The sequence below is a fragment of the Pseudarthrobacter sulfonivorans genome (genome assembly GCF_031454915.1).
In the GTDB taxonomy this organism is placed as follows: domain Bacteria; phylum Actinomycetota; class Actinomycetes; order Actinomycetales; family Micrococcaceae; genus Arthrobacter; species Arthrobacter sulfonivorans_C.
Map to the genome: position 1 here is coordinate 56,217 of NZ_JAVDRS010000012.1, position 43,501 is coordinate 99,717.

Consider the following 43,501-nt stretch of genomic DNA (forward strand, 5'->3'; position numbering starts at 1 on the left):
TTTCTTGCCGAACAGCGGCTGGTACCGTTCGTCGTCGGGGTTTGCCACGAGGGCGGCACAGGCTGCCAGCAGTTCCGGGCGCGTGGTCTCGATGTAGATCTTTTCGCCGGCTTCGGTGAAGAAGGGGTACCGGTAATACGATCCGGCCACTTCGCGGTCTTCGAGTTCGGCCTGCGCCACGGCAGTGCGGAAGGTGACATCCCACAGTGTGGGGGCTTCGGCCATGTAGGCGTCGCCGGCTGCCAGGTTTGCGAGGAAGGCACGCTGGGAGACTTCACGGGACGCATCATCGATGGTCCGGTAGGTCAGCTGCCAGTCCACGGAGAGGCCGAGCTGCTGGAACAGGCTTTCGAAGACCTTCTCGTCCTCCACGGCCAGTTCTTCACACAGTTCTATGAAGTTCCGGCGCGAGACGACGTCGAAGTCGCGCTGGTTCTTGGCGGGCTGCGCCGGCGGGCGGTAGTCGGCGCTGTACGGGATGGCCGGGTCGCACCGGACGCCGTAGTAGTTCTGCACGCGGCGTTCGGTGGGCAGGCCGTTGTCGTCCCAGCCCATCGGGTAGAACACGTTCTTGCCGATCATGCGCTGGTAGCGGGCCAGTACATCCGTCTGCGTGAACGAGAACATGTGCCCCACATGCAGCGAGCCTGACGCCGTCGGCGGGGGAGTATCGATCGAGTAGACCTGCTCCCGGGTGGTGTCCGGGTTGAATTTGTAGGTCCCTTCGGCAAGCCAGCGCTGCGTGAGGGCAGCTTCGAGCCCCTCAAGGGCGGGCTTGTCCGGAACGTTGATAGGGGCGGTGGAGGGCGTGTCTGTACCCTGAGTGTCTTCAGCCATTTGGCAATTGTTTCATGGACTCATCCGCCCCGCGGCGCCGAGCCTGCAGTAGCATGCGGCCTATGGGCTCAGCAGCGGAAACTTTTGTGATCAAACGCATGTATGACCGGCCCGCGGACGACGACGGCTGCCGGGTTCTGGTGGACAGGCTCTGGCCGCGCGGGGTCAGCAGGGAGAACGCGCAGCTGGACCTGTGGTTGAAGGAAATTGCGCCGTCACCGCCGCTCCGGAAGGAATTTGGCCACATGAAGGAGCGCATCGGGGACTTCAGGCGGCAGTACCTGCGGGAGCTCGACCACAACCCTGCCGTTGACACGCTCCGCGGGCTGGCGGCGACCCACCACAGGGTCACCTTTCTCTATGGTGCCCGGGATCCTGAGGCGAATCACGCGCAGGTGTTACTGGAGTTCATACGCGGGCACCCGTAGTCCCGATGCCGTTAGGGTGGGTGCCATGACTGAGGATTCACGCATCACGGCAGCACAGAACCAGGCAGCACAAAACATTTCACAGAACAGGGCGGCAGTTGTGACCGGCGCCAGCACCGGGATCGGCGAGGCCACGGTCCGCGCCTTGACGGCAGAAGGCTGGACGGTCTTCGCTGTGGCGCGCCGCGCTGAACGGCTGGCTGCGCTGGAAGCTGAGACCGGCGCCGTCGGGATTCCCGCTGATATCGCCGAGGACGACGACGTTGCGAACCTCCTTGCCCGTGTCACCGAAGCGGGCGGTGTGGGAACGCTGATTAACATCGCCGGCGGGGCGCGGGGCGCTGACTACGTCGGTGCCGCCAACACCGAGGACTGGGAGTGGATGTACCGGGTCAACGTCCTGGGGACCATGAAGCTCACGCGGGCCTTCCTGCCGATGCTCCGCGCCAACGGCGAGGGAACTGTCCTGAACCTGACCTCAACGGCCGGCCTGGCCGCCTACGAGGGCGGCGCCGGCTACAACGCCGCGAAGTTCGCCCAGCACGCCGTCACCGGCGCGCTCCGGCTGGAGGAAGCTGAGCATAACCTCCGCGTCATTGAGGTGGCGCCAGGCCTGGTCCAGACCGAGGAGTTCGCCCTCAACCGCCTCGGCGACCAGGGCGCTGCTGCGAAGGTCTACCAGGGCGTGGAGAAACCCCTCACCGCAGCGGACGTGGCCGACGTCGTCCGCTACGCAGTCAGCGCACCCCACCACGTCAACCTGGACCAGATCGTGATCCGGCCCGTTGCCCAGGCCGCCAACCACAAGCTGATCCGCAAGGGCTGACGGGAACGGCTGAACCTGCTCCACCGGGGCCGCCTGGCGGACCGTTTGATGGGTCGCCGGGCGGGCTACTGGCCTGATCAGCCGGCCGGGATGGCGAGTGTGGCCAGGACTGCTGCGTGGTCCGTCCCCGGCACGGGCTGGACCTGGTATCCGGTACTGGCAACCTGGCGGGTGGTGACCAGATGATCGATGGTGATCCCCGGCAACAGTTGTCCGTCCATCGGCCACGTGGGCACCAGCCGGAATCCCGAGGCGGTGCCCACGTCAACCAGCCCCTGGCCGCCTTGCTCTCCGGCGAGGAGATCCCGGAACTCTGAGTGGTCGTAGGTGGCGTTGAAGTCACCGATGAGCAGCCTGTTGCCGGGGCGCTCCGCCAGCCGGGCCACCGCCCGCAGATCGCTCCGCCACTGGTCAACCCTGGCGCCCACCGGCGGCAGGGCATGGACGTTGGTTACTTCCAGGACAGCTGCAGTTGCGCCGTTCGCGGCAGTCAGCCGGACCGTCGGCATCCGGAAGGGCGTGTCAGGGAGGACGCCCACCAGTTCGAGGGGGTAGCTGGAGTACACGGCACTTCCGGCACCGTCATCCGTAGGGTCGCTGACCCGGTGGGACAGGAGACGGTCCAGCCCTTCGGCTGTCAGGCGATCCTCGAGTGCCTGGGTGTGCTCCTGAATGGTCAGGAGGCCAATGCCGTTGTCCTTGACCAGCCTGACGATGCTGGCAGAATCTGCCCGCCCATACTCCGAGTTGATGTTCATCGCCTTGAGCTCAACAGTGACCGCCGGTCCAGCGGCCTCCACCGCGGATGCTGGCGAGGGACGGGCGGCATCGAGGGGAAAGAGCCAGAAGCCCTGGCACCCCAACAGTGCCACTGCGGACAGCAGCAGCCACCTGCTCCGGCCCAGCAGTGCCAGGACCACGGCCACCGCTGCAGGTATTGCCAGCCAGGGAGTGAAGGACAGGAGCTGGACTATCAGGACGGGCCATTCGGCGGGGACGGCCCGGAAGACGGAGAGCACCAGGACAGGCAAGGCCGCCAGGAGTGACAGCCAGCGGCATGCCCAGGCCAGGACATTCCTGACCGGGCTGCCGCCCGCCGAGACCCGGCTGCCGCCCGCCGAGACCCGGCTGCCGCCCGCCGACGCAGGGGCGGACGGTTGGGGAGTGGCCACCGCGTTGTACGTCGGCGCGTCAGTGGACCCGTGGGCCGAAGCAGTCATAAGTCCGAGTCTAGGCAGTGACCGCAGGCTGGCGTGCCTCGCTGCCTATTCCGCCAGCACCAGTTCCGCAACAACGCCTGCATGGTCCGTGCCCGCAACGGCCACAGTGGCGAAATCCAGCACGCGGATGTCCGGAGTGACCAGAACATGGTCCAAGGCAACAAAGGGCGGGACACGCAAGCCGGCCGGCCAGGTTGGCGCCAGGCCCTTGCCCGATGCCTGCGCGGCGTCCGTCAGCCCGGTGGCCACCAGTTCACGGAACTCGCGATGGTCGTGGCTGGCATTGAAATCGCCCAGCAGGATGGCCGGCGAAGAACCGGGCAAGTCCCTCCTTAGGTCGCCCAACTGCTGCAACTCCTGGCGCCAGTTGGGTATATGCCCGGGACGGGGCGAGGCGACATGGACGGCCGTCAGGTGAATGCCCCCGGCCACGCCCGGAACGGACACTACCGCCCTGCTCTGGTAGAAGGAACTTCCACGCACGCGCCCTGAGACCTGCAGCGGGTACCGGGAAAAGATCGAACTGCCTACGCCGGCCCAGTCGACGTCCACGGCACGGTACGGGAAGACGGCTGCGAGTCCGGCGTCCTCAAGGGCCTCCAGGCCGAGAGGCTGCAATTCAGGGAGTGCCAGGATATCGACCTTTCGGGCACGTACCTCTGTCAAGAGGGTAGTGGAGTCAACTCCTTCGGTGCCAACGTTGAGGGCCATCACGGTGACCAAGCGCGCCGGGGCGGGGGCGCGGGCAGTTCCTGCGGCCTGCAGCGCCATGCCAGTTCCACCACTCGGCATAAGGCTCGGAGCGACCATATGCAGCTGCAACAGCAGAAGGGCCGTAACCATCGTGGCAAGGACCGTACGGCTGAGCCGGGAATCGAGGCAAACTGCCACGACGGCGGCAGCGAGTGCCGCCGTCGTGATGGCAAGGCTGGCCGGAAAAAAGGACAGCAGCGGATCCATGGAGTGCCGATGTCCACCTGTTGCAGGCGCAGCAGGGCCAGGGCGGCGCCCGGCAGGCAGAGGAGTGCCGCCGCGGCCCAGCAGAACCAGGCGCTGGCACGCCGGAACCGTTTGCCCTGCCCGCGCCTACCGGCCGTCTGCATACCGTCCATTATTGGCCGCGCATCGGCGTCTACCAACGAACCCGGGCCCCTAATCATCCCCCCTATCCCGGCGCGGACAGGGGAATGGCGGGGACAGCCCGGCGATAGTAGACTCAAAGCTGGCTACGACCCGGCTATCACCGGTGAGCTTCCGGAAGAACGCACTGGCCGCCAGGCATCTGGCAGTCCGTGTCACTAGACCCGGACGGGTATGCCCGTCACAGCAGTAATGAGCGGCCGGTACTGCAGCAGCCCCCTTTGTGGAGCAGGTGGAGTGCCGGTAAGTGAGGTGGTACCGCGGTGAGCGTTCAGTCCCAGGACTGAACAAGAGCCGTCCTCGCATCCTGAACGGAACCATCCAGCAACGGCTGGACGGTTCACCAGCTCAACCCAGGATGTCGAGAATGACGTATTACCCCAAAGCCTCAGCCTCCCCTTCGGCCACTGCTTCGACCGGCGCAGCCGCTGGTGTCTCCCACTCCGTGAAGTTCCCGGAGATCGAAGAGCGCATCCTGAAGTACTGGGACCAGGACGGCACGTTCCAGGCGAGCATCGACCAGCGCAGCGCGGACGCGCCCGGCGGCGAACCCGGCAGCAACGAATTCGTCTTCTACGACGGACCTCCCTTCGCCAACGGCCTCCCGCACTACGGACACCTGCTGACCGGGTACGCCAAGGACCTGGTGGGCCGCTACCAGACCCAGCGCGGCCGCCGGGTCGAGCGCCGCTTCGGCTGGGACACCCACGGACTGCCGGCCGAACTGGAAGCCATGAAGCAGTTGGGCATGACGGACAAGACCCAGATCGAAGCCATGGGCATCGACAAGTTCAACGACGCCTGCCGTGCCTCGGTGATGAAGTACGCGGATGAGTGGAAGAGCTACGTCACCCGCCAGGCCCGCTGGGTGGACTTCGACAACGACTACAAGACCCTCAACGTCGAATACATGGAATCGGTCCTCTGGGCCTTCAAGCAGCTGCACGAAAAGGGCCTGACCTACAACGGCTACCGCGTCCTGCCGTACTGCTGGAAGGACGAAACACCGCTGTCCAACCATGAACTGCGCATGGACGACGACGTCTACAAGAACCGCCAGGACCAGACCGTCACGGTCACGTTTCCCATCACGGCGGGGGAGTCCGCGCTGTCACAGCAGCTGGCCGGCGTGCAGGCGCTCGCCTGGACCACCACGCCCTGGACGCTGCCCACCAACCTGGCGCTCGCCGTCGGGCCTGCCATCACCTATGCCGTGCTCCCGGCCGGTCCCAATGGTGTGAAGGCCGCCTCGCCCGACGCCCCTGTCACCGGCAGCTTCCTGCTGGCCGCTGACCTGCTGGCCGCCTACGCCAAGGACCTGGGCTATGAGGATGCGGACTCCGCCGAGGCCGCCGTGACGTCAACCCACACCGGCGCCGAGCTTGAGGGCGTGGCCTACCAGCCGCTCTGGAACGACTTCAGCGACGCCGAAAAGTACGGCACCCAGAACGCCTGGCGCTTCCTGGTGGCCGACTACGTCACCACCACCGACGGTACCGGCATCGTCCACCAGGCTCCTGCCTACGGTGAAGATGACCAAAAGGTCTGTGAAGAGGCCGGCATCCCGGTGGTCCTGTCCGTGGACGAAGGCGCCAAGTTCCTGCCGCTGTTCAGCCACGGCGACCTGCATGACATCGTGGGCCTTCAGGTCTTCGAAGCCAACAAGCCCATCACCCAGGTGCTTCGCGCCCAGGGCCGGCTGGTCCGCCAGGCCAGCTACGAGCACAGCTACCCGCACTGCTGGCGTTGCCGGAACCCGCTGATCTACCGCGCCGTGTCCTCCTGGTACGTGGAAGTCACCAAGTTCAAGGACCGCATGTCCGAACTGAACCAGGACATCAACTGGATCCCGGGCAACGTCAAGGACGGCCAGTTCGGCAAGTGGCTGGCCAACGCCCGCGACTGGTCCATCAGCCGCAACCGCTACTGGGGCAGCCCCATCCCCGTGTGGCAGTCCAGCGACCCCGAATTCCCGCGCACCGACGTCTACGGCTCCCTGGCCGAGATCGAGGCCGACTTCGGCCGCCTGCCGCTGAACAATGCCGGCCAGGTCGACCTGCACCGCCCGTTCATCGACGAACTGACCCGCCCCAACCCGGACGATCCCCGGACCCCCGAAGAGGGCCAGTCCGTGATGCGCCGCGTCGAGGACGTCCTGGACGTGTGGTTCGACTCCGGCTCCATGCCATACGGCCAGGTGCACTATCCGTTCCAGAACGAAGCCTGGTTCGACACGCACAACCCGGCCGACTTCATCGTGGAGTACATCGGGCAGACCCGCGGCTGGTTCTACATGCTGCACATCCTCTCCACGGCGCTGTTCGACCGGCCGGCCTTCCGGAACGTCATCAGCCACGGCATCGTGCTGGGTTCGGACGGGCAGAAGATGTCCAAGAGCCTGCGGAACTACCCGGACGTCTCCGAGGTCCTGGACCGCGACGGGTCCGACGCCATGCGCTGGTTCCTGATGTCCAGCCCCATCCTGCGCGGCGGCAACCTGGTGGTCACCGAACAGGGAATCCGCGACGGCGTCCGCCAGGTCATCCTGCCGCTGTGGAATGTGTACAGCTTCTTCACGCTGTACACGAACGCCGCTAACGCTGCTGCAGGACAAGCGTCCGGATATGACGCCAAACTCCGCTACGACGGCTACGCCGACACCCTGGACCAGTACCTGCTGGCCAACACCGGCGACCTGGTCCGCAACATGACTTCGCAGCTGGACAGCTACGACATCTCCGGTGCCTGCGACGAACTGCGCAGCTACCTGGACATGCTTACCAACTGGTACGTCCGCCGCAGCCGCCAGCGCTTCTTCGATGAGAGCGCTGACGCGTTCGACGCGCTCTACACCGCATTGGAGACGGTGTCCCGCGTGGCCGCCTCGTTGCTGCCGCTGGTCTCCGAGGAGATCTGGCGCGGCCTGACCGGTGGCCGCTCCGTGCACCTGGCCGACTGGCCGGACGCGGACCTCTTCCCGTCCAACGCCGCCCTCGTGGAAGCGATGGACCGCGTGCAGCAGATCTGCTCCACCGGATCCTCGCTCCGCAAGGCAGCGAACCTCCGTGTCCGCTTGCCGCTGCAGGAGCTCACTGTGGTGGCACCCGGCGCGGATGCGCTGGAAGGGTTCGCCGCCGTCGTCGCAGATGAACTGAACATCCGTTCGGTCCGCCTGCTCGACGCCGGGAGCGCCTCCCCGGAGGAGTTCGGCATCGAGCAGAAGCTCGTGGTAAATGCCCGGGCAGCGGGTCCGCGCCTGGGCAAGAACGTCCAGCAGGCCATCAAGGGCTCCAAGTCCGGTGACTGGTCGGTTTCCGAAGACGGGGTGGTCACCGCCGGTGGCCTGGAACTGGAGCCGCAGGAGTACACACTGGAAACCGTGGTGGCGGAGGCTGCGGAAGGCGCCGGTTCACGCGCGGCTGCAGTCTTGCCGGGCGGCGGCTTTGTGGTGCTCAACACCGAAGTCACGCCGGAGCTTGAAGCAGAAGGCCTGGCCCGCGACATGGTCCGCGCCATCCAGCAGGCGCGCAAGGACGCCGGGCTGAACGTGAGCGACCGCATCCGGACAAGCGTCACTGCCACTCAGGCCGTGCTGAATGCCCTGCTGGCCAATGCTGGCCTGGTCAAGGCTGAGACCCTGACCCTTGAGCTGGATACCGTTCCGGCGGAATCCGGCGACCCCCGCATCACCGTCGAAAAGACAGAGGCCTAGGATATGACCGACGAATTCTCCGTAGAGAGTGTCTACGCCGAACTGCTGGGCCGTGCGCCCGAAAACAAGATGGAACCGCGCCTGGCACCGCTGTTCCGGGCCATGGACGTGCTGGGGGAGCCCAACAAGGCGTTCCCGATCATCCACGTCACCGGAACCAACGGCAAGACCTCCACGGCAAGGATGATCGAGGCCGGGCTGCGCGCCCACGGCCTGAGCACCGGACGCTACACCAGCCCGCACCTGTCCAAGGTCACCGAGCGGATCAGCATCGACGGCCATCCCGTCTCCGACGAAACGTTCGTCCGGATCTGGGACGAAATCCGCCCGTACCTGCAGATTGTCGATAACGAACTCACGGCGGCGGGGGAGCCCCGGCTCACCTACTTTGAGTGCGTGACCATCCTGGGCTTCGCCATCTTCGCCGACCAGCCCGTCAACGTGGCCGTCATTGAAGTGGGCCTGGGCGGCATCACGGACGCCACCAACGTGGGCGACGGCCAAGTCTCGGTGATCACGCCCATCTCGCTGGACCACACGGACCTGCTGGGCGATACCACCGAGGACATCGCCTACGAAAAAGCGGGCATCATCAAGCCCGGCGGCTACCTCATCAGCGCGGCCCAGCCCGTGGACGCGGCCCAGGTACTGCTTGAAAAAGCCAAGGAAGTGGCGGTGCCCTTCCGGTTCGAAGGCGTGGAATTCGGCGTCGAATCCCGGACCGTTGCCGTGGGTGGGCAGGTAGTCAGCATCCAGGGCATCGCCGGCCGCTACCCTGACCTGCTGCTGCCGCTGCACGGTGCTCACCAGGCTCAGAACGCGGCCGTGGCCGTGGCAGCACTCGAGGCCTTCTTCGGCGGCGAAAAGGAACTGGATGCCGAGGTGCTGCAGGAGGCGTTCGCCTCCGTCACGTCCCCGGGCCGCCTTGAGGTTGTCCGGACGGCGCCCACCATCATCGTGGACGCCGCCCACAATCCGGACGGTATCAGGGTTTCGGCCGAGGCCATCCAGGAGGCCTTCACCTTTACCCGGCTTGTGCCGGTGGTGGGGGTCCTCAAGGAGAAGGACGCAGAAGAGATCCTGCGCCAGCTTAAGGAGTCCCTGGGCGACCTTGCCGAGGAGTACTGCTTCACCCAGTCCAACTCCCCGCGTGCCGTACCCGCGGCCGAACTCGCGGAGCTGGCTGTGGAGATGGGCTTCGGGGAAGACAACATCCACATTGCAGAGAAGCTCGACGACGCCCTGGAGTGGGCGGTGGAGCGTGCCGAAGCCAACGATGACCTGTCCGGCGGCGTACTGGTGACAGGTTCCATCACCCTGGTGGCAGAGGCACGGATCCTGCTCGGAAAGACGGAGGCCTAGCCATGGCAAAGCTGACCAAAGCCCAGCGTGAATGGCGCCCGGGGATGCCCAGGAAGCGCCGATCCACCAAGGTGATGTTTGCCTCCACCGTGCTGCTGCTCGAGGCGTTTGTGGTCTTTTTTGCCACCCTCGCCGTGTTCGGCCTCAAGCGTGGTGAGTTCCCGCCGGCCCTGATCCTGGGGACCGGAATTGCCCTCAGCCTGGTCATGGTCTTCGCCTGTGCGGTGTTGTCCAAGCCGTGGGGCGTGGGACTGGGCTGGATCCTGCAGATCGTGCTGATCCTCACCGGGATCGTGGAACCCATGATGTTCCTGGTGGGCGCCCTGTTCGGCCTGGCCTGGTGGTACGGGATCCGTACCGGCATCCGGATCGACTCGGAGTCCGCGCAGCGTGAACGCGAACAGGCCGAATGGAACGCGGCGCACGGGGACACCCCGCCGGCCTCGTAGACTTATTCCGAAACCCCCACCAACGCATTGGAGCAACTGTGAGCATTGAGCGCACCCTCGTTTTGATCAAGCCCGACGGCGTGGCCCGCAACCTCAGCGGCGCAATCCTCAGCCGCATCGAGGCCAAGGGATACACCCTCGCCGAGCTGAAGAAGGTTGACGCCAGCCGCGAGCTCCTGGAGCAGCACTACGAGGAGCACGTGGGCAAGCCGTTCTATGAGCCGCTCGTGGAATTCATGCTCAGCGGCCCGGTAGTGGCCGCGATCTTCGAAGGCCACCGCGTCATTGAAGGCTTCCGCTCCCTGGCCGGCACCACCGACCCCACCACGGCCGCCCCCGGCACCATCCGTGGCGACTTCGGCCGCGACTGGGGCCTGAAGGTCCAGCAGAACCTGGTTCACGGCTCCGACTCGGTGGGCTCGGCCGAGCGCGAGATCAAGATCTGGTTCCAGGACTAACAGGCCAACACACAAAAGCCCCCGCTTCTTCGGAAGCGGGGGCTTTTGTGTGCGTACTAGAAGCCCGAGGTTCCGGCAAACACCTGGATGAAGGCGAAGAAGATCGTGGCGATGACCGCCACGTAGAGCAGCGCGGTGATGATCCAGCCCGAATCACCCAGGACACGGGCGGCGCCGGCGGAGGCCGGGATGACGCCGTGGGTGATGTTCCGGATGGTCACCCAGACGAACAGCGGGATCATGGCGGCCCAGACAATCATGCAGAACGGGCACAGGACGTGGATGTCATAGAGGGCCTGGGACCACAGCCACACCACAAACGCGAAGCCGAGAGTGACGCCGGCCTGAAGGCCCGCCCAGTACCAACGCGCGAACGTGGCGCCGGACAACAGGGCCATTCCCACAGTGATGATGATGGCAAACGCCACGATCCCAATGAACATGTTGGGGAACCCGAACACCGAGCTCTGCCAGGTTTGCATGACCTGGCCGCAGGAGATCCACGGATTCACGTCGCAGACGGTGGTGTGGTTGGGATCCTTGAGGACCTCAAGCTTTTCCAAAACCAGCGTTCCCGAGGCAAGCCAGCCAATGGCACCGGTGATGACCAGCAGCCAGCCGAACGGCCGGTTGCGCGTCATGGGCGGCGCGGAAGGTGAGGCCGCCGGTGACGGTTCGGCGTCGGGGGAGGCGGCCGGCGTGTCGGTGCCGTGCGGGGAAATGCTGGGCATGGTGTGTGGCGTCCTTTGCTTCGGGGTGCTCCTTGCCCGATTGTAACGCCGACACCTGAAGGCGGTCTGCAGCCAAGGGTATCCAGCCAGCGTGCACATCCGCGGATCATTTACGCCGGCTTCCGCAGCCTTTCAGCCCGGGTGTGAGAGAATGAACGTGGCTGGAGGCCGACCCACATTCGGACTCCGGTCCGGTGGCTTGTTTCAAGACCGCCAATGATGAGCAGGGCAGGCTTCGGATTCTCTGATCCGGCTTCCCGCAATTCCATTGGTCGGCACCTGGTTGTGGCGTGTAGAACAACGGGTTTCAGGACACAGCCGACGGCTCCCACGGGCTGCCGCACCCCAATGCCGGTGCGAACCTGGGAGTATCCACTTGACTTCTGTCAACGCCTGCGGGTTTTGACAATATGTGCCCCAATGGGTGCCGGATGTGGCGGTACGTCAGGGGCAGGAGTGTTGCCACATATGGAAAATGAACAAGTGCCAGCCGTTAATGCTGAAGAAGCGGCTCCGGAAGCCGCCGAGGCGCCCAAGAAGGTCACCAGGACCCGGCGTAAGGCAGCTCCGAAGGCTGCCGAAGTAGGAGCACCCACCGGCGCCGAGGCTCAGCCTGACGCTGAAACTGCTGCGGTGCTTGAGGCAGTTGCCGTGGTCGAGACCGCACCGGAAGCCAAGGCCCCCGTCCGGCGGACCCGCGCCCGCAAGAAGCCAGAGGCCGCGGAACCGCTGCCCGCATTCGCCGTCGAGGCCACCGAAGCACCTGCTGCCGCGGAGCCTTCAGCTGAAGCCCCGGCCGCGGAGGTTGAAGCTGACGCAAAGCCCGTCCGCCGCCGTCGCGTTGCCACCCGGAAGACCTCAGCGCCGGACGTTGCAGCGCCCCCCGCTGCCGCCGCGCCGGAGGAAAAGGCCGCCGTCGAAGGCACAGTGACGCAGGCCCCGGCGTTGCCGGAAGCCACCGCGCCCGCAGCAACCACCGCAGCAGCTCCCGCACCAACAGCAGCCCCTGCTGCTGCCGCAGAAACTCCGGCACAGGCCGGTCCGGCTGAAGAGCCGGCCGCCGCGCCCGCCAGCCCGTTCGGTTCACTGTTCCTGGAACCGGGCTCGGCAACGTCGGTGCTCTTCCAGGCCCCGGACCTCACCACGGTTGTCCGGCCCGTTGCCGCCGCCGCTGTGGAAGAGCCGGCAGAGGACGACGCAGAAGAGGGCGAAGCGGACGACGCCAACAGCCGCCGCCGGCGCCGAAGCCGTGGCCGCCGCGGGCGCACCCGCACCGGCGATGGCGAAGCTGACGAGACCGAGGGTTCCGACGCCGACCAGGACGGTGGCGAGGACGAGGAAGAGACCAGCGGCCAGGCTGACGAAGGGGTGACGTCCCGCCGCCGCCGCCGCCGCCGCCGTGGCGACCAGGACCTCGAACTGACCGGTGGAGAGGGCGACGATCCGCCCAACACGGTCACCCGTGTCCGCGCTCCGCGCGCGGTCGCCGAAGCGCCGGTCAACAACCGGGTGACCAGCGTCAAGGGCTCCACCAGGCTCGAAGCCAAGAAGCAGCGCCGCCGCGAATCCCGCGACACCGGCCGCCGCCGCACTGTCATCACCGAAGCAGAGTTCCTTGCCCGCCGTGAATCGGTGGACCGGCAGATGATCGTCCGCCAGCGCGACGACAGAATCCAGATCGGCGTCCTGGAAGACGGCGTCCTGGCTGAGCACTTTGTCTCCAAGACCCAGCAGGACTCCCTGATCGGCAACGTTTACCTCGGCAAGGTGCAGAACGTCCTGCCCTCCATGGAAGCGGCGTTCGTTGACATCGGACGCGGCCGCAACGCCGTGCTGTACGCCGGTGAAGTGAACTGGGAGTCCGTCAACCTCGAAGGCAAGCAGCGCCGGATCGAAAACGCGCTGAAGTCCGGAGACACCGTCCTGGTCCAGGTCACGAAGGATCCCGTGGGCCACAAGGGTGCACGCCTGACCAGCCAGATTTCCCTCCCGGGCCGTTACCTCGTCTACGTGCCCGGCGGCTCCATGACCGGCATCTCCCGCAAGCTGCCCGACGTCGAACGCAACCGCCTCAAGCGGATCCTCAAGGACCGCCTGCCCGAGCACGCCGGGGTGATTGTCCGTACCGCGGCCGAAGGCGCCTCGGAAGAGGAGCTCACGCACGACATCAACCGGCTGCGGGCGCAGTGGGAGGGTATCGAAAGCCAGTCCACCTCCACCAAGGTCCTGGCCCCGGAACTGCTCTACGGCGAACCGGACCTCACCATCAAGGTGGTCCGCGACGTCTTCAACGAGGACTTCTCCAAGCTGATCGTTTCCGGTGAAGAGGCCTGGGACACCATCGAGGCCTACGTCACCTACGTTGCCCCCGATCTGGTGGGCCGCCTGGAAAAGTGGACCAAGGACCAGGACATCTTTGCCGCCTGGCGGATCGACGAGCAGATCCACAAGGCCCTGGAACGTAAAGTCTTCCTGCCCTCCGGCGGCTCACTGGTCATTGACCGCACCGAAGCCATGACGGTGGTGGACGTCAATACCGGCAAGTTCACCGGCAGCGGCGGCAACCTCGAGGAGACCGTCACCAAGAACAACCTCGAAGCGGCCGAAGAAGTGGTCCGGCAGCTCCGGCTCCGCGACATCGGCGGCATCATTGTCATCGACTTCATCGACATGGTCCTTGAGTCCAACCGCGACCTGGTGCTCCGCCGCATGGTGGAATGCCTGGGCCGTGACCGCACCAAGCACCAGGTGGCCGAAGTGACGTCGCTGGGTCTGGTCCAGATGACGCGCAAGCGCATGGGCACCGGGCTCCTGGAGGTCTTCGGCGAGCAGTGCGAAACCTGCGCAGGCCGCGGCATCGTCACCCATGACGATCCCGTGGAGCACCGCCGCGCCAACACCGTCGCCGCCGAGCACCACGTGCAGCGTGCGGACAGCCGCCCGGACACCCAGCGCGCGGACAGCCAGCGCAGCGACACCCAGCGCCCGGACGCCCAGCAGGGCGGCCGGACCGACCGGAAGCGCCGGCGCGGCCGCGGGGGCCAGCCCCTGGAGATGGCACCGGCAGCTCCGGTGCAGATCCACACGGTCCACCCGGATCCCAGCGACGCCGAGCGCCACGCCAAAGCGGAGGCCACGCGGGCAGCGCTTGCTAACATTGCAGCCGCCGCCCACGCAGCGCACCTGCACGACGACGAAGTGGCCCAGGCCGCAGCCGCGGGCAGGGCTTCCGGCGCGCAGTCCCCGGCTCCTGCACCGGCAGAGCGGTCCGAGACTGACACCACCGGCCGCCCGGCAGCGGTGCTGACCTTCGGCGGCGAGCAGGTAGTGCTGCCGTTCGTGGAGCACCACGAGGATCAGCCACAGGCCCCTGCGCTGACCCTTGACCGCCTCGCGGAGGCCTTCGCCAAGCTCGGCGAGCCGGCCCCTGTAGCCGAAAGCAAGCCGGCCGAAAGCCAGCCCGCCGAAGCCAAGCAGGCGGAGGTCAGGCAGGCGGAGGTCAAGCAGGCGGAGAGCCTGCAGGCGGCAAACCAGCCGGCTGCAGTTCCTGCCCGGCAGGCTCCTGCCGCGGTGGAGAAGGACTACTCCGATCACACCGAGGAGCCCCGTGCCCGCCGCCCGCGGCGGAACCGCAGTGCCAGCCGTGCCCAGGGTGCAGCCAACGCCACTACTGTGGAGCATCACGAAGCCGTCCCGGTAGCCTCAGCGGGACATACCCATGCCGCCAAGGCGCCGGAGCCCGCCAACGCTCCGGCGGCTGCCAAACCGGCAGAGACCAGCGCACCGATCATCCTGGGCGTAGGGGTTCCTGCCTCAGAGCTCTAATCCTCCGCGCGGACATCGATCAGAATGCCCGGACACGCCCTTCACCAGGGGCGCGTCCGGGCATTCTGCGTTCCGGCTTCATCTGAGGCGCCGGCACCGGGGAAACGCTAGGGTGGGGTTACCGACACGGGGTGCCGCGCAAAGAGCCGGCTGAGATCCAGACCCGTTGAACCTGTCCGGTTAGCACCGGCGAAGGGATGTCTCTTTTGGCTTCGACCTCTGTCCTTCCTCCCGCAACACCCGCAACCGCCGAAATGCCAGCGGCCCCGGTTGCCCGCCCGGCTCGCGGACCAGCCACTCCAGTGGACGCCCGGTGTGATACCCCGCGGGTGCTGTCCATTGCCGGCTCGGATCCGTCCGGTGGCGCCGGCATCCAGGCCGACCTTAAAAGCATTGCCGCCCTGGGCGGATACGGCATGGCAGCCATTACGGCCCTGACGGCACAGAACACCCTCGGCGTCCAGGCCGTCCACGTACCGCCTGCCGCCTTCCTGGGCCAGCAGCTTGATGCCATCAGTGACGACATCACCATCGACGCCGTCAAGATTGGCATGCTGGGCAACGCGGAGGTGATCCACGTGGTCCGCAGCTGGCTGGAAAAGGTGCGTCCCGCCGTCGTGGTCCTTGATCCGGTGATGGTGGCCACGAGCGGGGACCGGCTGCTGAGGGAATCGGCGGAGGCGGCCCTGCTGGCCCTGCTGCCGCTCGCGGACCTGATCACGCCCAACCTCGCGGAGCTTGCCATCCTGGTGGGGGAGCCGCAGGCACAGGACTGGGCAGATGCGCTGGAGCAGGGGAAGCGGTTGGCCGCGGCCACCGGCGCCACCATCCTGGTCAAGGGCGGCCATCTCGGCGGCGATGCCTGCCCGGACGCCCTGGTCAACGCCGGCGGACTGCTCTCCCGGCCGGTGGTGGAAGTGGCCGGAGACAGGATCCCCACCCGCAACAGCCATGGCACCGGCTGCTCGCTATCTTCTGGCATGGCTACGGCACAGGCCCGGCTGGGGGACTGGGAAGCCTCGCTGCGGCAGGTGAAGCCATGGCTCACCGGCGCGCTGCAGGCTTCCAGCCAGCTGGAGGTCGGGGCAGGCAACGGCCCCATCAACCACTTCCACCACCTGCAGCAGCCCCTCGCTGCCGGGGAGTTCGCTGCGGCGCTGCGCCAGGCAACTGCCCCGGACCTGGAGGCCATCTACGGGTTGGAATTCATCCGCGACCTGGCAGCCGGCACGCTGGCGGAGCATCAGTTCGCCTACTATCTCGCCCAGGACGCCATCTACCTCAACGGGTATTCACGGGTGCTTGCCCGCGCCAGTGCGCTGGCGCCGACAGAAGCCGCGCAGCTGTTCTGGGCCCGGTCAGCCCAGCAGTGCCTGGAGGTCGAGTCGGAGCTGCACCGCAACTGGCTCAGCACGCGCAGCGTGGAGCACGTCCTGGGTCCGGTCACCAAGTCCTACGTGGACCATCTGCTGGCAGCCTCAGCCTCCGGCAGCTATGGAGTGCTGGTAGCGGCCCTCCTGCCGTGCTTCTGGTTGTACGCCGAGGTGGGCAAGACGCTTCACGCCCAGTTCCTTGAGGCCGGCGCCCCGGCGGCGCACCCTTATGCCGGGTGGCTGCGGACCTACGCAGACGAGGACTTTGCACAGGCCACCCGCGAAGCGATCGCCATGGTTGATGACGCAGCACGGAAGGCCTCCGGGGATGAGCGGGAGGCGATGGTTGAGGCGTTCAAACATTCGAGCCGTTTCGAAGTGGAGTTCTTCGACGCGCCGCGACTTCACGCCTGACCGGCCGAAGGCCCAGAAGCCGGTACGATAGTCGGGCACGGTTCCGGATTGTCAGTACTGTTCCCACTAGTGGGGCCTATCACAGACAACCGGCTGTAACCAGCCTCATTTGCGGCCGAAGGCAAAATTAGCGTATTCTAGATCTTCGGTGCTTACGCCAACACTTGGGTTACGACCCCACGGCGTTGAGGCACAGCGAAAACCCAGTCAATTAATGGCCCAGGTTCCGCACGCAAATCTAGTAATAAACGTCGAGAGAAGTGAGTTCCCAAGTGGTGTACGCGATTGTCCGCGCAGGCGGCCGCCAAGAGAAGGTTTCCGTTGGAGACTTCGTTACCATGAACCGCGTCCCCGGTGGAGCCGGCAGCACCATTCAGCTGCCCGCACTGCTCCTGGTAGACGGTGACAAGGTCACCTCCGCCGCTGCGGACCTGGCCAAGGTAACTGTTACGGCTGAGATCCTCGATGACCTCCGTGGTCCGAAGATCGTCATCCAGAAGTTCAAGAACAAGACCGGTTATAAGAAGCGCCAGGGTCACCGTCAGGAACTGACCAAGGTCAAGATCACTGGTATCAAGTAACCACCGGTTACTGTTCAGGTTTTCAGCAGATTCCCCAGAATTTAGAGGCAGGCATTTCAAATGGCACATAAAAAAGGCGCGAGTTCCACTCGCAACGGTCGTGACTCCAACGCCCAGTACCTCGGCGTCAAGCGCTTCGGCGGCCAGGTAGTTTCCGCAGGCGAGATCATCGTTCGCCAGCGTGGCACCCACTTCCACCCGGGCGCCGGCGTTGGCCGTGGCGGCGACGACACCCTGTTCGCACTGACCCCGGGAGCTGTCGAATTCGGCACCCGCCGCGGTCGCCGCGTCGTCAACATCGTTGCTGCTGCAGCTGCAGAGTAACAAACAGTTCTGAAGCGGTGGAGCGGGCCATTTGGTCCGCTCCACTGTTCTTTTAACCGCATTACAATCATCTTGGTGCCTATGGGCGGCCAGGAAACAGCACTGAGGAGATCCACGTGGCGAGCTTTGTAGACCGGGTAGTACTGCACGTATCCGGCGGTACCGGCGGCCACGGCTGTGTCTCCGTCCACCGGGAGAAGTTCAAGCCTCTCGGCGGTCCCGACGGCGGCAACGGCGGCGACGGCGGCAACGTCATCCTCCGCGTTGACCACCAGACCACCACCCTGCTGGATTACCACCACGCCCCGCACCGGCACGCCACCAACGGCGGGCCCGGCATGGGGGACTGGCGCGGCGGCAAGAGCGGCGAAACCCTGATACTTCCTGTCCCGGACGGCACCGTGGTCAAGGCCAAGGACGGCACCGTCCTCGCCGACCTCGTAGGCGAAGGCGCCGAATACGTTGCAGCCGCCGGCGGCCAGGGCGGTCTGGGCAACGCCTCGCTGTCCTCCCAGAAGCGCCGCGCCCCGGGCTTTGCGCTCCTGGGCATCGAGGGCGAGTCCAGCGACATCGTGCTGGAACTGAAATCCATTGCAGACATTGCGCTGGTGGGTTTCCCCTCTGCCGGCAAATCAAGCCTGATCGCGGCCATGTCCGCTGCGCGGCCCAAGATTGCCGATTACCCCTTCACCACCCTGATTCCCAACCTGGGCGTTGTCCAGGCCGGTGATATCCGCTTTACCATCGCCGATGTCCCCGGCCTCATCGAGGGCGCCAGCGAGGGCAAGGGCCTGGGCCACCACTTCCTGCGCCACGTGGAGCGCTGTGCCGCATTGGTGCACGTGCTGGACTGCGGCACGCTCGAATCAGACCGTGACCCGCTCGCCGACCTTGCCATCATCGAAGCGGAACTGGAAAAGTACGCCGTTGACATGAGCTACGCCGGCACCGACGGCGAAGTGGTTCCTCTGAACCACCGCCCGCGCCTCGTCGCCCTGAACAAGGTTGACCTGCCGGACGGCAAGGACATGGCCGAATTCGTCCGCCCCGAACTGGAATCACGCGGATACCGCGTCTTCGAGATCTCGGCCACCAGCCACGAGGGGCTCCGCCAGCTTGGCTTTGCCATGGCGGAAATCGTCCAGGCTGCCCGCGACACCCTGGCAGCCGCTCCTCCGAAGGTCCAGCCGCCCGTCCTGCGGCCGCGCGCCGTCAACGAGTCCGGCTTCAAGATCCGCCGCGAAGAAAAGAACCTGGAGCCGCTGTTCCGCGTCCTTGGCGAGAAGCCCGTGCGCTGGGTCAAGCAGACCGACTTCACCAACGAGGAAGCCATCGGCTACCTCGCGGACCGGCTCGCCAAGCTGGGCGTGGAAAACGAACTCTTCAAGCAGGGCGCCAAGCCGGGCGACACCGTGGTGATCGGCGAGGACGACGGCGTCGTTTTCGACTGGGAGCCCACCATGATGGCCGGTGCGGAACTGCTCGCCGCGCCCCGCGGCACCGACGTCCGCTTTGCGGATATTGGCGACCGCCCCACCCGTGGCCAGAAGCGCGACGAACAGCAGGAACGCAAGGAAGCCAAGGCCGCCGCCCGCGCCGAGCTCGAAGCAGAGCGCAAGGCCGGAATCTGGACCGAATCGGTCAGCAGCCGCCGGATCGCCAAGCCGCTCAAGGAGAGTGGACTGGGCGCAGACGATGACCAGTAGTGCCGCCACCGCGGTGCCGCACCAGCGGACCGCGGACCGCAGCGTGCTCGCGAATGCCCGCAGGATCGTGGTCAAGGTCGGTTCGTCGTCGCTCACCAGCATCAAGGGCGGCATCTCCGAAGAAGCGCTGACGGCCCTCGCCGATGCCCTGGCCGCCAAACGCAACGCCGGCACCGAGATCATCCTGGTGTCCTCGGGCGCCATCGCGGCAGGCCTGGCCCCACTCGGCCTGGCCAAGCGCCCCCGGGACCTGGCCACGCAGCAAGCCGCTGCCAGTGTGGGTCAGGGCCTGCTGATGGCACGGTACACCCAGGCGTTCGGCGCCCACGGCGTGACTGTCAGCCAAGTGCTGCTCACCGCCGATGACCTGATGCGGCGCAGCCAGCACACCAATGCCTTCCGCGCGCTGGACCGGCTCCTGAACCTGGGGGTGGTGCCCGTGGTCAACGAGAACGACACCGTGGCCACCCACGAAATCCGTTTCGGTGACAACGATCGTCTGGCTGCCCTGGTGGCACACCTGGTCCGCGCCGACGCGCTGGTGCTGCTCTCCGACGTCGATTCCCTCTACGATGGCCCGCCGTCGCACGGTGCCAAGCGGATTCCCCTGGTGGAAGGCCCGCACGACCTCGACGGCGTCACCATCGGCAAGGCAGGCAAAGCCGGTGTGGGTACCGGCGGCATGACCACCAAGGTGGAGGCTGCCACCATCGCGGCCGGCTCCGGCATCCATGCCCTGGTCACCTCCACTGCCAACGCAGCTGCGGCTCTCTCCGGCGAAGACGTCGGCACCTGGTTCACGGTCAACGGTGCACGCAAGCCCGTGCGGCTGCTGTGGCTTGCCCACCTCGCCTCCGTCCACGGCCGGCTGATTCTCGACGACGGCGCCGTCAAGGCTGTGCGCCACCGCCGCACGTCGCTGCTCCCGGCCGGCATCTCCGCCGTCGACGGCGATTTCGAGGCGGGCGACGCCGTCGAAATGGTGAGCATGGACGGCACCGTCATCGCGCGGGGGCTCGTCAACTACTCCGCGGCGGAACTGCCGCAGATGCTGGGCCGGTCCACCAAAGAACTGGGCAAGGCCCTGGGCCGGGGTTACGACCGTGAAGTTGTTCACGTTGATGACCTGGTGCTGGTCTGAACCCGCAACTCGCCTAAACTTGGATCATGACTGAGGCACTGACCCACACTACTGCTGCGACTTCCGGAGATAGCACTGCAGTTCCCGCTGCCCCGGTAACACCGGAAATGACTGCACCGGAAACGGCAGTGCCGCTGTCACCGCAGGACGTCGAGGCCGCTGTCCACGCCATCGCCGACCGTTCCAAGCACGCCGGCCGGCGGATGTCGAAGGCCAACCGCGCCTGGAAGGACCGGGGCCTGCGCGCCATCGGCGCCGCCCTGCTGGAACGCAAGAGCCTCATCCTGGCCGCCAACGCCAAGGACGTCGCGGCCGGCAAGGCCAACGGCACGTCCGCGGCCATGCTGGACCGCCTGACACTGACCGATGCCCGTATTACCGGGCTGGTGGATGCCCTGGAGAACCTCGCCAACCTGCCCGACCCCGTAGGCAACGTGGTGCGCGGCCAGACCCTGCCCAATGGCCTCCGCCTGCGCCAGGTCAACGTGCCCATGGGCGTGGTGGCTGCCATCTACGAGGCCCGCCCCAACGTCACTGTGGACATCGCCGGCCTCGCGCTCAAGAGCGGAAACGCCGTTATTCTCCGTGGCGGCACCGCCGCAGCAGCCACGAATGAAGCCCTGGTCCACGTGCTCCGCGACGCCCTCGAGAGCGTTGGCCTGCCTGCCGACTCCGTGCAGACCGTGGACCAGTACGGCCGTGAAGGCGCCAACGCCCTGATGCGGGCCCGCGGCCGCGTTGATGTCCTGATTCCCCGGGGCGGCCGTGACCTGATCCAGTCCGTTGTCTTGAACGCCGCCGTGCCTGTGATCGAAACCGGCGAGGGCAACGTGCACATTTTCATCGACGAATCCGCCAGCGAAGAAATGGCGGTGGAGATCCTCCTGAACGCCAAGACCCAGCGGCCCAGCGTCTGCAACACGGTGGAGACGCTCCTGGTCCATTCACGCTCCACCGTCCTGCCCGCCGTGGCCGCCGCGCTTCGGGCGGCCGGCGTCAGGCTGCACACCGACGAGCGGATCCGTGCCGCCCTGCCGTCCTCCATCGAGTCCACGCCGGCAACGGACGAGGACTGGGGAACGGAATACATGGACCTCGACCTGGCAGTGGGCATGGTGGACAGCCTGGACGACGCCGTCAAGCACATCCGCACGTGGTCCACGGGTCACACCGAAGCCATCCTCACCAACAACCTCGCCAACGCCGAGCGGTTCATTGCCGAGATTGATTCGGCTGCCGTGATCGTCAACGCGTCGACGCGGTTTACCGACGGCGGCGAGCTGGGGCTGGGTGCCGAAGTCGGCATCTCCACGCAGAAGCTGCATGCCCGTGGCCCGATGGGCCTGACCGAGCTCACCACCACCAAGTGGATCGTGCAGGGCGAGGGCCAAGTCCGCGGGTAGCTTCGCGGTAACATAGACAGAAGTCCGGAACGGCGGGAAGATCCGCTGCCACATCCTGAAGAATCCTAGGGGAGAAAATGCTGCTCCAGCAGATCGCCATGACAGTTGCCGAAGGCGAAGAACACGAACTTGCCCCGCTGTGGGCCGAGCCGTGGGTGTTCGGGGTGGTCATGTTCGCCTTCCTGCTGGTGATGATGTTCGTCACCTTGTCCCACACGAACCTCGGTAACCGGCACTCAGCGACCGAGGAGCACGCAGATCCGCACCGCCAGCACCCCAACAAGCACGACCACGGCCAAGGCCACTGACATTTCCCGTGTTCTGCACCGTGACGGTGCGCAAAGGCGGCTTCGGCTTGGCGTGATGGGTGGGACGTTCGATCCCATCCACCACGGCCACCTGGTGGCAGCAAGCGAAGTGGCTGACAAGTTCGACCTTGATGAAGTGGTGTTTGTCCCCACCGGACAGCCGTGGCAGAAATCGCACAAGCAGGTCAGTGAGCCTGAGCACCGCTACCTCATGACGGTGATCGCCACGGCATCGAACCCCCGCTTCACCGTAAGCCGGGTGGACATCGACAGGCCTGGTCGGACCTATACCATTGATACCTTGCGCGATCTCCGGACCCAGCGTCCGGATGCTGACCTGTTCTTTATCACCGGCGCGGACGCCCTGGCGCAGATCCTGTCCTGGAAAGACATCGACGAGTTGTGGTCGCTGGCTCATTTTGTCGGTGTAACACGTCCCGGGCACGTGCTGGACGGCATGGGTCGGAAAGACGTCAGCCTGCTGGAGGTGCCGGCCATGGCCATCTCCTCCACGGACTGCCGGGCCCGGGTCGCCGGAAACAACCCCGTCTGGTACCTCGTGCCGGACGGTGTGGTGCAGTACATCGCTAAATATGGACTGTACGCCGAGGGAACACAGCCCCAACGTGTCCAAACAACCGAAACAGACGAGCCAGCCAGTACTGAATGAGTTCTCAATGAGTCAGGAACAGCCCCCCGTCCGCAGCCGCCGCGAACTGCGGCAGGCCAGAGATGAGAAGACGGCTACCGGGTCAACAGGCCCGGGCCAGGTTTTGCCTGCCTCAAAACAACGGCGCGCAGCCGATGCCCCGGTGGATTCGGCCCCCGAACAGTCCCAGGCCCAGCGGTCCTCCCAGATCCGCGCCCGCGACCGTGCGGCCCTGCGCACCATCAAGGAACTTGAGGAAAAGGAAGGCCAACTCTCGGCCGGCGGCCCTCCCACGCGAAGGCAGTTGAGGCTCCAGCAGCTCAAGGAACAGGCCGTCACCTCGGCCAACCCCATCATTCCCGCCCCGATGGGAAAGCCGCTTCCCGCCCCGATTGGAAAGCCGGCCCCGACGGGTAAGCCGCTGCCGGTCCCTGCCAGCGCGCCGCCCAGCGCCAAGCCGGAGCCCGCAGGACCTCGCAAGGGTACGGGCGTTCCGGATGGCATGAGCGTGGAGCAGGCACTCGCGGCCCGCACTCTGATTGCCGCGCAGGCCAAGAACCAGCTCGCCAAAATGGAGCATATAGCCTCGCTTGACCCCGAGGTAGTGGACCCCGACATCCTCGCGGAGCAGATTGCGCTGGCAGAGCGGGCCGCAATACTCAACCGCCGGGCCATGGCCAAGCAGAAGCTGGCCGAGCAGACCGCGCCGCAGGGCCCGCCGGCGCAAGGCGCACCCACGCAGGCCGTGCCCGCTCAGCCAGCAGCCGGTCAGTCAGGGCCAGCCACCGCCGACAACCTCGCCATGGTGACACCGCTTGAATTTGTCCAGGTGCCCGGCGTGGACCGTCCGGTGATGAAGCCCCCGGCAACGTCGTATGTTCCAGTCCAGACCCAGCCGGGAGCCAAGGTCCGGCCTGGCGGCAAGGGCCGCCGTCCAACCACGGCGTCCAAGGCGCCAGCCTCCGCGTCCGGCGCCCCGTCTGGCCGTTCCCGGGTCATCGCCCGGGCCGAAGCCGCTGCCCGTGCCGCTACCGAGCCGAAGCGAATCATTCCTGCTGTTCCGGCGGGGGAGGCAGACGATCTTTTCGAGGACCTGCCCCGCATCCCGGCCCGGTCCGCCCATGGCCTGGAGCCGCTGGATGCGGCGACGGCAGGCCTGGCCCGCGCAAAGCGGCTCAGGCTCATGCAGGTGCTTGTCCTGGTCTTCGGGATCGTAGCCCTCATTTCCGGCGTCATCCTTATCGCCACCGGCATCTCCCGCTGACTGGCCGCGCCCTTTTACGAAGCTTTAGAAAACTACAAGGAGTCCCGTGACTGCATCAGATTCATCCATCGCCACAGCCCGCCACGCCGCCAAGGCCGCTGCGGACAAGATCGCCCACGATATTGTGGCCCTCGATGTGAGTGAACGCCTCGCCCTGGCCGATGTTTTCCTCATCGCGTCCGCACCCAGCGAACGCCAGGTCAACGCCATCGTGGACGGCATCGAAGAAGAACTTTCCAAGCAGGACCTCCGTCCGGTTCGGCGCGAGGGCCGCTCCGGCGGCCGCTGGGTGCTGCTGGACTACTCGGACATCGTCATTCACGTCCAGCACGAAGAGGACCGGGTTTTCTACGCCCTGGAGCGCCTGTGGAAGGACTGCCCCGTCGTCGACCTGCAGCTCGGCGAGGACAGTTCAGTCAAGGCGTCGGCCGCTTCAGAAACCGAATAGCCCACCTCGCCGGCCCGAATATGCCGGATTTGGAATTTTCGGAAATGCTGGTCTAAGATATTTGAGTTGCTCCGGAGATCACGGAGTAACGAAGGTCCGGGGCTGTGGCGCAGCTGGTAGCGCACCTGCATGGCATGCAGGGGGTCAGGGGTTCGAGTCCCCTCAGCTCCACCGGACAGTCCGCCGGAATCGAAAGATTCCGGCGGACTTTTTTGTTGCCGTCGGAGTTCCCCTCGCTGACGGTGCGCATATCCTCCCATATGGTCTTATCCCCGTGTCGTTCGCGGGGGATAAGTCCCTTTGGCGGGGACTTTTCCACATCATGCCGAAGACAGCCGTCGCGTGTGTACGGAGCCCGCGGGAATCTCCTGGGCTTATCCGCGGAACCCGCCCCTGAAGGTCCGGATACGCGAACAGGCCCAGGATTACCGGGAGGGAGCTCCCGATTGGCGCCGGGCGCGAATTTCTATTAAGCTAATCAGGTTGCTTCGAGCGGCCCGAAAGGCCCGCGGGGCATCGGTTTGGGGCTGTGGCGCAGCTGGTAGCGCACCTGCATGGCATGCAGGGGGTCAGGGGTTCGAGTCCCCTCAGCTCCACCAAACCGGACGAAAGTCCAACAAGAAGAGCCACCCGGCCGGGTGGCTCTTTTCGTTTTGCCGGGAACTTCGGCCCGCCCGCGGGGGCGGTTCAGATCCAGTCTGTCCGACGCAGCGGCGGCTGGCCCCCGCCGGCACGCTGCACCAGGATCTGGTTCACTCCCGTGAGGCCCGTTTCAAACCCGACGGCGCTTGAGGCCATGTACAGCCGCCACACCCGCGCCCGTCCGAGGCTGGTGAGCCTGACCGCTTCGTCCCAGTTCGTCTCCAGCCGGCGCACCCATGCCCGCAGGGTCAGGGCGTAGTGCTGGCGCAGCGCCTCCACGTCCAGCACCTCGAACCCGCCGGTTTCCAACGCCGTGACCATCTCGCCGAGGCTGAGCATTTCGCCGTCCGGGAAGACGTACCGCGGAATGAACGAGTCCGGGTCCGGCTTGGTGCGTCCGGCGTTCCAGGAGATGGCGTGGTTGAGCAGCCGGCCGCCGGGACGAAGCAGCCCGTGCAGCACGTCCACGTAATGGGGTGACTGTTCCCGGCCCACGTGCTCGGACATGCCGATGGAGCTGATCGCATCGAACGGTCCGTCGGTGATGTCCCGGTAATCCTGCACGCGGATATCGATGTTTTCAGTCAGGCCGGCATCGGCCGCCCGCTTGCGCGCCAGCACAGCCTGCTCCGAGGAGAGGGTTACGCCCACTACGGTGACGCCGTACTGCTGAGCAGCATGCAACGCAAGGCTGCCCCAGCCGCAGCCCACGTCCAGCACCCTCATTCCGGGTTTGAGGCCAAGCTTCCGGCAGACCAGGTCCAGTTTGGCCTTCTGCGCCCCGTCCAGTCCGGCCGGGAGGCCGGTGTTATCCACGTAAGGTCCTTCACTCCACACCGCGCACGAGTACACCATCGATGCCCCCAGCACGAGGGCGTAGAAGTCGTTGCCGACGTCGTAATGGTGTGAGATCGCCGCTGCATCCCGCCGGCGCGTGTGAAGCCCTCCCTTTCGAGTGACCTTTGCCTCTTCGGGAGGCGGCGCAGGGTTGGGGCCCACGGCTCCCAACCGGACGGCTGTACTGAGCAGGGTGGCCAGTTCGCGGGGCGTCAGGGGCCGGAAGGGGCCGGGTTCGGAGAATTTGCCTACGGAACTCAGGGCGGTGAAGGCCTCGAAGATGTCACCTGGCGCATCGATGTCCCCGGCAACATATGCGCGGCTCAACCCCAGCTGACCAGGCGACCACAGGATGCGCCGCAGCGCCCGGCGGGACCTGAACTCGAGCACCGGTGCGTCGGGTGGACCCGCCTCGGAACCGTCCCACGCCCGGAGCCGGAGCGGAATCTCCGCTGTCCCCAGGACGATTCCCAGCGCTTTCGCCAGCAGCGATGCTGCCCCGTTGTCTGTTGTCATGGTGGGTGCCTTTCTTCAGGTATGGCCCAACAGTACGACGACGGCGCGCACCTGTCAGTGCCGCGCCCCGATTATCATGGGGGAGTGACTGAGACCCTGCCGCCGTGTCCTGAATGTGCCAGTGCCTACACCTATGGAATGGGTGCGCTCCTGGTGTGCCCGGAGTGCGGCCACGAGTGGGCGGACGAGGTGACCGCTGTAGCCGAAGAGGCAGGACCACGCGTCATCAAGGATGCTGTGGGCAACGTCCTCGCCGACGGCGACACCGTGACGGTGGTCAAGGATCTGAAGATCAAGGGCAGCTCCGGCGTCATCAAGGTGGGCACCAAAGTGCGTGGCATCAGGCTGATGGACGGCGTGGGGGACCACGATATCGACTGCAAAGTGGACGGCGTAGGACCCATGCAGCTCAAATCCTCCGTGGTGAAGAAGGTCTAGCGGACCCGGCCAGCAGAGATGGAACACGGAGCCACAGACGTTGTGGTCATCGGCGCGGGGCAGGCGGGGCTCTCGGCGGCCTACCACCTGCAGCGCAAGGGGCTCGAATTCAAAGTCCTCGACGCCGAGCAGGGCCCGGGCGGTGCATGGCGGCACCGCTGGAAGAGCCTGGTGATGGCCACGGTGAACGGCATCAGCGACCTTCCCGGAATCGCCAAGCCAGACGTTGACCCCACAGAACCCAGCTCAGAGTTCCTGAGCAAGTACTTTGACGGCTACGAGCGGGAACTCGGTATTGAGGTCCTGCGCCCGGTCAAGGTCAGCTCAGTAGCCCGGGAGGATGCAGATCCGGCAGGAAACCTCCGCGTCGGTTCCGACCGCGGCGAGTGGCTGGCGAAAGCGGTCATCAACGCCACGGGTAGCTGGACCCGGCCGTTCTGGCCCATCTATCCGGGCCGCTCCACGTTCCTGGGCCGGCAGCTGCATGTGGCCGACTACGTCTCCGCAGAGGAGTTCCGCGGCCTGCACGTCATTGTGGTAGGCGGGGGCATTTCCGCCGTCGGGCTGCTGGACGAGATCTCGCAGGTCACCACCACCAGTTGGTTCACCCGCCGCGAACCGGAATGGCGCGATGCCACCTTCGACGCCCGGGCCGGGCACCGCGCCGTCGCCCTCGTGGAAGAACGGGTGCGCCAAGGGCTGCCGCCGCAAAGCGTTGTGGCCGTGACCGGGCTCATCTGGACGCCCGCCCTGCGTGCGGCAGAACAACGTGGGGCGCTGCACCGGCGCCCCATGTTCACCGCCATGGAGCCCGACGGCGTCCGGCTCACCGACGGCAGCCACCTCCGGGCGGACGCCATCCTCTGGGCCACCGGCTTCCGCGCCGAGCTTGAACACCTCGCGCCGCTGCATCTCCGGGGACCCGGCGGCGGCATCGCCATGGACGGTACCCAGGTGGCGGCCGAGCCGCGCGTGCACCTGGTGGGCTACGGTCCGTCGTCGTCCACCATCGGCGCCAACCGGGCGGGCCGGGCGGCCGTGACCGCCATCCTGAAGCTCCCCGCGCTCCAGCAATAACCACCCGCACACCAGCACGCACCAACACAAGCACGCATCAACACAAGCACGCATCAACACAAGCACGCACACCAAGCACACCAATCAGACAGACGGCAGGAAACACGTGGCAGCGAACAGCCTTGAGGACATCTTCGGCACGCTTAGGCGGCACCCGGACGTCGAAGCCCCCAACTTGCAGGCCTGGGACGCCACGGACAAGCTTCTGCTCGAAGCCGCGGCAGGCCGCGTGGGCCCGGACAGCAGCCTGGCCGTGATCGGCGACCGTTACGGCGCCCTGACCCTAGGCGCGCTTGGTTTCCTCGGGGTCCGGCGGGTCCGCGTGCACGAGGATCTCATCACGGGAGAACGTGCCCTCCGGAACAATGCAAGCGCCCTGGGGCTGGCAGGCTTCGAGCAGCTGCCGCTGGGGGAGGAGCTGCTCGCCGGTGCGGAGACTGTACTGCTGCAGCTGCCCCGGACCCTGGCGGAACTCGAAGAAATCGCCGGGGCCGTGGCCCGGTACGCCGCCCTGGACGTTCTGCTCCTTGCCGGCGGGCGGATCAAGCACATGTCCTTGGCCATGAATGCTGTTCTGGAGCGCCACTTCCAGAATGTCCAGCCCCAGCTGGCGCGGCAGAAGTCCCGCCTCATCGTCGCCGGCGGCGCCGGGCGGGCCTCCGCCGTCGAGCATTCGGCCGTCGAGCACCCCGCCCTCGAACACCTTGCCGAGCTGGACCTGGACGTTGCAGCGCACGGCGCAGTCTTCGCCGGCGCAAAGCTGGACATCGGCACCCGGTTCCTGCTGACGTTCCTGCCGGCGATGCCCTCTGCCCGGCATGCGATCGACCTGGGCTGCGGCAGCGGGATCCTCGCGGCCATGTACGCCCGCCAGAATCCCGGGGCACGCGTCACGGCCACGGACCGGTCCGCCGCCGCCGTCGCTTCGGCGCTGGGCACGGCACGGGCCAACGGCCTGGCGGACAGGATCACCACGCTCCAGGATGACGCCATGAGTACGCTGCCTGCCGCCAGCGCTGACCTGGTCCTGCTGAACCCGCCGTTCCACCTGGGGGCCAGCGTGCATGCCGGCGCCGGAATAAAGCTGTTTGAAGCAGCCGCCAGGGTGCTGGCACCGGGCGGTGAGCTGTGGACAGTTTTCAACCGCCACCTGCAATATCTCCCCGCGCTGGAGCGGCTGGTCGGCCCCACTACAGTCAAGGGCAGCAACCCAAAATTCACCGTTGCAGTCAGCACCAAGCGGGCGTAGCCCATACAGCCGCGTCGCGGCCCGCCTCCGGCTCTGGGCGTGCGTCAGGCGGTAACGTACCATTCAGACATCATCACTACGAGGCCGCAAACCATAGGGGAGACCGTGCCAGAAACTCGCCAGCCCTCGGCTCCACGGCGCGGTACCAACCTGCCGCGGATGGGGGACTTTAACCTCACGGTGATCCTCGATGCCATCCGCCGGTCAGCCGGTGGCCTCAGCCGCGTTGAGCTCGCCCAGATCGTGGGACTCTCGCCGCAGACAATCTCCAACATTTCGCGCCGCCTGCTGGACCAGCACCTGATCGTCGAAGCCGGGAAGGAAGGCAGCGGCCCCGGAAAACCGCGCACCATGCTCCGGCTCAACCCGGCCGGCATGTATGCCGTTGGCGTGCACCTGGACCCCGCCGTGACAACTTTTGTGGTCCTGGACCTGGTGGGTTCCGTGGTGCAGCACTCCCGGATCAAAACACCCGGCGGGAACGATCCCGCCGCCGTGATAGCCACCATGGCCACCGAGATCGGGCAGCTGGTGGCCGAGTCCGGTGTGGACGCCAGCAAGATCGCGGGCCTGGGCCTGGCCGCTCCCGGGCCGATCGACCTTGACAACGGCACCGTGGTTGACCCGCCGCTGCTGCCGGGCTGGGACCGGGTGGAACTCCGGGACGCGCTGGCCAAGGCGACCGGCTACTCCGTCCTGGTGGACAAGGACGTCACCAGTGCCGCCGTCGCCGAAACGTGGGCCGGCGGCCCCAGCGGCGCGGGCAGCTTTGTGTTCATGTACATGGGCACCGGCATCGGCTGCGGCATTGTGCTTAATGATGAAGTGGTCCGCGGAACATCAGGGAACGCCGGCGAAATTGGCCATATCATCGTGGACCCGGACGGCCCGGCCTGTGACTGCGGCCTGCGGGGATGCGTAAAGTCCTCGGCCATCCCACAGGTGCTGGTGGCCGAGGCTATCGCTGCCGGCATCCTGGATGGCTCCGGAAAGCAGACCAGCGGGGCTGAGGTGCAGCAGAGTTTTGCACAGCTTTGCGACCTCGCCGACGCCGGTGACGCCAGGGCCCTTGCCATCATCGACAAGTCAGCCGTGCTGGTAGCCCGCGCTGTTTCGGTAGTGACCAACACGCTCGATGTGGAAAGAGTGGTGTTCGGCGGCCCGTTCTGGAGCCGGATTGCGGACCGCTACCTGGAGAAGATCCCGGCGCTGGTGGATGCCAGCAGTGCCGCCCGCCAGATCCATACCATCGAGGTTGTCGGCACCGGAGTCGGTGAGGATGTGGGCGCTATTGGCGCTGCCTGCCTGGTCCTGGAACATACGTTGGCGCCTCGGGCGCAGCGGCTTCTCCTGGAAGTCTGAACGGGGGCTCCTTGCCTGTTGCAGGAGCCCCATCTAGCATGTGGATATCGCCGCGGCTGGGGGCCCGCAGTCAAAGGGAACGGCAGCCATTGATTTGAATGGAGCACCATGCGTCGTCGGGCCTTTGAAATTACCGCACTGATTGCTGCAGCAGCGTTTGTGCTGACGGCTTGTTCACCCGCAGCCCCGCAGGTCGAGGCCAAGACGCTGAAGGTGGTCTACCAGAAGACTGACTCCTTCAGCGCCCTCGACAACCTTTTCCAGGCGGCCAAACAGGAGTTTGAAGCCGCCAACCAAGGCGTCACGGTTGCCTTGGAACCCATCCAGGCGAACGACGACGACTACGGCACCAAGCTTGCCCTGGCCCTCCGTTCGCCTTCCACGGCCCCGGACGTTTTCTACGAGGACACGTTCAAGGTCCGGTCCGACGTCGACGCCGGCTACCTCCTGAAACTGGATACCCACCTTGAGGGGTGGAAGGACTGGGATACCTTCGACGACGGCGCCAAGGCAGCCGGGCTGGGGGACGACGGCGGCACCTACGCGGTCCCGCTGGGCACCGACACCCGGGCCATCTGGTACAACAAAAAAGTCCTCACAGCCGCGGGCGTCAGCGTCCCGTGGGAACCCCGAACCTGGCAGGACATCCTGGACACCGCCCGGAAGATCAAGGCCAGCGACCCCTCCGTCGTGCCGTTCAACATGTACGCCGGCAAAGCCACCGGTGAAGGCACCGTGATGCAGAGCTTCTACGAACTGCTCTACGGAACAGGAGCCGAACTCTACGACGCGGATGCCAAGAAATGGGTGGTCGGGTCCCAGGGGTTCAAGGACTCGCTGACGTTCCTCAAAACCCTTTACGACGAAAAACTGGCCGTCTCCCCGGCCGAGGCGCTCGATGCGAACGTGTGGAAAAAGGTCTTCGGGGAATGGCTCCCGCAGGGCAAGATGGGCGCCACCGTGGAAGGGTCCTACACGCCGTCCTTCTGGCAAAAGGGCGGGGCTTACGAATGGCCGGAATATGCCCAGGACATGGGTGTGGCCCCGTTCCCCACACAGAACGGCCAGGCCCCCGGCGGAGTCAGCATGTCCGGCGGATGGACCCTGGCGGTCGGCGCTGGAACCAAGGACCCGCAGTTGGCGTTTGATTTCCTGGCCACCGCCCTGAACCAGAAGAACTCCCTGGCGTTCAACGTTGCCAGTTCCCAGATCGCCGTGCGGAAGGATGTCGCCGCGGATGCCGGCTACCAGGCGGCCAACCCGTTTGTGAAGGAGGTGTCCGAACTGGTGGCCGTCACGCACTACCGGCCGGCCACGGCAGACTACCCGCGGATTTCAGCGGCAGTCCAGGAAGCCACCGAAGCTGTGATCACCGGGGCGAAATCCCCGGAACAGGCGGCGGCCGCTTATGACACGGCGGTGAAGGGCATCGTAGGCGATGCCAAAACCGTCGCGAAGTAACCGGTGGCCACATCCACACTCCAGCGGCTGAGCACGATAAACCGGCTTCATCCCCAGCTCCGGCGGCGGGCACGGTTGCTCCCGGTCCTTCCCGCGGTCCTGCTTCTGCTGGTGTTTCTGGCCGGGCCTGTGCTGTGGGCCTTCCACGCATCGTTCACCAATGCCGCGCTCACCGGCCGGAACGCCCGCAGTCCGGGGTGGGTGGGGCTTGAGAACTACCAGCGCCTGTTTACCGACCCCGTCCTGCCGCTGTCCCTTGCCCTGACCGTCATCTTTGTTGGTGGCTCGGCCATCCTGGGCCAGAACCTGCTGGGACTCGCCATCGCCCTCCTGATGAAGCGGGCGCGCCCGCCGGTGGCCGCCGTGGTGGGAACCGCGGTGGTGGCCGCCTGGGTGCTGCCGGAGATCGTGGCTGCCTTCGCCGCGTACGCCTATTTCAGCCGCGACGGAACACTGAACCAGGTCCTGGGCGGCCTGGGGCTCGGACAGCCTGACTGGCTGTATTCGTTCCCCATGGTGGCCATCATGCTCGCCAACACCTGGCGCGGCACCGCGTTCTCCATGCTGGTGTACCGCGCCGCGCTGGAAGATATCCCCGGTGAGGTCACGGAGGCCGCGCTGATGGACGGCGCCGGCGGCTGGCGGCGGCTGGCCTACATCACCATCCCTATGATCCGCGGCAGCATCGCCACCAACCTCATGCTCATCACGCTGCAGACGCTGGCCGTGTTCACCCTCATCTGGGTCATGACGGCCGGCGGCCCCGCCAACGCCAGCACCACGCTTCCCGTGCTGGCGTATCAGGAAGCCTTCAAGTTCGGGGACATTGGGTACGGCACGGCGGTGGCGTCCGTGCTGATCCTGATCGGCCTTGTGTTCGGCGCGGCCTACGTGCGGCTCCTCCGCGAGTCCAAGCCATGACGACGGCGGCGCGGGCCTCCGCAGCGGCACGGCGGCGGACGGGAGCCGGTGCAGTCTCCCGGGCGCAGCAGCGTGCCCGTGTTCCGGCGGACGCAGCCCTGATCCTGATCGGAGCCTGTTTTGTGCTGCCGCTCCTGTGGCTGGTGTTTGCGTCCCTTGATGTCTCGGCCGGCCACGAGGCGAGGCTGCCCGCCCGGGTTTCCCTGCATAACTTTGCTGCGATTATGACACCGGGCCTGCTGTTCCAGCCGCTGTGGAACAGCATGGTGCTCTCTGCCGGGACCGCGGCCGTCAACCTGATAGCAGCTGTCCTGGCTGCCTACCCGCTCTCCCGGTACCAGTCACGGTTCAACAGGCCGTTTATGTACACCATCCTGTTCGGGACCTGCCTGCCGATCACCGCCATCATGGTCCCGGTCTACGGGCTTTTTGTACAGCTTGACCTCTTGGATTCCATGGCGGCAACCATCTTTTTTATGGCCACCACCACGTTGCCCATGGCCATCTGGATGACGAAGAACTTCATGGACGCCGTGCCGGTGTCACTGGAGGAGGCGGCCTGGGTGGACGGGGCCTCCGGATTGACGGCGCTGCGGACCATCGTGCTGCCTTTGATGCGGCAGGGGCTGGGCGTGGTGTTCATCTTTGTGTTCATCCAGGCCTGGGGAAACTTCTTTGTCCCGTTCGTCCTGCTCCTGTCCGAGGCACGGCAACCGGCAGCCGTCTCGATCTTCAGCTTCTTCGGACAACACGGGGCAGTGGCTTATGGCCAGTTGGCCGCCTTTTCCATCCTGTACTCCGTACCGGTCCTGGCGCTCTACGTCATCGTGGCCAAGGGCGCCGGCAACTCCTTCGCCCTGTCAGGCGCAGTTAAGGGCTGACTGTTGGGGGGTGTCAGTCAGACAGGGACGGTCAGTCGATGTCCTCAACTATGACCCCGTAGGGGATGGTGTCGTCGAGATGCGCCTGGTGGCCGGTGGGACCTACGTTGTAGGTGACCCGGACGCCATGGGACTGGTCGGCGGCTGACTGCTGCAGAACAGGTTTGACGGCAAGGATAAACCGCTCGCTTTTGTCGGCGAGAAACTGTTGGTAACTGGCTGGAAGCTCCTTCATTGCAACAGGATAGACCCGCGGACCCGCCATGGGGAGGGGTCCCCATTTGCGGGTATATCCGCAGGTGGCTTGGATAGGATGGCGGGCGGAGTGCAGCCGGCCGGCAACACCACCAGTCCAGTCACACCAGGTACCAGCCATCAGGGGGAAATCCAGTGCTTCAGACCAGTGCGCCCGCACGCATCGAACCGGCGGAACTGGCCCGTGCACAGCAGGTGGTGGCAAACATTTCCCGCAGCTTCGAAGCCAAGGTGGTGGGTCAGTCGCGGCTTCGTGAATCCCTGCTGGTGGGCCTACTGACCGGCGGGCACATCCTGCTGGAAAGTGTCCCGGGCCTGGCGAAAACCACCGCCGCCCAAACCGTGGCCGAGGCCGTGAGCGCGGAGTTCCGGCGGATCCAGTGCACCCCTGACCTGCTGCCCAGCGACATTGTGGGCACGCAGATCTACGACGCTGCCAAGGGCACCTTCATCACGCAGCTGGGGCCCGTGCATGCCAATATCATCCTGCTTGACGAGATCAACCGCTCCAGCGCCAAGACCCAAAGCGCCATGCTCGAAGCCATGCAGGAACGGCAGACCTCCATCGGGGGACAGGAGTACAAGCTGCCCTCGCCGTTCCTGGTGCTCGCCACCCAGAATCCAATCGAGCAGGAAGGCACGTACCAGCTGCCCGAGGCGCAGATGGACCGCTTTATGCTCAAGGACGTGCTGGACTATCCGTCGCCGGCCGAGGAGACGGAGATCCTCCGGCGCATTGACGCCGGGATCTTCACCGCAGAGCAAAAACCTGCCGCGGCCGCCTCGCTCGACGCCGTGGTCGGAGTGCAGGATCTGGTCCGGCGGATCTACATCGACCCGGCCGTCATCAACTACATCGTGGGCCTGGTGTTTGTCACCCGGAACGCCGAACAGTACATTGACCGCCGCCTGGCCGGCTTCATCGAATTTGGTGCCAGCCCGCGCGCCAGTATTGCCTTCAGCCAGGCCGCCCGGGCGGTTGCACTGCTCAACGGACGGGACCATGTGATCCCGGAGGACGTGAAGTCCCTCGCCCACCGCGTGCTGCGGCACCGCCTGATCCTGGGGTTCGACGCCGTGGCCGAGCAGGTGCCGGTGGAGACAATCATCGATGCCGTCGTGGCGTCCGTCCAGACCCCCTGAGCCCGGCGGTGACCAGCCTCCTCCACCGCGTGAAGTCGAAGATGGCCATCTTCGCCCACCGGAAAGCCCGCGGCATGCTCGACGGCGAATACGGTTCAGTCTTCCGTGGCCGCAGCCTGGACTTTGACGACCTCCGTGCCTACGTCCCCGGCGACGAGGTCCGGGATATCGACTGGAAGGCTTCCGCCCGCCACGGCTCCCCGCTGATCAAGAGGTATGTGGCGGTGCGGCGGCAGACCGTCCTGCTGATCGCCGATACCGGCCGGAACATGGCTGCAGAATCCCGCGACGGCGAAACCAAGAAGGACATCGCCGTGATGGCGCTCGGCGTGGTGGGCTACCTGGCCCACCGGCACGGCGACGTGGTGGGCCTGGTCTGCGGGGACGCCAACAGCACACGCTCGCTTCCTGCCAAGGCCGGAGAGGCACACCTGGAACGGCTCCTGCGGGAGGTTGACTCGGCTGCTGGCCTGGACTCCGGCCCCAGCAGGATCGAGGACCAGCTGGAGCACGTGGCCCGCACGGTCAAGGGCAGGTTCCTGCTGTTCGTGGTGGCCGATGAATTCGCCGCCAGCCCGGGGACGGAACAGCTGCTGCGCCGCCTGCGCGCCCAGCATGAGATCCTTTGGCTCACCGTCCGGGACGCGGACCTGGCCGGTACGGGCAGCGCCCCGCGGGAGTCGTTCAACGTGGCTGACTCCTCCGTCCTGTTGGGGCACGTGGCTGGGTCCGCGGTTGTCGCCGCGGCCTATGCCAAGGCCGCGGAGGAGCGGGAGGCCGGCAGGCAGGCCATGTTCCGCCGGACAGGCATCACGCAAGGCCACGTGAGCGGCAGCAGCACGGTCATGACTGAATTGTTCGCCCTCCTGGAAAGGCACCGGCGTGCAGGCTGATCCCGGCATCATCGGACCGCTCCCGTACAGCCATGGCTGGATGTGGGCGGGCCTGGCCCTGCTGGCAGCGGTGCTGGGCTGGTACTTCTTTGTGTTCGTCAGCACCCGTCCACGGCGGGCACCTGTGCCGCCGGCCAGGTTCACGCCGCCGTCGGACCTTAATGACCTGAAGCTGGCTTACGTGCAAAGGATCGACGCCGTGACCGCCGACGCCGCCGCCGGGTTGCTGACTGCCCGCGAATCGCACCTTGAGCTGAGCCTCCTGGTCCGCAGCTTCGCCCGGGACGTCACCGGCGTGGACGCCCTCCGGATGACGCTGGCTGAGCTTCATGGTCATCCACTGCCCGCCGTCGCGGAAGCTGTCCGCGGGATCTATCCGGGCGAGTTCGGCCTGGAGCCGCTGCCGCCTGTGGAGCAATCCGCCGAGACGGTTCGCCGGGCGGTGTGGCAATGGAACTGATGTTCTGGTGGCTGATCCCGGTCGCGCTGCTTCTCGTTGCTGTTGCCCTCTGGCTTGCGTACCGCCCGGACCTCCGGGCAAACGCACGACGCCGGCCGGTAGCCCATGCGGACCGCCTCACCGCGCTGCCCGAATACCAGGCCGCCCTGCGGCGCCACCGCCGCTGGCTCGCCGTTGCTGGTCTCGCGGCAATCACCATGCTGGTGTCGGCGGTGGCCGCGGCAGCCCGGCCGGTGGAACTGACCACCATCCGGCCGGAGCAGCGGAACCGGGACATCATGCTGTGCCTGGACGCTTCCGGCTCCATGAGCAGCGCCGACTCTGCCGTGGTGGAGGTCTTCGGTGTCCTGGCGAAGGAGTTCGACGGCGAGCGGATAGGCCTCACCATTTTCGACAGCAGCGCCGTCCAGGTCTTCCCCCTCACCGACGACTACGAGTATGTGCAGGAGCAGCTCAAGCTGGCCAAGGACGCCTTCGATGGAAACCCGGGCAGCGCCGGATTCCTGGACGGCACCTGGAGCGGCCGGGGATCGTCGCTGATCGGCGACGGCCTGGCCTCCTGCGTCAACGGCTTCCCCGGCACAAAGCCTGACCCTGGCCCGCAGCGCTCGCGGTCCGTTGTCCTGGCAACCGACAACTACCTCTCCGGCGATCCGATCTTCACCCTGGCACAGGCGGGTGCCCTGGCACAGGACGCCGGCGTCCGGGTGTACGCGCTGAATCCCGGGGACTTCGACTACGGGCCGGGCCCAGGCCAGCCCGGCGCCACGCTGCGGGCAGCCGCCGAAGCCAGCGGCGGCGCCTACTACGCGTTGGACACCCCCGATGCCGTGGCGGACATCGTGCGAAGGGTGCAGGAAACGGAAGCCGCCGCGGTGCAGGGTGCCCCCCGCGCCGTCGTCTCGGACCGTCCTGACCTGCCGTTGTCGATTGCACTCCTGTCCGGCCTGGTGCTGGCCGGCGCGTCCTGGAGGCTGCGGCCATGACCCTGCAACCGATCCTTCCCTGGTGGCTGATGGCTGTCCTCATCGCCGCGGTAGTGGTGTTCCTGGGGTGGCGGCTGGTCCGGGCGTTACGGGCGCCTGCCGGTGGCCGGCGTCGGGAATGGCTGTTCCGGGGCGCCCTGGTGCTGCTGCTCCTGGCCGCTGCACTCCGGCCGGGTGTCCCCGGCGGCAGCGCCCAGGCAGCCACCTCTGACCTGAACGTCTTCCTTGTGGTGGACACCAGCAGCAGCATCGTCGCGGAAGACTACGGCAACAGCTCACCCCGGCTGAACGGGGTACGCCAGGACATCAAAGCTATCGCCGGCGAACTGGCCGGAGCCCGCTTTTCCCTCCTGACGTTCGACAGCAGCGCCGTTGTCCGGATGCCCCTCACCACCGACACGACGGCGCTGGACACCGCCGTCGCCGTGGTGCAACCCCAGGTGACCGCCTTTTCGAAGGGCAGCAGCGTCACGGCCGCCGGAAAGCTGCTGACCGAGCGGCTGCGCACGGCGCGGGACAGCCACCCCGAACGGCCCCGGCTGGTCTATTACTTCGGCGACGGTGAACAGACCAGCTCCGGGGCGCCGGAGGCAATCAGGGTGGACGGCGGCCTGGTCAACGGGGGAGCGGTGCTGGGCTACGGCACCTCCGAAGGCGGCCGGATGAAGGAAAACACCGGTCAGCGTTCCGGCAGCGACGGCGGGGCCGGCTACATCCAGGACCGGACAACCGGAAGCGGCAGGGACGCCCTGTCCGTCATCGACGAGGGCCGGCTGCAATGGATTGCCGGCCAACTTGGTGTTCCCTATGTCCACCGTTCGGCCGGAGATGCCGTGGCCCCGATGATGCAGGCGGCGGATCCGGGCGAGCTGCAGCGGGCTCCGGAGGGTTCCGGCGTTGACGGCCGGACAGAGTTCTACTGGATCTTCGCGTTCGGCGCCTTCCTGCTTGGCCTGCGCGAGGCATTCCTGCTGCTGCGCGAATGTCGGCGGCTCCCGCGTGCACTGCCCTTCCCTGAGCGTGCACAGACAAGCCCTGAGCGTGCACAAACAATCGCAGTCCCGCACGCCGGGGAGGCGCGGAAATGATGCACTCCACACAGGTGCCGTCCGGATCTCGGCTGCAGCGCCGCCGTCGGCTGCTCACATGGTCTGTGCTCCCCGTCGTGCTCGTACTGTGCGTGGCCGCCAAGCTGCTCAGCGTGGGTGTGCTCGCCGGCAACGCGTCGAGGGCCTTCGATGCCGGTGACTCCGGGGCAGTGGCGGATGCCGCGGCGGGGCTTCGGATCGCCAACTTCACTGAACCGCACAAGGCGCCGTTCGTGGCGGGTGACGGTCTGTTCCTCGCCGGGGACTTCGGCGCAGCCCGGCTGCGCTTCGAGGAGGCACTGCCGTTGGCCCCGGATGCTGACGCATGCGCCGTCAGGGTCAATCTGGTGCTCAGCATCGAACGCCTCGGTGATGCCGAAGTTACTGCGGGGGATCCGACGGCGGCCGGCCGGCTTTTCGCCGAAGGGCTGGCAGTGGTGGAAGGAGCGCCGGCCGGCTGCTTTGGCTCCAGCGCCGACGAAAGTGCCAAGGCGGAGTCGGGGGAGAAGCTGGAACAAGCCAAGGAACGGCTGACCCAGAAGGCTGGGGAAGTTGCCGGCGGCACCCCAACGCCTGAACCGGGGAAGCCCGGGCAGGACCATCAGCCTGCGGAACCGGGAAACCAGAGCCAACTCGACCAGCTCAAGGACAGAGCCCGCGAAGCCCAGGCTGAACGGAATTCCGGGAGTGAGCGGGACGAGTATCTCCGTGACGATGACTTCGATCCCGGAGCGGACCGGCCTTGGTAGCCAGGAAATTCAGTTCTGTGGCGCCGTGCCCGATATCCCACCGCTGAATACCACAGCACAAAACGGCGAACAATATTCTGTGCCGTGACGAAACCGGACGTAAAGCTGCGTCTTAATTCGGCAGTGGACTTGAACCGTGTCCTGCGGGATCCTAGAGTTCTAAACAAGTTACCGAGGTAACGTGTCAGCGATCCTCCGCGTTTGGAGGGTGTGGGTGCCCCCATGTGGGCCTGACATTTGCTCACGGAGAACTTCATTCCAGGCGTAACAGTCGCGGCTGCGTCCTTGTGGAGTTTTTTCGTGTTCCCCAAACTCAATTCATTGCGGCACCTCCGTCACATTTTGCTGACCGGTCGCCGTCAATGGCTCAAAGCCAAGGACGCAAATGTCACCGCCAAGCCTTATCGAAACACATCCAAATCTGTCCGAGACCGCCCCCGTGGCGCTCTCCTATGAACTCTTCCCGCCGCGCACACCGGCCGCCGCAGAGTCCCTCTGGACCACCATCCGGGAACTGGAAACCACCGAGCCCGACTATGTTTCCGTCACTTACGGTGCCAGCGGCTCAAACCGGGACACCGCCGTCGAACTCATCAACCGGCTCCTGCTCGAAACCACGCTCCGTCCGCTGGCCCACCTGACCTGTGTGGGCAACACGCCGGAAGAACTGGCCGAAATCATTGGGGACCTCCTGGACACCGGGGTGCGTGGCATCCTGGCGCTCCGCGGCGACCGCCCCCAGGACGGCGAACCGCCCGTGGCCGGGTCACTCCGGTACGCACAGGACCTGATTGAACTCATCCGCCGTGTTGAACAGCGCCGCTCGGCGCTCCTGTGCGCCGGCAAGATCGCCGTGGGTGTGGCGGCGTACCCCACACGGCATCCGGAGTCTCCCAGCGAGGCCCACGACGTGGAGGTTCTGCTGGCGAAGCAACGCTCCGGCGCTGATTTCGCCATCACGCAGGTGTACTTCCACACCGAGGAGTACGCGGACCTCACCAGCCGGGCCCGCCGCGCCGGCGTCACCATCCCGATCATCCCGGGTGTTATGCCGCTGACCAGCCTGCGCCGCGTCACCCGCCTCGGCGAGCTGGCTGGCGTTCAGCCGGCACCGGAACTCCTGGCCCGCCTGGCCGGCGCAGAGACCGACGCCGAGCGGCTCCGGATCGGCGTCCGGGCCACGGTTGACCTGGCCAACGCGGCCCTGGATGCCGGCGCACCGGGCATCCACCTCTACACCTTCAACGAACACGTGAGCGCACTGGAGGTGCTGGACAAACTGGCACTTCCGCGCCACGTCCGTTCAGTTGGCCGGCGCAGCGCTGCTGTCCGTTCCAACGCCTCGGCCCAGCGCCAGCTCGCCAGCTGACCTGCCAAAACCCCTAGACCCATCTCACAGCTCCAACACTCCAAGGACTTTCCCATGACTGAACAGAACACCCCCGCAACTCCGTTCCCGGCTGCATCCCTCCTGGGTTACCCCCGCATCGGCCGCCGCCGCGAGCTCAAGAAAGCCGTCGAGGCCTACTGGGCCGGCAAGATCGACGCCGCAGCACTCGACGCCGCAGCCAAGGACATCCAGCTGACCATCGCCAAGCGCCTGCAGGAACTCGGCCTCACCGAAGCAGCTGCCGTGCCGGGCACTTTCTCCTACTACGACCAGGTCCTGGACGCCACAGCGCACCTGGGCGCGGTACCGGCCCGCTTCGGCAAGCTCCTCAACGCTGAGGGCCAGCTGGACATTGACGGCTACTTCACCCTGGCCCGCGGCAACAAGGAACAGCAGCCGCTGGAAATGACCAAGTGGTTCGACACCAACTACCACTACCTGGTTCCCGAAATCGGCCCGGAGACCGAGTTCACGCTCGCCTCGAACCGCATCGTTGAGGAATTCGGGTTCGCTCTGGCCAACGGCATCGAGACCCGCCCGTACATCGTGGGCCCGGTCACCTACCTGCTGCTCTCCAAGGCATCCGACGACGCACCCGCCGGCTTCGCCCCGCTGTCCCGCCTCGAGGACATCCTGCCGGTCTACGTGCAGCTCCTCGAGAAGCTTGCCGCAGCCGGCGCCAGCTGGATCCAGCTCGACGAGCCCGCACTCGTTGTTGACCAGGACACCCCGGCCGCCGAGATCGAAGCAGCCGTTGCCCGTGCCTACGAAGTCCTCTCCGGTGCTGCCCAGCGCCCGCAGATCCTCGTGTCCACTCCTTATGGTGCCTTGGATGGCCAGCTCGGCACGCTTGCCGCCACAAACATCGACGCCCTGCACATCGACGCCTTCAAGGGTGCGGTTCCCTCCGCAGCTGCCTTGGCCGGCCTCGGCAACAAGACCCTCGTTGCCGGCGTCGTTGACGGCCACAACATCTGGCGCAACGACCTCGCCGTCGCTGCCGCCAAGCTGGATGAACTGAAGGCTGCCGCCGGCCGGGTCGCCGTCAGCACCTCCACATCCACCCAGCACGTCCCGCACGACGTCACCGAAGAAAGCCAGCTCTCCGACGAGCTCCGCAGCTGGCTCGCGTTCGCCGACCAGAAGGCCGTGGAAGTCAAGACGCTCGCGTCCTACCTGGCCGACCCGGCCTCCGCCAAGGCAGCCATCGATGAGGCATCCGCCGTCATCGCGGCCCGCGCCATCGCCGAGGGCGTCCGCCGCGACGACGTCCGGGCCCGCACCGAGGCCCTGACCGCAGCCGATTTCAGCCGCTCCGCTTACGCAGTCCGCGAAGCCGCCCAGGAGGAGGCGCTGCACCTGCCGCCGCTGCCCACCACCACCATTGGCTCCTTCCCGCAGACCTCCGAGATCCGTTCGGCCCGTGCCCGCAACAACAAGGGCGATCTCACCAACGAGCAGTACGAGCAGCTCATGAAGGACGAGATCAAGCGCGTTGTGGAGCTGCAGGAAGAGCTGGGCTACGACGTCCTGGTGCACGGCGAGCCCGAGCGCAACGACATGGTGCAGTACTTCGCCGAGAACCTCGAAGGCTTCGACGTGACCGTCCATGGCTGGGTCCAGTCCTACGGCTCACGCTGCACCCGTCCGTCCATCCTGTGGGGTGACGTCACCCGCAGCGCCCCCATCACCGTGGCCTGGGCCGAGTACGCCCAGTCGCTGACCAACAAGCCCATGAAGGGCATGCTCACCGGTCCGGTCACCATCCTGGCCTGGTCCTTCGTCCGCGACGACCAGCCGCTGGGCGAGACCGCCAACCAGGTGGGCCTGGCCCTGCGCGACGAGATCGCTGACCTCGAGGCTGCCGGCATCAAGGTCATCCAGGTAGACGAGCCTGCACTGCGCGAACTCCTGCCGTTGCGCAAGGCCGACCACGCCGCCTACCTGAAGTGGTCAGTGGATTCCTTCCGCCTCTCCACCGCCGGTGCCGCTGACGCCACCCAGATCCACACCCACCTCTGCTACTCGGAGTTCGGTGTGATCATCGACGCGATCGACGGCCTCGATGCAGACGTCACGTCCATCGAAGCCGCACGCTCACGCATGGAGGTTGTCCACGACCTCGAGTCCCACGGCTTCGGCCGCGGCGTTGGCCCGGGCGTCTACGACATCCACTCGCCGCGTGTTCCGGGCGAAGCCGAAGTCACCGAGCTGCTGGCCACCGCCGTGAAGCATGTTCCGTCCCGCCAGCTCTGGGTCAACCCGGACTGCGGCCTGAAGACCCGCGGTTACGCCGAGACTGAAGAGTCCCTGCGCAACCTGGTCAAGGCCACCAAGACGGTCCGCGCCGGCCTGCTGGAAGCCGCAAAGTAACACCTCTGGTGGTTGGCTTGTCGAAACCTGGATCTCGACAAGCTCGATCACCGGTTTCGAGCAAAGCGCGACGGCGGGCGGGGCCCACAAGGGGCCCGCCCCCCGCGCCCGTTTATTTGGGGGGGGTTGGGGGTTAGCGGGGGTGGGGGGTGGGGAAACAGAATGCCCACGCGCCGGGCCC

At 66.2% G+C, this 43,501-nt stretch carries 38 protein-coding genes, 2 tRNA genes and 1 riboswitch (1 of these 41 running past the window's edge); of the genes, 34 read left to right on the forward strand and 6 right to left on the reverse strand.

Annotation, left to right across the window (positions count from 1 at the left end):
- Positions 1-837: the 5' end (the start) of a valine--tRNA ligase gene (gene valS / locus J2808_RS20705; RefSeq protein WP_309820415.1), read on the reverse strand. 1,782 nt of this gene lie to the left of the window's left edge; 837 of the gene's 2,619 nt are visible here — the first part of the coding sequence; it begins with the start codon at positions 835-837; the stop codon falls past the left edge of the window.
- 62 nt (positions 838-899) lie between these two features.
- Here valS and J2808_RS20710 point away from each other — a divergent pair, with 62 nt between their 5' ends.
- Positions 900-1,265: a DUF488 domain-containing protein gene (locus J2808_RS20710; protein WP_309820417.1), complete on the forward strand. Its 366-nt coding sequence runs from the start codon at positions 900-902 to the stop codon at positions 1,263-1,265.
- Positions 1,266-1,290: 25 nt separating this feature from the next.
- Positions 1,291-2,091 (forward strand): SDR family oxidoreductase, encoded by an 801-nt coding sequence (locus J2808_RS20715; protein ID WP_309820419.1) that lies wholly within the window; start codon positions 1,291-1,293, stop codon positions 2,089-2,091.
- Positions 2,092-2,168: 77 nt separating this feature from the next.
- On the opposite strand, the gene J2808_RS20720 is transcribed toward J2808_RS20715, so the two are convergent.
- Both J2808_RS20720 and J2808_RS20725 read right to left on the reverse strand, forming a co-directional pair.
- Complete coding sequence (locus J2808_RS20720) at positions 2,169-3,311, reverse strand: endonuclease/exonuclease/phosphatase family protein (RefSeq protein WP_309820421.1); 1,143 nt, start codon at positions 3,309-3,311, stop codon at positions 2,169-2,171.
- A gap of 45 nt (positions 3,312-3,356) precedes the next feature.
- Positions 3,357-4,271, reverse strand: coding sequence for an endonuclease/exonuclease/phosphatase family protein (locus J2808_RS20725; protein ID WP_309820424.1), 915 nt, complete (start codon positions 4,269-4,271; stop codon positions 3,357-3,359).
- A gap of 547 nt (positions 4,272-4,818) precedes the next feature.
- On the opposite strand from J2808_RS20725, the gene ileS reads away from it, so the two are divergent.
- From ileS to ndk, 4 genes are read left to right on the forward strand one after another with little or no spacing between them, the layout of a single operon-like run.
- Complete coding sequence (gene ileS / locus J2808_RS20730; protein WP_309820426.1) at positions 4,819-8,163, forward strand: isoleucine--tRNA ligase; 3,345 nt, start codon at positions 4,819-4,821, stop codon at positions 8,161-8,163.
- Positions 8,164-8,166: 3 nt separating this feature from the next.
- The gene (locus tag J2808_RS20735) at positions 8,167-9,525 is read left to right on the forward strand and encodes a bifunctional folylpolyglutamate synthase/dihydrofolate synthase (RefSeq protein ID WP_309820428.1); all 1,359 of its coding nucleotides are present in this window, start codon (positions 8,167-8,169) and stop codon (positions 9,523-9,525) included.
- Positions 9,526-9,527: 2 nt separating this feature from the next.
- On the forward strand, positions 9,528-9,974 hold the full coding sequence (locus J2808_RS20740; protein WP_309820431.1) for a DUF4233 domain-containing protein: 447 nt from the start codon (positions 9,528-9,530) through the stop codon (positions 9,972-9,974).
- Between the two features lie 38 nt (positions 9,975-10,012).
- Positions 10,013-10,432 carry a nucleoside-diphosphate kinase gene (gene ndk, locus J2808_RS20745; protein ID WP_309820433.1) on the forward strand — a complete coding sequence of 140 codons (420 nt, stop codon included), beginning with the start codon at positions 10,013-10,015 and terminating at the stop codon, positions 10,430-10,432.
- Positions 10,433-10,488: 56 nt separating this feature from the next.
- Here the strand turns inward: ndk and J2808_RS20750 are convergent, their stop codons facing one another.
- Positions 10,489-11,163, reverse strand: coding sequence for a vitamin K epoxide reductase family protein (locus J2808_RS20750; protein WP_309820435.1), 675 nt, complete (start codon positions 11,161-11,163; stop codon positions 10,489-10,491).
- Positions 11,164-11,631: 468 nt separating this feature from the next.
- Between J2808_RS20750 and J2808_RS20755 the strand changes: the two genes are divergently transcribed.
- The 13 genes from J2808_RS20755 (at position 11,632) to J2808_RS20815 (ending at position 25,198) form a co-directional block, all read left to right on the forward strand.
- Entirely contained in the window at positions 11,632-14,988 is a 3,357-nt protein-coding gene (locus J2808_RS20755; RefSeq protein WP_309820437.1) for an Rne/Rng family ribonuclease, read from the forward strand.
- A gap of 117 nt (positions 14,989-15,105) precedes the next feature.
- A riboswitch (TPP riboswitch) is annotated at positions 15,106-15,203 on the forward strand.
- Positions 15,204-15,242: 39 nt separating this feature from the next.
- On the forward strand, positions 15,243-16,775 hold the full coding sequence (gene thiD, locus J2808_RS20760; RefSeq protein WP_397428098.1) for a bifunctional hydroxymethylpyrimidine kinase/phosphomethylpyrimidine kinase: 1,533 nt from the start codon (positions 15,243-15,245) through the stop codon (positions 16,773-16,775).
- Positions 16,776-17,047: 272 nt separating this feature from the next.
- A complete protein-coding gene (gene rplU, locus J2808_RS20765) occupies positions 17,048-17,356 on the forward strand; it encodes a 50S ribosomal protein L21 (RefSeq protein WP_164206145.1) in 309 nt (102 codons plus the stop codon).
- A 60-nt stretch (positions 17,357-17,416) separates the two neighbouring features.
- Positions 17,417-17,680 (forward strand): 50S ribosomal protein L27, encoded by a 264-nt coding sequence (gene rpmA / locus J2808_RS20770; RefSeq protein WP_009372867.1) that lies wholly within the window; start codon positions 17,417-17,419, stop codon positions 17,678-17,680.
- 116 nt (positions 17,681-17,796) lie between these two features.
- Complete coding sequence (gene obgE / locus J2808_RS20775) at positions 17,797-19,386, forward strand: GTPase ObgE (protein WP_309820491.1); 1,590 nt, start codon at positions 17,797-17,799, stop codon at positions 19,384-19,386.
- Positions 19,376-20,527: a glutamate 5-kinase gene (proB, locus tag J2808_RS20780; protein WP_309820493.1), complete on the forward strand. Its 1,152-nt coding sequence runs from the start codon at positions 19,376-19,378 to the stop codon at positions 20,525-20,527. Before obgE ends, proB begins: the two co-directional genes overlap by 11 nt.
- A gap of 26 nt (positions 20,528-20,553) precedes the next feature.
- Positions 20,554-21,930: a glutamate-5-semialdehyde dehydrogenase gene (locus tag J2808_RS20785; protein ID WP_309820494.1), complete on the forward strand. Its 1,377-nt coding sequence runs from the start codon at positions 20,554-20,556 to the stop codon at positions 21,928-21,930.
- A gap of 77 nt (positions 21,931-22,007) precedes the next feature.
- Positions 22,008-22,238 (forward strand): hypothetical protein, encoded by a 231-nt coding sequence (locus tag J2808_RS20790; RefSeq protein WP_309820496.1) that lies wholly within the window; start codon positions 22,008-22,010, stop codon positions 22,236-22,238.
- A gap of 1 nt (position 22,239) precedes the next feature.
- Positions 22,240-22,908, forward strand: coding sequence for a nicotinate-nucleotide adenylyltransferase (gene nadD, locus J2808_RS20795; protein WP_397428099.1), 669 nt, complete (start codon positions 22,240-22,242; stop codon positions 22,906-22,908).
- Positions 22,909-22,915: 7 nt separating this feature from the next.
- Positions 22,916-24,151: a hypothetical protein gene (locus tag J2808_RS20800; RefSeq protein ID WP_309820498.1), complete on the forward strand. Its 1,236-nt coding sequence runs from the start codon at positions 22,916-22,918 to the stop codon at positions 24,149-24,151.
- A gap of 46 nt (positions 24,152-24,197) precedes the next feature.
- Positions 24,198-24,599, forward strand: coding sequence for a ribosome silencing factor (gene rsfS / locus J2808_RS20805; RefSeq protein WP_309820499.1), 402 nt, complete (start codon positions 24,198-24,200; stop codon positions 24,597-24,599).
- 98 nt (positions 24,600-24,697) lie between these two features.
- A tRNA-Ala gene (locus J2808_RS20810) sits at positions 24,698-24,770 on the forward strand.
- 352 nt (positions 24,771-25,122) lie between these two features.
- Positions 25,123-25,198, forward strand: a tRNA-Ala gene (locus J2808_RS20815).
- Positions 25,199-25,286: 88 nt separating this feature from the next.
- Here J2808_RS20815 and J2808_RS20820 read toward each other — a convergent pair.
- Complete coding sequence (locus J2808_RS20820; protein ID WP_309820501.1) at positions 25,287-26,594, reverse strand: cyclopropane-fatty-acyl-phospholipid synthase family protein; 1,308 nt, start codon at positions 26,592-26,594, stop codon at positions 25,287-25,289.
- An 84-nt stretch (positions 26,595-26,678) separates the two neighbouring features.
- On the opposite strand from J2808_RS20820, the gene J2808_RS20825 reads away from it, so the two are divergent.
- The 7 genes from J2808_RS20825 to J2808_RS20855 all read left to right on the forward strand — a co-directional run bounded on the left by J2808_RS20825 (position 26,679) and on the right by J2808_RS20855 (position 33,983).
- Complete coding sequence (locus tag J2808_RS20825) at positions 26,679-27,032, forward strand: zinc ribbon domain-containing protein YjdM (RefSeq protein ID WP_309820503.1); 354 nt, start codon at positions 26,679-26,681, stop codon at positions 27,030-27,032.
- 18 nt (positions 27,033-27,050) lie between these two features.
- On the forward strand, positions 27,051-28,109 hold the full coding sequence (locus J2808_RS20830) for an FAD-dependent oxidoreductase (RefSeq protein WP_309820505.1): 1,059 nt from the start codon (positions 27,051-27,053) through the stop codon (positions 28,107-28,109).
- Between the two features lie 106 nt (positions 28,110-28,215).
- Positions 28,216-29,358 carry a class I SAM-dependent methyltransferase gene (locus J2808_RS20835; protein WP_309820508.1) on the forward strand — a complete coding sequence of 381 codons (1,143 nt, stop codon included), beginning with the start codon at positions 28,216-28,218 and terminating at the stop codon, positions 29,356-29,358.
- 159 nt (positions 29,359-29,517) lie between these two features.
- Positions 29,518-30,720: an ROK family transcriptional regulator gene (locus J2808_RS20840; RefSeq protein ID WP_309820511.1), complete on the forward strand. Its 1,203-nt coding sequence runs from the start codon at positions 29,518-29,520 to the stop codon at positions 30,718-30,720.
- Between the two features lie 108 nt (positions 30,721-30,828).
- Positions 30,829-32,181, forward strand: a complete 1,353-nt coding sequence (locus J2808_RS20845; RefSeq protein WP_309820513.1) for an extracellular solute-binding protein — start codon at positions 30,829-30,831, stop codon at positions 32,179-32,181.
- Between the two features lie 36 nt (positions 32,182-32,217).
- Positions 32,218-33,102, forward strand: coding sequence for a carbohydrate ABC transporter permease (locus tag J2808_RS20850; protein WP_309820543.1), 885 nt, complete (start codon positions 32,218-32,220; stop codon positions 33,100-33,102).
- A complete protein-coding gene (locus tag J2808_RS20855; protein WP_309820516.1) occupies positions 33,099-33,983 on the forward strand; it encodes a carbohydrate ABC transporter permease in 885 nt (294 codons plus the stop codon). Before J2808_RS20850 ends, J2808_RS20855 begins: the two co-directional genes overlap by 4 nt.
- 31 nt (positions 33,984-34,014) lie before the next feature.
- Here J2808_RS20855 and J2808_RS20860 read toward each other — a convergent pair whose 3' ends face one another.
- The gene (locus tag J2808_RS20860; RefSeq protein WP_309820519.1) at positions 34,015-34,218 is read right to left on the reverse strand and encodes a hypothetical protein; all 204 of its coding nucleotides are present in this window, start codon (positions 34,216-34,218) and stop codon (positions 34,015-34,017) included.
- Between the two features lie 155 nt (positions 34,219-34,373).
- Between J2808_RS20860 and J2808_RS20865 the strand changes: the two genes are divergently transcribed.
- The 8 genes from J2808_RS20865 (at position 34,374) to metE (ending at position 43,320) form a co-directional block, all read left to right on the forward strand.
- Positions 34,374-35,381: an AAA family ATPase gene (locus tag J2808_RS20865; RefSeq protein WP_309820521.1), complete on the forward strand. Its 1,008-nt coding sequence runs from the start codon at positions 34,374-34,376 to the stop codon at positions 35,379-35,381.
- Positions 35,382-35,389: 8 nt separating this feature from the next.
- Entirely contained in the window at positions 35,390-36,274 is an 885-nt protein-coding gene (locus J2808_RS20870; protein ID WP_309820523.1) for a DUF58 domain-containing protein, read from the forward strand.
- Positions 36,264-36,734 (forward strand): hypothetical protein, encoded by a 471-nt coding sequence (locus tag J2808_RS20875; protein ID WP_309820524.1) that lies wholly within the window; start codon positions 36,264-36,266, stop codon positions 36,732-36,734. The genes J2808_RS20870 and J2808_RS20875 overlap by 11 nt, the downstream gene beginning before the upstream one ends.
- On the forward strand, positions 36,725-37,720 hold the full coding sequence (locus J2808_RS20880) for a vWA domain-containing protein (RefSeq protein WP_309820526.1): 996 nt from the start codon (positions 36,725-36,727) through the stop codon (positions 37,718-37,720). Before J2808_RS20875 ends, J2808_RS20880 begins: the two co-directional genes overlap by 10 nt.
- Positions 37,717-38,808 carry a VWA domain-containing protein gene (locus J2808_RS20885; RefSeq protein ID WP_309820528.1) on the forward strand — a complete coding sequence of 364 codons (1,092 nt, stop codon included), beginning with the start codon at positions 37,717-37,719 and terminating at the stop codon, positions 38,806-38,808. The genes J2808_RS20880 and J2808_RS20885 overlap by 4 nt, the downstream gene beginning before the upstream one ends.
- Complete coding sequence (locus J2808_RS20890; RefSeq protein ID WP_309820530.1) at positions 38,805-39,557, forward strand: hypothetical protein; 753 nt, start codon at positions 38,805-38,807, stop codon at positions 39,555-39,557. The genes J2808_RS20885 and J2808_RS20890 overlap by 4 nt, the downstream gene beginning before the upstream one ends.
- 385 nt (positions 39,558-39,942) lie before the next feature.
- Complete coding sequence (locus J2808_RS20895) at positions 39,943-40,926, forward strand: methylenetetrahydrofolate reductase (protein WP_309820533.1); 984 nt, start codon at positions 39,943-39,945, stop codon at positions 40,924-40,926.
- Between the two features lie 54 nt (positions 40,927-40,980).
- Positions 40,981-43,320: a 5-methyltetrahydropteroyltriglutamate--homocysteine S-methyltransferase gene (metE, locus tag J2808_RS20900; RefSeq protein ID WP_309820535.1), complete on the forward strand. Its 2,340-nt coding sequence runs from the start codon at positions 40,981-40,983 to the stop codon at positions 43,318-43,320.
- Positions 43,321-43,501 lie beyond the last annotated feature (181 nt).

Bases quoted from the DNA above. Each gene is read 5' to 3' on its own strand.
- J2808_RS20710 (WP_309820417.1), top strand. From the start codon at position 900: ATGGGCTCAGCAGCGGAAACTTTTGTGATCAAACGCATGTATGACCGG.
- J2808_RS20715 (WP_309820419.1), top strand. From the start codon at position 1,291: ATGACTGAGGATTCACGCATCACGGCAGCACAGAACCAGGCAGCACAA.
- J2808_RS20720 (WP_309820421.1), bottom strand. From the start codon at position 3,311: ATGACTGCTTCGGCCCACGGGTCCACTGACGCGCCGACGTACAACGCG.
- J2808_RS20725 (WP_309820424.1), bottom strand. From the start codon at position 4,271: ATGGATCCGCTGCTGTCCTTTTTTCCGGCCAGCCTTGCCATCACGACG.
- ileS (WP_309820426.1), top strand. From the start codon at position 4,819: ATGACGTATTACCCCAAAGCCTCAGCCTCCCCTTCGGCCACTGCTTCG.
- J2808_RS20735 (WP_309820428.1), top strand. From the start codon at position 8,167: ATGACCGACGAATTCTCCGTAGAGAGTGTCTACGCCGAACTGCTGGGC.
- J2808_RS20740 (WP_309820431.1), top strand. From the start codon at position 9,528: ATGGCAAAGCTGACCAAAGCCCAGCGTGAATGGCGCCCGGGGATGCCC.
- J2808_RS20750 (WP_309820435.1), bottom strand. From the start codon at position 11,163: ATGCCCAGCATTTCCCCGCACGGCACCGACACGCCGGCCGCCTCCCCC.
- J2808_RS20755 (WP_309820437.1), top strand. From the start codon at position 11,632: ATGGAAAATGAACAAGTGCCAGCCGTTAATGCTGAAGAAGCGGCTCCG.
- thiD (WP_397428098.1), top strand. From the start codon at position 15,243: ATGCCAGCGGCCCCGGTTGCCCGCCCGGCTCGCGGACCAGCCACTCCA.
- rpmA (WP_009372867.1), top strand. From the start codon at position 17,417: ATGGCACATAAAAAAGGCGCGAGTTCCACTCGCAACGGTCGTGACTCC.
- proB (WP_309820493.1), top strand. From the start codon at position 19,376: ATGACCAGTAGTGCCGCCACCGCGGTGCCGCACCAGCGGACCGCGGAC.
- J2808_RS20785 (WP_309820494.1), top strand. From the start codon at position 20,554: ATGACTGAGGCACTGACCCACACTACTGCTGCGACTTCCGGAGATAGC.
- J2808_RS20790 (WP_309820496.1), top strand. From the start codon at position 22,008: ATGCTGCTCCAGCAGATCGCCATGACAGTTGCCGAAGGCGAAGAACAC.
- J2808_RS20800 (WP_309820498.1), top strand. From the start codon at position 22,916: ATGAGTCAGGAACAGCCCCCCGTCCGCAGCCGCCGCGAACTGCGGCAG.
- J2808_RS20820 (WP_309820501.1), bottom strand. From the start codon at position 26,594: ATGACAACAGACAACGGGGCAGCATCGCTGCTGGCGAAAGCGCTGGGA.
- J2808_RS20830 (WP_309820505.1), top strand. From the start codon at position 27,051: ATGGAACACGGAGCCACAGACGTTGTGGTCATCGGCGCGGGGCAGGCG.
- J2808_RS20840 (WP_309820511.1), top strand. From the start codon at position 29,518: ATGGGGGACTTTAACCTCACGGTGATCCTCGATGCCATCCGCCGGTCA.
- J2808_RS20845 (WP_309820513.1), top strand. From the start codon at position 30,829: ATGCGTCGTCGGGCCTTTGAAATTACCGCACTGATTGCTGCAGCAGCG.
- J2808_RS20855 (WP_309820516.1), top strand. From the start codon at position 33,099: ATGACGACGGCGGCGCGGGCCTCCGCAGCGGCACGGCGGCGGACGGGA.
- J2808_RS20860 (WP_309820519.1), bottom strand. From the start codon at position 34,218: ATGAAGGAGCTTCCAGCCAGTTACCAACAGTTTCTCGCCGACAAAAGC.
- J2808_RS20880 (WP_309820526.1), top strand. From the start codon at position 36,725: ATGGAACTGATGTTCTGGTGGCTGATCCCGGTCGCGCTGCTTCTCGTT.
- J2808_RS20885 (WP_309820528.1), top strand. From the start codon at position 37,717: ATGACCCTGCAACCGATCCTTCCCTGGTGGCTGATGGCTGTCCTCATC.
- J2808_RS20890 (WP_309820530.1), top strand. From the start codon at position 38,805: ATGATGCACTCCACACAGGTGCCGTCCGGATCTCGGCTGCAGCGCCGC.
- J2808_RS20895 (WP_309820533.1), top strand. From the start codon at position 39,943: ATGTCACCGCCAAGCCTTATCGAAACACATCCAAATCTGTCCGAGACC.
- metE (WP_309820535.1), top strand. From the start codon at position 40,981: ATGACTGAACAGAACACCCCCGCAACTCCGTTCCCGGCTGCATCCCTC.